This is a genomic window from Streptomyces sp. NPDC048415 (genome assembly GCF_040651675.1).
GTDB lineage: Bacteria > Actinomycetota > Actinomycetes > Streptomycetales > Streptomycetaceae > Streptomyces.
This window is the reverse complement of the sequence record NZ_JBEZKJ010000062.1, coordinates 1-50,098: the sequence shown is the minus strand read 5'-3', so window position 1 is coordinate 50,098 and position 50,098 is coordinate 1. Positions and strand designations below refer to the sequence as shown.

Annotated in this window: 43 protein-coding genes and 5 pseudogenes; 23 read left to right on the top strand and 25 right to left on the bottom strand. The window is 68.9% G+C overall.

Features of this window, described 5'->3' with window-relative positions; translation table 11 throughout:
- The first annotated feature begins 840 nt into the window (after positions 1 to 840).
- Both AB0D27_RS31295 and AB0D27_RS31290 read left to right on the top strand, forming a co-directional pair.
- Positions 841 to 1,414: pseudogene (locus AB0D27_RS31295) on the top strand (transcriptional regulator).
- Positions 1,415 to 1,512: 98 nt separating this feature from the next.
- Positions 1,513 to 2,577 (top strand): NAD(+)/NADH kinase, encoded by a 1,065-nt coding sequence (locus AB0D27_RS31290; RefSeq protein WP_362515511.1) that lies wholly within the window; start codon positions 1,513 to 1,515, stop codon positions 2,575 to 2,577.
- Between the two features lie 232 nt (positions 2,578 to 2,809).
- Here the strand turns inward: AB0D27_RS31290 and AB0D27_RS31285 are convergent, their stop codons facing one another.
- The gene (locus AB0D27_RS31285) at positions 2,810 to 5,500 is read right to left on the bottom strand and encodes a SpoIIE family protein phosphatase (protein WP_362515510.1); all 2,691 of its coding nucleotides are present in this window, start codon (positions 5,498 to 5,500) and stop codon (positions 2,810 to 2,812) included.
- A 347-nt stretch (positions 5,501 to 5,847) separates the two neighbouring features.
- Here AB0D27_RS31285 and AB0D27_RS31280 point away from each other — a divergent pair, with 347 nt between their 5' ends.
- Positions 5,848 to 6,960 carry a PP2C family protein-serine/threonine phosphatase gene (locus tag AB0D27_RS31280; protein WP_362515514.1) on the top strand — a complete coding sequence of 371 codons (1,113 nt, stop codon included), beginning with the start codon at positions 5,848 to 5,850 and terminating at the stop codon, positions 6,958 to 6,960.
- 161 nt (positions 6,961 to 7,121) lie between these two features.
- A pseudogene (locus AB0D27_RS31275) lies at positions 7,122 to 7,537 on the top strand (SpoIIE family protein phosphatase); the annotation flags it as partial.
- On the opposite strand, the gene AB0D27_RS31270 reads toward AB0D27_RS31275, so the two are convergent.
- The gene (locus tag AB0D27_RS31270; protein ID WP_362515508.1) at positions 7,536 to 8,477 is read right to left on the bottom strand and encodes a DUF5996 family protein; all 942 of its coding nucleotides are present in this window, start codon (positions 8,475 to 8,477) and stop codon (positions 7,536 to 7,538) included. The pseudogene AB0D27_RS31275 and the gene AB0D27_RS31270 sit on opposite strands and share 2 nt — an antisense overlap.
- A 152-nt stretch (positions 8,478 to 8,629) precedes the next feature.
- Positions 8,630 to 9,910, bottom strand: a complete 1,281-nt coding sequence (locus AB0D27_RS31265; protein ID WP_362515506.1) for a recombinase family protein — start codon at positions 9,908 to 9,910, stop codon at positions 8,630 to 8,632.
- Positions 9,911 to 9,940: 30 nt separating this feature from the next.
- Between AB0D27_RS31265 and AB0D27_RS31260 the strand changes: the two genes are divergently transcribed.
- From AB0D27_RS31260 to AB0D27_RS31250, 3 genes and pseudogenes are all read left to right on the top strand, one after another.
- Positions 9,941 to 10,129 carry a hypothetical protein gene (locus AB0D27_RS31260; RefSeq protein ID WP_362515504.1) on the top strand — a complete coding sequence of 63 codons (189 nt, stop codon included), beginning with the start codon at positions 9,941 to 9,943 and terminating at the stop codon, positions 10,127 to 10,129.
- Between the two features lie 11 nt (positions 10,130 to 10,140).
- A complete protein-coding gene (locus tag AB0D27_RS31255; RefSeq protein WP_362515502.1) occupies positions 10,141 to 11,376 on the top strand; it encodes an epoxide hydrolase in 1,236 nt (411 codons plus the stop codon).
- Positions 11,377 to 11,665: 289 nt separating this feature from the next.
- Positions 11,666 to 11,848, top strand: a pseudogene (locus tag AB0D27_RS31250) (hypothetical protein); the annotation flags it as partial.
- A gap of 3 nt (positions 11,849 to 11,851) precedes the next feature.
- On the opposite strand, the gene AB0D27_RS31245 reads toward AB0D27_RS31250, so the two are convergent.
- The 5 genes and pseudogenes from AB0D27_RS31245 to AB0D27_RS31225 form a co-directional block, all read right to left on the bottom strand.
- Complete coding sequence (locus AB0D27_RS31245; protein WP_362515500.1) at positions 11,852 to 12,376, bottom strand: NUDIX domain-containing protein; 525 nt, start codon at positions 12,374 to 12,376, stop codon at positions 11,852 to 11,854.
- 524 nt (positions 12,377 to 12,900) lie between these two features.
- Entirely contained in the window at positions 12,901 to 13,425 is a 525-nt protein-coding gene (locus tag AB0D27_RS31240) for a hypothetical protein (protein WP_362515499.1), read from the bottom strand.
- A gap of 227 nt (positions 13,426 to 13,652) precedes the next feature.
- Entirely contained in the window at positions 13,653 to 14,018 is a 366-nt protein-coding gene (locus AB0D27_RS31235; RefSeq protein WP_362515497.1) for a DUF1707 domain-containing protein, read from the bottom strand.
- The gene (locus tag AB0D27_RS31230) at positions 14,011 to 14,550 is read right to left on the bottom strand and encodes a winged helix-turn-helix domain-containing protein (RefSeq protein WP_362515495.1); all 540 of its coding nucleotides are present in this window, start codon (positions 14,548 to 14,550) and stop codon (positions 14,011 to 14,013) included. Before AB0D27_RS31230 ends, AB0D27_RS31235 begins: the two co-directional genes overlap by 8 nt.
- Positions 14,551 to 14,733: 183 nt before the next feature.
- Positions 14,734 to 14,989 (bottom strand): annotated as a pseudogene (locus AB0D27_RS31225) (Tn3 family transposase); the annotation flags it as partial.
- A 133-nt stretch (positions 14,990 to 15,122) separates the two neighbouring features.
- Between AB0D27_RS31225 and AB0D27_RS31220 the strand changes: the two are divergent.
- Positions 15,123 to 15,605 carry an ATP-binding protein gene (locus AB0D27_RS31220; RefSeq protein ID WP_362515493.1) on the top strand — a complete coding sequence of 161 codons (483 nt, stop codon included), beginning with the start codon at positions 15,123 to 15,125 and terminating at the stop codon, positions 15,603 to 15,605.
- A gap of 96 nt (positions 15,606 to 15,701) precedes the next feature.
- On the opposite strand, the gene AB0D27_RS31215 is transcribed toward AB0D27_RS31220, so the two are convergent.
- Together AB0D27_RS31215 and AB0D27_RS31210 are read right to left on the bottom strand one after the other, a co-directional pair.
- Positions 15,702 to 16,070, bottom strand: a complete 369-nt coding sequence (locus tag AB0D27_RS31215; protein ID WP_362515492.1) for a hypothetical protein — start codon at positions 16,068 to 16,070, stop codon at positions 15,702 to 15,704.
- Complete coding sequence (locus tag AB0D27_RS31210; protein WP_362515490.1) at positions 16,067 to 16,234, bottom strand: hypothetical protein; 168 nt, start codon at positions 16,232 to 16,234, stop codon at positions 16,067 to 16,069. The genes AB0D27_RS31215 and AB0D27_RS31210 overlap by 4 nt, the downstream gene beginning before the upstream one ends.
- Positions 16,235 to 16,613: 379 nt before the next feature.
- On the opposite strand from AB0D27_RS31210, the gene AB0D27_RS31205 reads away from it, so the two are divergent.
- The 4 genes from AB0D27_RS31205 to AB0D27_RS31190 all read left to right on the top strand — a co-directional run bounded on the left by AB0D27_RS31205 (position 16,614) and on the right by AB0D27_RS31190 (position 19,904).
- Positions 16,614 to 17,138 (top strand): hypothetical protein, encoded by a 525-nt coding sequence (locus tag AB0D27_RS31205; RefSeq protein ID WP_362515488.1) that lies wholly within the window; start codon positions 16,614 to 16,616, stop codon positions 17,136 to 17,138.
- Between the two features lie 79 nt (positions 17,139 to 17,217).
- Entirely contained in the window at positions 17,218 to 18,063 is an 846-nt protein-coding gene (locus tag AB0D27_RS31200) for a DUF4097 family beta strand repeat-containing protein (RefSeq protein ID WP_362515487.1), read from the top strand.
- 60 nt (positions 18,064 to 18,123) lie between these two features.
- Positions 18,124 to 19,116: an ATP-binding cassette domain-containing protein gene (locus AB0D27_RS31195; protein WP_362515485.1), complete on the top strand. Its 993-nt coding sequence runs from the start codon at positions 18,124 to 18,126 to the stop codon at positions 19,114 to 19,116.
- Positions 19,113 to 19,904: an ABC transporter permease gene (locus AB0D27_RS31190; RefSeq protein ID WP_362515483.1), complete on the top strand. Its 792-nt coding sequence runs from the start codon at positions 19,113 to 19,115 to the stop codon at positions 19,902 to 19,904. The genes AB0D27_RS31195 and AB0D27_RS31190 overlap by 4 nt, the downstream gene beginning before the upstream one ends.
- Positions 19,905 to 20,394: 490 nt before the next feature.
- Here AB0D27_RS31190 and AB0D27_RS31185 read toward each other — a convergent pair whose 3' ends face one another.
- From AB0D27_RS31185 to AB0D27_RS31150, 8 genes are all read right to left on the bottom strand, one after another.
- Positions 20,395 to 22,200, bottom strand: coding sequence for an RICIN domain-containing protein (locus AB0D27_RS31185; protein WP_362515481.1), 1,806 nt, complete (start codon positions 22,198 to 22,200; stop codon positions 20,395 to 20,397).
- A 38-nt stretch (positions 22,201 to 22,238) separates the two neighbouring features.
- Positions 22,239 to 24,419 (bottom strand): beta-galactosidase, encoded by a 2,181-nt coding sequence (locus AB0D27_RS31180; protein ID WP_362515479.1) that lies wholly within the window; start codon positions 24,417 to 24,419, stop codon positions 22,239 to 22,241.
- A gap of 47 nt (positions 24,420 to 24,466) precedes the next feature.
- Positions 24,467 to 25,375, bottom strand: a complete 909-nt coding sequence (locus AB0D27_RS31175) for a carbohydrate ABC transporter permease (RefSeq protein WP_362515513.1) — start codon at positions 25,373 to 25,375, stop codon at positions 24,467 to 24,469.
- A gap of 62 nt (positions 25,376 to 25,437) precedes the next feature.
- Positions 25,438 to 26,379 carry a sugar ABC transporter permease gene (locus AB0D27_RS31170; RefSeq protein ID WP_362515477.1) on the bottom strand — a complete coding sequence of 314 codons (942 nt, stop codon included), beginning with the start codon at positions 26,377 to 26,379 and terminating at the stop codon, positions 25,438 to 25,440.
- 1 nt (position 26,380) lies between these two features.
- The gene (locus AB0D27_RS31165) at positions 26,381 to 27,772 is read right to left on the bottom strand and encodes an extracellular solute-binding protein (protein ID WP_362515476.1); all 1,392 of its coding nucleotides are present in this window, start codon (positions 27,770 to 27,772) and stop codon (positions 26,381 to 26,383) included.
- A 370-nt stretch (positions 27,773 to 28,142) separates the two neighbouring features.
- The gene (locus tag AB0D27_RS31160) at positions 28,143 to 29,285 is read right to left on the bottom strand and encodes a LacI family DNA-binding transcriptional regulator (protein ID WP_362515475.1); all 1,143 of its coding nucleotides are present in this window, start codon (positions 29,283 to 29,285) and stop codon (positions 28,143 to 28,145) included.
- A 977-nt stretch (positions 29,286 to 30,262) separates the two neighbouring features.
- Positions 30,263 to 32,416, bottom strand: a complete 2,154-nt coding sequence (helR, locus tag AB0D27_RS31155; RefSeq protein ID WP_362515473.1) for an RNA polymerase recycling motor ATPase HelR — start codon at positions 32,414 to 32,416, stop codon at positions 30,263 to 30,265.
- 781 nt (positions 32,417 to 33,197) lie between these two features.
- On the bottom strand, positions 33,198 to 34,049 hold the full coding sequence (locus tag AB0D27_RS31150; protein ID WP_362515471.1) for a LysR substrate-binding domain-containing protein: 852 nt from the start codon (positions 34,047 to 34,049) through the stop codon (positions 33,198 to 33,200).
- 80 nt (positions 34,050 to 34,129) lie between these two features.
- Here AB0D27_RS31150 and AB0D27_RS31145 point away from each other — a divergent pair, with 80 nt between their 5' ends.
- The 3 genes and pseudogenes from AB0D27_RS31145 (at position 34,130) to AB0D27_RS31135 (ending at position 36,675) form a co-directional block, all read left to right on the top strand.
- Positions 34,130 to 34,624 (top strand): cupin domain-containing protein, encoded by a 495-nt coding sequence (locus AB0D27_RS31145; protein WP_362515469.1) that lies wholly within the window; start codon positions 34,130 to 34,132, stop codon positions 34,622 to 34,624.
- Between the two features lie 83 nt (positions 34,625 to 34,707).
- A pseudogene (locus AB0D27_RS31140) lies at positions 34,708 to 34,935 on the top strand (DoxX family protein); the annotation flags it as partial.
- Positions 34,936 to 35,259: 324 nt separating this feature from the next.
- Positions 35,260 to 36,675 (top strand): DEAD/DEAH box helicase, encoded by a 1,416-nt coding sequence (locus AB0D27_RS31135; protein WP_362515468.1) that lies wholly within the window; start codon positions 35,260 to 35,262, stop codon positions 36,673 to 36,675.
- Positions 36,676 to 37,255: 580 nt separating this feature from the next.
- Here the strand turns inward: AB0D27_RS31135 and AB0D27_RS31130 are convergent.
- Positions 37,256 to 37,690 carry a hypothetical protein gene (locus AB0D27_RS31130; RefSeq protein WP_362515466.1) on the bottom strand — a complete coding sequence of 145 codons (435 nt, stop codon included), beginning with the start codon at positions 37,688 to 37,690 and terminating at the stop codon, positions 37,256 to 37,258.
- A gap of 454 nt (positions 37,691 to 38,144) precedes the next feature.
- Positions 38,145 to 39,005 carry a helix-turn-helix transcriptional regulator gene (locus AB0D27_RS31125; RefSeq protein ID WP_362515465.1) on the bottom strand — a complete coding sequence of 287 codons (861 nt, stop codon included), beginning with the start codon at positions 39,003 to 39,005 and terminating at the stop codon, positions 38,145 to 38,147.
- 514 nt (positions 39,006 to 39,519) lie between these two features.
- Here AB0D27_RS31125 and AB0D27_RS31120 point away from each other — a divergent pair.
- Positions 39,520 to 40,101 carry a DoxX family protein gene (locus AB0D27_RS31120; RefSeq protein ID WP_362515463.1) on the top strand — a complete coding sequence of 194 codons (582 nt, stop codon included), beginning with the start codon at positions 39,520 to 39,522 and terminating at the stop codon, positions 40,099 to 40,101.
- A 381-nt stretch (positions 40,102 to 40,482) separates the two neighbouring features.
- On the opposite strand, the gene AB0D27_RS31115 is transcribed toward AB0D27_RS31120, so the two are convergent.
- Complete coding sequence (locus AB0D27_RS31115) at positions 40,483 to 41,025, bottom strand: polysaccharide lyase family 7 protein (RefSeq protein WP_362515512.1); 543 nt, start codon at positions 41,023 to 41,025, stop codon at positions 40,483 to 40,485.
- 141 nt (positions 41,026 to 41,166) lie between these two features.
- Here AB0D27_RS31115 and AB0D27_RS31110 point away from each other — a divergent pair, with 141 nt between their 5' ends.
- The 5 genes from AB0D27_RS31110 (at position 41,167) to AB0D27_RS31090 (ending at position 44,341) form a co-directional block, all read left to right on the top strand.
- The gene (locus AB0D27_RS31110) at positions 41,167 to 41,334 is read left to right on the top strand and encodes a hypothetical protein (RefSeq protein ID WP_362515461.1); all 168 of its coding nucleotides are present in this window, start codon (positions 41,167 to 41,169) and stop codon (positions 41,332 to 41,334) included.
- Between the two features lie 151 nt (positions 41,335 to 41,485).
- Complete coding sequence (locus tag AB0D27_RS31105) at positions 41,486 to 42,424, top strand: RNA polymerase subunit sigma-70 (protein ID WP_362515460.1); 939 nt, start codon at positions 41,486 to 41,488, stop codon at positions 42,422 to 42,424.
- A gap of 56 nt (positions 42,425 to 42,480) precedes the next feature.
- Positions 42,481 to 43,038, top strand: coding sequence for a dihydrofolate reductase family protein (locus AB0D27_RS31100; protein ID WP_362515459.1), 558 nt, complete (start codon positions 42,481 to 42,483; stop codon positions 43,036 to 43,038).
- Entirely contained in the window at positions 43,035 to 43,349 is a 315-nt protein-coding gene (locus tag AB0D27_RS31095; protein WP_362515457.1) for an EthD family reductase, read from the top strand. Before AB0D27_RS31100 ends, AB0D27_RS31095 begins: the two co-directional genes overlap by 4 nt.
- Positions 43,350 to 43,621: 272 nt before the next feature.
- Positions 43,622 to 44,341 carry a DinB family protein gene (locus tag AB0D27_RS31090; protein WP_362515456.1) on the top strand — a complete coding sequence of 240 codons (720 nt, stop codon included), beginning with the start codon at positions 43,622 to 43,624 and terminating at the stop codon, positions 44,339 to 44,341.
- Between the two features lie 286 nt (positions 44,342 to 44,627).
- Here AB0D27_RS31090 and AB0D27_RS31085 read toward each other — a convergent pair whose 3' ends face one another.
- Positions 44,628 to 44,891: a hypothetical protein gene (locus tag AB0D27_RS31085; protein ID WP_362515516.1), complete on the bottom strand. Its 264-nt coding sequence runs from the start codon at positions 44,889 to 44,891 to the stop codon at positions 44,628 to 44,630.
- A gap of 304 nt (positions 44,892 to 45,195) precedes the next feature.
- On the opposite strand from AB0D27_RS31085, the gene AB0D27_RS31080 reads away from it, so the two are divergent.
- Entirely contained in the window at positions 45,196 to 45,447 is a 252-nt protein-coding gene (locus AB0D27_RS31080; RefSeq protein ID WP_362515455.1) for a YlcI/YnfO family protein, read from the top strand.
- A gap of 2 nt (positions 45,448 to 45,449) precedes the next feature.
- Positions 45,450 to 45,821, top strand: coding sequence for a toxin Doc (locus AB0D27_RS31075; RefSeq protein WP_362515453.1), 372 nt, complete (start codon positions 45,450 to 45,452; stop codon positions 45,819 to 45,821).
- A 639-nt stretch (positions 45,822 to 46,460) separates the two neighbouring features.
- On the opposite strand, the gene AB0D27_RS31070 is transcribed toward AB0D27_RS31075, so the two are convergent.
- The 3 genes from AB0D27_RS31070 to AB0D27_RS31060 form a co-directional block, all read right to left on the bottom strand.
- A complete protein-coding gene (locus AB0D27_RS31070; RefSeq protein WP_362515452.1) occupies positions 46,461 to 46,709 on the bottom strand; it encodes a hypothetical protein in 249 nt (82 codons plus the stop codon).
- A 589-nt stretch (positions 46,710 to 47,298) separates the two neighbouring features.
- Positions 47,299 to 48,198, bottom strand: coding sequence for a LysR family transcriptional regulator (locus tag AB0D27_RS31065; protein WP_362515450.1), 900 nt, complete (start codon positions 48,196 to 48,198; stop codon positions 47,299 to 47,301).
- Between the two features lie 800 nt (positions 48,199 to 48,998).
- A complete protein-coding gene (locus tag AB0D27_RS31060) occupies positions 48,999 to 49,751 on the bottom strand; it encodes an SDR family NAD(P)-dependent oxidoreductase (RefSeq protein ID WP_362515448.1) in 753 nt (250 codons plus the stop codon).
- Between the last annotated feature and the right edge of the window lie 347 nt (positions 49,752 to 50,098).

Below are 50,098 nucleotides of genomic sequence, written 5' to 3'. Positions count from 1 at the left end.
TCCGCGCCAAGCTCAACATCAACACCACCGCCGAACTCACCCGCCTGGCCATCTCCCTCGGCCTGTGACACCGGGCGACACCGCCCGCCCCCCCCGGACACCGAACGCCCGGACGACGGCCCGGCACCCACACCCACCCCCGCCACCCCGTTGCCCCACGTCACGCGGCGCCGCCGCTGCTCACCGGCCCGCCCCGAGTCGTAGCCCGCCTCGGCCCGGCCCAGCAAACAGCGGCACACCGACGCCGAGACCCAGCTGCGGAACGCAGGGCGCGCCCACTGCCCGCATGGCCGCGGGCGGCCAGGAACACACCCCCCGGCAGTGACGTACGTCCTGAAGCCCGCTCCGGAGGGCCGCCTTACGTTGGACCTGCCACGCCCACCCCGGGCGCGCCAGTCCTCGCGACTGCATCACGTCCAGGCAGGGGCACGTGCACAGGGCGGTCCACCATTCCCAGTGATCTCTCGCCCGTTATCGCCGCCTCCACGCGCTGGCTGCTGTCGGCCTTCCCGCCGGCCGCCGGTCCGTTCGACGATGCCCCCTGGCCGAGGCCCAGACACGAACATGCGACCACCATCGCTGCCGCCCTGCGCTACCCCACCGCGCTGGACGCCGAAACGCTGAACCTGCTCGGCCCCGGAGGCTCCGGCAGGCTGGAGTGTGTCACCGGCGCCGACGCCCACCCGCTACCAGTCCAGGCGAGCGCACAAGGAATTCACTCCCTCTGCACCACACGCCAGGGACGCCGAACTCGCCGAGAGGGAACGGAAATTACGGTATTCACCGTGTTCTGGCAACCTCAGAAAAACCAATCGGGAGCAGCCGCAGGAGGAAACCCGAATGCCGGAGAGGAACCACGACTTCGGGAAATACGGCGCTCGCGGCATCAAAGTCCATGAGGCAGCCGCCCGCCAACTCGACACCCTCGCCGGCTACGTCGCCATCCCCTCACCACCCGGCGCGGCCTGCTGGCCCGGCTGCACTACCTCACCCGCACCGACCACGCCCGCCAGGCCGCCCGCAACGCGGGCCTGACGGTCGCCGACCGCACTCTGAACGCATGGCTGGAGGGCAAGCGCTCCCCCTCGAAGAAGAACCTCGAACGCATCGAGACCGCATACCGCACGGTGCGCCGCCACAACGTGGCCCGCTACCTCCTCGGCCGTCTGAACGCAGCTGGCCGAGGCACGCGTGTCGAGATCCACCCACTGAACCAGTCCCAGGTACCCCGGCCACGTAACGGATCGTGGAATACAGAAGCTTCAACGTGCGTAACTGTGGACCGGATGGTAGAGGCCTGGGCACACAATGACGCCCAGGCCTTGGATGACGCATTTGGGTGGAGCAGATCGTGGATCTGGGCAGCCAGTGGGGCCAGTACGAGTACGTGACCAACGTGGGATTCGCTGCCTGAAAACCTGTAGGTTCGAATTGCGCGTATCCCTTTCTGGTTGACGGTGGCCTTTTGTCTGGCCCAAGGGACGACACGACCGTGTAGGCCGGGAGGCGGACATGACCGTAAAGCGTGTGGGCCTGGTCGTGCACGGAGGCCGGGCAGAGGCCGTCGACGCCGCTCGCGGTGTTCGCGCGTGGTGTGCGAGGCGTGGCTTGCAGTGCGCGGACATCGACGTGTGGGAAAGGGGCCCGCGTCACTACGCTCGTGAGGAAGTCGAGTCAGCCGGCGATCCCGACTTGATCGTCACCCTGGGTGGCGACGGTACCTTCTTGCGCGGCGCCCATGTGGCAGTCGAGAACGACGCCCTGGTTCTCGGCATCGATCTCGGCCGAGTGGGCTTCTTGACGGAGGTGCCCGTCACCGCGATTCACACGGCGCTGGATGCTGTGCACGCCGGCCGGATCACCATCGAAAGCCGGATGCTGCTGACGCTCCGCGCATCATGCCTGCTGAAGATTCCCGCCGATATGGAGTCGCTGCTGGAGTACGGCCGCGGTCCCCTCGCGCCACCTCCGAAGGCGCATACCGACTGTGAAACCGGCGGCGACTGGGGGGTGGCCCTGGACGTCGTCGCCCTCAACGACGTCGTTCTGGAGAAACTGTCCCGGGACCGGCAGGTCTCTGTCGGTGTCTATATCAGTGGCCGACTGCTCGCCTCCTACTCCGCTGACGCGCTCTTGGTCGCCACTCCGACCGGTTCGACGGCCTACAGCTTCGCGGCGGGTGGCCCGGTTGTCTCGCCCCGCGCGGAAGCGCTTGTCTTCACGCCCGTCGCTCCGCACATGACGTTCGATCGCTCGGTCGTCGCCGCACCCGATGAGCCCATCGTGCTGCGCGTCCTGGAGCGCTCGGGACGGGCCGCCGTCAGCATTGACGGCCAACTGCGCGGCGTCCTGGAGCCAGGAGACTGGATCGGTGTCTATGCGGCCCCCATTCGGCTGCGGGCGGCACGGCTGGGACCGACGGACTTCTACAGCCGTCTGCGCACACGCATGAACCTCACCGACGCTCCGGCCGCGGTCGCGGACGGGCTGGCCGTCCCACTTTGGCCAGTGACGTCCCCGCCCCCCAAGGACTTGGCGCACTTGGCCCTGCCTACAGGACCAGACCAGGCATATTGACCGCGTCGAAGCTTGGCTCCAGTCTCAGGACGGCCCCGGAAGCGATCCGTCCGGCAGCCCTGGCTACTGGAATCAATGTGTGCTTCGACAAGCCCGGGATTCCGTCGGCATCGGGCGATCGCAGTACGTTGTATCGCAGTACGTGCCAGGTTCCTCACCACAACCGGCTGAACGACGACGTCTCTTGGCAGTCAGTGCCAACCGTCCACGAGGTCGTCAGGCCGAATCGTCTTCACGCCGGTGCTTGCGTCTCCGGCAGTCCCTGTTCGGCCCAGATCACCTTGCCCTGGAGGGTGTACCGGGTGCCCCAGCGCTCGGTTATCTGCGACACCAGGAACAGGCCGCGGCCTCCCTCGTCCGTTGTCGCGGCGTACCGCAGGTGCGGCGAGGTGCTGCTGCCGTCGGCCACCTCGCAGATCAGCGTACGGTCGTGGATCAGCCGTACGTGGATCGGCTCGGAGGCGTAGCGGATGGCGTTGGTGACGAGCTCGCTCAGGACGAGCTCCGTGCTGAAGTCGAGCTCGGACAGGCCCCACTCGCCGAGCTTTCGGGACACGGCGTCGCGCATCCTCGCGACGGCGGCCGGGTCCGGCGGCACATCCCAGTCGGCGATCCGGTCGGGCGGCAGCGCCCGGGTGCGGGCAACGAGCAGGGCGACGTCGTCCTTGGGACGGCAGGGCAGCAGCTCGTCCAGCACGTCCTGGCAGGTCTCCTCGGGCGCCCGGTGGGGGTGGCCCGCCAGCGCAGTGCGCAGCAGCTCCATTCCCACGTCCAGGTCGCGCCTGCGGTCCTCGATGAGGCCGTCGGTGTAGAGAACGAGCTGAGAGCCCTCCGCGAGCTCCAGCTCGGCGGTCCGGAACGGCATGCCGCCGAGGCCGAGGGGAGGCCCGGTCGGCAGGTCCAGGAAAGTGGCGGTTCCGTCGGGGTGGACAAGCGCGGGCGCCAAATGGCCGGCACGCGCCATGACGCAGCGGCGCGTCACTGGGTCGTAGATCGCATACAGGCAGGTGGCGCCCACGACGTCCATCGCGCTCTCCGTACCGGCCTCGTCCTGGTCGATGCGACCCACCAGGTCGTCCAAGTGGCTCAGCAACTCGTCGGGCGGCAGATCCAGGGTGGAGAAGTTGTGCACCGCGGTCCGCAGCCGTCCCATCGTGGCGGCGGCGTGGAGGCCGTGGCCGACGACATCGCCGACGGCCAGCGCCACCCGGCTCCCCGGGAGGGGAATCACATCGAACCAGTCTCCGCTCACGCCCGACTGGGCGGGGAGGTAGCGGTAACCGATGTCGAGGGCACTCTGCTCGGGCAGGGCCCGCGGCAGCAGGCTGCGCTGGAGGGTGACCGCCAGGGCGTGCTCGCGGGTGTAGCGGCGGGCATTGTCGATGCTGACCGCGGCACGGGCCACCAGTTCCTCCGCCAGCGACAGCTCCTCCTCGTCGAAGGGCTCGTGCTGCTTGGAACGCCAGAAGTTGGCCATGCCCAGGACGACGCCGCGGGCCTGGATCGGTGCGGCGATGAGGGAATGGATGCCGTAGTCAATGATCGCCTTGGTGCGCTCCGGGTCCTGCGCATGCCAGCCCGTGGCGGTCGACAGGTCGGTCACCAACTCGGAGTGGCCGCTGCCGAAGCCGCGCGCCTGGGGCGTGGACGGCAGAAAGTCGATCAGTCGGCCCTTCTCGTAGAGCGGATGGTCGTCCCGGATGCCGCACACGGCCGTGCGCCGCATGTCCGTTGCCGTGCGGGCCGGCTCCTCGCCGTGCAGCACGGCGTCGGCCAGGTCCACGGTGACGAAATCGGCGAAGCGGGGGACGGCGACCTGTGCCAGCTCGTCGGCGGTGCGCAGCACGTCCAGGGTGGTGCCGACGCCGAGCCCGGCGTCGTACAGCAGCTTGAGCCGCTCCCGTGCGATCTCCGCCCTGCCGGTCACCGCCTGCAGTTCGGTGGAGTCGCGCAGCGTCACCACCGTTCCCTTGGGACCTCCGCCGCGATCCGTGGGCCGCTGGTTGACCGCCAGCAGCCGCTCTCCGGCGAAGTGCACCTCGTCGGTGGCCTCGCGCCCGGAGACGAGCAGCTCCATCGTCTCCGGGTCGAGGCTCGACAGCTCCGACACGAACCGTCCTTCGACGTCCGGAGGCAGCTCCAGCAGCCGTCTGGCCTCGTCGTTCGCCAGCACCAGCCGCCCGTCGCCGGCGACGATGAGGACACCTTCGCGCACGGAGTGCAGCACCGTGTCGTGATGTTCGTACATGCGGGTCATCTCGCCCGGGGCCAGGCTGTGGGTCTGCCGTCGCAGCCGCCTGCCCACCAGTGCCGTCCCGCCGGTGGCCAACGCGAGCGCCCCGGCCCCGGCGCCCAGAATGATCGGCAGTTGGCGGGCCACCTCATTGGTCACGTTCTTGACCTTCAGCCCCGCGGAGACGAGGGCCACCACCTTGCCGCCGGGGTTCTCGATGGGGACGGTGGCCTGCACCTCCTGGCCGAGCGGGCCATGGACGCTCTCCGTATAGACCTTCCCCGCCAACGACGGCCCGATGGTGCCCACGAACCGTTTTCCGATCAGGTTCGGCAGGGGGTGGGTGTAGCGGATGCCCTTGGTGTCCATGACCACGATGAAGTCGACGCCGGCGGCCCTGCGCCCCACCTCGGTGAGCGGCTGGAGAATCTTGCTCGGGTCGGGGGCCTGCAGCGCCGCCAGGACACCGGGTGAGTGCGCGAAGGTCTCTGCCACGGCCAGGGAGCGGCGCTTGGCCTCGGCGTTGGTGTCCCGCTGTGACTGCAGGGCGAGGGCGAGCACGCCGCAGGCCACGAGCAGCACTACCACGGCCACCTGGAGCAGGAAGACCTGCCCCGCGACGCTTCGCGGGCTCTTGCTGACCAGTGGCCTGATGGATAGGCGTCGGAAATCGGCGAAACGATTCGCCATGTGACCTTTCTAGCACTGGTGATCCCGAGTGGCCATGGGCCGCGCGAGGAGTGCTCTCGACCGGGCTCGGGCTCGGACGACCGCACGGGCATGCGGCGCACGGCGTCTGGCACAGGTGGCCGGCGCTTCGGGGTGGTTGGTCGCGGCGGTGTCCACCGCCCTTTGAAGCAGATCGCGGCGTCCTGATCCGCGGCGTCGCGCACTCGTTCGTACCTGTTCGCGTGAGCCGGGCGCAGCCTGCCCAGGGGGCGCATGCATGCAGCTTTCCAAGCTGATCACCGCGCACGCAGTTCATGCTCCGGCAGAGCTCGATGCCCGCTTCGACCGATATGATGCATTTTGTGATCATGTCAGGACGGCTGCGACGTCGTGGTCCCCTCTATGGCGGCCGGTGGGGCGTTGCCCTGCTGTCGCCGGTGATCCTGACCGTCCTCATCTCTGGCCTGGCATTCGCCACGCCGAGGGAGATCGCCTTCAGCCGCCTTCTGCCCGCCGCACCCGCCCTTGCCGCCGCGATGTGGCCCGTGCTCCCCACGATCCTGTTGGGGACGTTCTGCCTGCTGGTCATGATCGGCCTCGGCTTCGCCTACACCGACTTGGGGACGCCCTACACGGCGGCCGCGATCATCGCGGTCACCTTGGCGGCCGCCTACGCGAGCCATGTCCGGCTCCAGCGGGAGGAAATGCTCCTCCAGGTCCGGCTCGTGGCCGACGCGGCACAGAAGGTGCTGCTGCGCCCCCTGCCACGCCGCATCGGGAACATCGAGCTCGAGTCGCTGTATCTGGCGGCCCAGGAGCATTCCCGGATCGGGGGAGACTTCTATGAGGCGGCCGGCACACCGCACGGGGTCCGTCTGCTCATCGGCGACGTTCGGGGCAAAGGCCTGTCCGCGGTAGGGGCGGCCTCGGCGGTGATCAGCTGCTTCAGGGAGGCCGCGTACGACGAACCCGACCTGCGGGGCATCGTCCATCGCCTGGAAACCAGCATCGCCCGCCACAGCGCCGCGTTTCCGGGCCAGGATCTGCCCGAGCGCTTTGCCACCGCTCTCATCGTCGAGATCCCGCACGGCGGCGGCCAGGTCAGACTTCTCAACTGCGGGCACCCGCCGCCGCTGCTTGCGCATCACGGGAAGATCCGCGTCCTGGATCCCACCATCGCCTCGCCGCCTCTCAACCTCGCAGCGCTCATCGGTGACTACTACTGCGTGGACACCATCGCCTTCGCCCCAGGTGACCAGCTGCTGCTGTACACCGACGGCGTGTCGGAGACCCGGGACCGCACGGGTGAGTTCTTCCCGCTGCCGGACTGGATGGGTCGGCAGGGACTGGAAATGCCCCGCGAGCTGCTCGACCGGCTTCACCAGGACCTGCTCCGCTACAGCGGCGGAAGGCTCGACGACGACATTGCGGCCCTCGCCGTAAGGTGCCCGAACACCCAGGGGCAGGAGCGCCCGGCGTAGATGGCTAAAGGCCCTGGGTGGGACTCGCCGGTCCTCGGCATCGGCGGTGCCCAAGGGGGCTCAGCTGTGCGTCCGCGGGATCAGCGCCGATCTGCCGGACGAGCGCGGTGTCGCCATTCGGTCTTTGGCCTTGAGAGCGCAGTTTTGCACCGGGGTGGTCGATGTCCCGCAAGCGCCCAACGGGCGACGGCGACGAGCCGCCGGACAGACTCGGGGTCGCTGCCTTCTCAGGTGCATGAGCGTACGGAGTTCCAGCGCTCACAGGGCGAGTTGGTCATCTCTCTCGCTGCAGCGCGGCATGCTTCCCTGGGACGTGCCGACCGGGCCCGGATTCCGTGTGGCCGTACAACGCGTCGGCCTGCCACGGCCTCAATGCGGGCGGAGACTGGTACGACGCTTTCAAGATGCCCGACGAAGGCATGGGGACGACCAACCCCTTGGGATGTCCATCGGCGACGTTCAGGGTCACAACATCGAGGCAGCGGCGTTCATGGGGCACGTCCGGGTTGGCCTGCGTGCGCTCGCCTCCGTCACGCGAGGCGGGGGACCTCTCGCCAGGACGAACGGCCTCCGGATCAGGCGGGAGGAGGCGCCAGGCGCGGGTCTGTGATCCCTTCGGGGCAGGCCAGCCCGGCCACGTCCCAGTCGGCATGCCTGGCTCCGGCCCGGTAGGCGCTGTCGTAGAAGGCGAGCACGGCGGCGCGTGGGTCGGCTTCGGTGCGGGCGTCGTCGTAGCGGAGCACAGCCAGATGACTGCCATGGAGCTCCGTCCACCGGGCGGATCCGGGGGCGAGCGGTTCCTGCGCCAGCCCCGGGGGCTCGGGAGCGGTATAGGAGTAGAAGGCGGGCTCGGGGAACGTGTCGTCCCCGAACCAGAAGCCGAAGCTGATCACTTCGCGGGAGTACGCCTCCCGGGTCACCGGGTCGGCCTCCGGCGGCTGGTCGACGTGCCGCCCGGAAAACCTGGTGTGGGCGATGTCGAATGTGTGCCAGAAGTGGTGCACGGGGCTGGCCTTCCCCGAGAAGCCGGCTGCGAACTCCTCGAGCACCAGCGCCACCCGGCTGAGGACCCGCCAATAGCGGTTGACCTGCACGGGATCGTAAGCCGCGTGTTCGGTGTCCTCGGCGAACGGCCGGGCTGCGTCCGGTAGGTCGAACGGCTGAGGGACGGGGATGTCCACCCGCACGCCTAGTGCGGCCAGAGCGTCCTGGGTCGCGCGGTGGAAGGACGCCACAGACTGGCCGGGGAGCGGAAAGGACACCTGTCTGCCGTCCAGGGAAACGACCACGAGATGGTGGCTGACGAAGTCGAAGTCGATGGTGAACGGGGTACCGTCGGCTCGCCCCATCGGACGCGTGGTGATGCCACGTCCGGTGAGGTGGAAGGGGACGTTCCACCAGTGGTTGCGCCGGGGGCTTGCGGCGAGCCGGATCTTGCCGACGACCTGAGTGAACCGGTGCAGTGTCTCCTTGCAGTCCCGCCATTCGGCGAGCGGAATCGGCGGGAAGGGCTCCATGGGTCTTCCTTCCTGCTCGGACGCTTGGGGTGAGCGCGGATACCGACGGACCTCCGCGGATACCGGCGGACCACTCCATGATGGCCAACCCGCCGGGTGCTGGCACGCCGCCAGGTAGGGACTACCTCCTACGGCACGTCGCCGCGGCCCTTTTAGGGAGTGGGAGTGGCAAGTCCTCTTGCGTCAGCGGAGGCCCGGCCGGGGACCTGTCCGTGGGATGTCCACTCGCGGCGGGCAGGCTTCAGCGCCAGGGCGAGCGAGTCGTCGTCGATGACCTTGGGGCGGCCGCCGGAGTTGCCCTGTTTCGCGGCGGCGACCTGGCCCTCTAGAGTCTTGTCTTCTCCCGGATGTAGTTGCGATTCGATCTGCCCGGCGACGGCGAGCATGGCGAAGAACATGGCGCCCATGCCGTTGGGGTCGTAGATCCCGGTGAGCGGGCCGGTGAGGAGTTCGAGCTGGACGCCGGCGACCTGGAGGTCGACGGAGAGCGTCATCAGCTCGGCGGCGTTTGCGGGCCGGGCGCTTGAGCTCGTGGACGATGAGCCTTGAGCTCGTGGAGGTGAAGATGGCCGGGGTGCCGGGCGCGGCCTCCTTGAACTGGCGGGCGCAGCATTCGCGTGCTGACCCTTCTTCGCGCCTGTGGTGATGACGAGGCCCTTGGCGATGTCGCGCAGGCTCGTCTCCTGGTCGCGCAGATGGAGGGCCATGGACAGCATGTCGCCGTCGGTAACGCCCGCGCCCCCAATGGTCTTGCGGCGCTTGCGGCCGGACTCATGGCCTTCGAGGGTGCGGTCGCGGATGTACCCGCGCTCCATGCCGGACATCGCGGCGAGCACGGTGAACACGATGCCGGACGGGTCGTGCGAGCCCTTCAGCTCGCCGGTCAGGAACTCCGGGCCGATGGCGCTCGCCTTCAGTTCCTCGGCGAGCATGGCGAGTTCGATGCCGCGGCCGAGCCGCTTGTGCTCGTGGACGACGAGGGTCACGGCGACACCGGAGGAGCGGATTTCACCGGCGAGCTTCACGGCGGCCTCCAACTCGGGGCGCTTGGTGGCCCGGGTGGAGATCTTCTCCGAAAAGACGCAGGTGACCCCTGCCTCGGCGAGGGAGTCCAGCTGCGCGTCCAGGGACTGCCGGGTGGTCGAGGCGCGGGCGTAGCCGAGACGCACGCGGCCGACTGGTTTGGCGCCGGCACGCGCGGGCCAGGACAGTTCGGTCCACACCGAGCCTGGCTTACGTACGGCGGGGGTCGGCACGTTGAGGACCTTGGCGAGTTGGGGCACAAGGCGGAAGCGGGCGGTGTGGTACTGGATCGCCACCTTGCCCTGGCCCGTCCGGCACGGGGAGCCCGCGGGGGCGGCGCAGGTGGACATCGGGCAGTCGCGCGATTCCACGCCCTTGAAGTCGTCGCTCGCAACCCCGGACTGTTTCATGAGGGTGTTTCAGACGTCCAGCCAGAGCCGTTGAGTGTCCGCGCCGGTGCCAAGGTGGTCGAGTCGCGGCTAAAGGAGGGCATCGGTTGCCTGGCCGCCCTGCTCGACCCGCACCACCGGCAGGCACTCGCCGCGTCGCTGCCCGCACTCCTTGAAATGGCCCGGCTCGCCGCCCAACCATCCAACAGGCCGACGGCACCGCTTCCCCCTACCTGGTAAGGAACCACGCCATGACCACCCCGCACGCCTTCCCCCTGGAGCCCACCCCTATCCATGTGTCCGACGAGGTCCTCGATGACCTGCGCACACGTCTCACATTGACCCGTCCGCCGTTGGACGAGGGGAATGGGGACTGGTCCTACGGCGTCCCGGACAGCTATCTGCGTGAGCTGGTCGCCTACTGGCGGGACGGCTACGACTGGCGCAAGGCAGAGGCCACCATCAACGCCTACGAGCACTACCAGGTGAGCGTCGCCGATGTCCCGGTGCACTTCATGCGCAAGCCCGGCCACGGCCCCCGCCCGATCCCGTTGATCCTCACCCACGGCTGGCCGTGGACGTTCTGGCACTGGTCGAAGGTGATCGACCCGCTCGCCGACCCGGCCGCCTTCGGCGGTGACCCCGCCGACGCGTTCGACGTCATCGTGCCGTCCCTGCCCGGCTTCGGTTTCCCCGGCCCGCTCACCGGCTTTTCGGACGTTAACTTCTGGAAGGTCTCCGACCTCTGGCACACCCTGATGACCGAGACCCTGGGATACGAGAAATACGCCGCCGGGGGCTGCGACATCGGCGGGATCGTGTCCAGCCAGCTCGGCCACAAGTACGCCGACGAGCTGTACGGCATCCACATCGGCTCCGGGCTGCCGCTCGACTTCTTCAACGGCCCCCGCGCCTGGGACTTCGCCCGGAATCGGCCCCTCATCGACGACCAGCCCGCCGACGTCCGCGCCCGCATCATCGAGCTGGACCACCGCTCGGCGTCCCACCTCGCCGTGCACATGCTCGACGGCGCCACCCTGGCCCACGGGCTGAGCGACTCCCCCGCCGGACTGCTCGCCTGGCTGCTGGAGCGCTGGAACGCCTGGAGCGACAACGGCGGCGACATCGAGTCCGTCTTCAGCAAGGACGACCTGCTCACCCACGCCACGATCTACTGGGTGAACAACTCCATCGCCACGTCGATGCGTTACTACGCCAACGCCAACCGCTACCCCTGGGCCCCCGCCCACGACCGCACCCCGGTCGTGCAGGCCCCGGTCGGCCTCACCTTCGTCACGTACGAGAACCCGCCCGGCATCCACACCGCCAACGAGCGCGTCCGGGCATTCAAGACCGGCCCGCAGGCCGATTGGTTCAACCACGTCAACGTCAACGCCCACGACCACGGCGGCCACTTCATCCCCTGGGAGAACCCCGACGCTTGGGTGAGCGACCTGCGCCGCACCTTCCACGGCCGCAGGCCCTGAACGACCCTGCCTGGCTCGTCTGGCGACGGGCCAGGCGAACGTTGCCTGCCGGGGGCGTGCGCGTCGGCCGACCGGCCCGCACCGCCCGCCACGGGGCCTCGTCCATCCGCGGGTCGGTGAAGTCTTGGTCGGCCTGGATGTGCCTGGATTCTCGCCGCTGATGCCCGCGATGTACCCCACCGGCAGCCAGCTCGCCGACAAGCTCACGATGATCAGCGGGCCACCGCCGGAATCTGCCCGGCGTATCAGTTCCGGACCGTGGCACCGCTAATCACTCACTGCACCGGGGAGGTCGCTGGCCTGGTTGTTGCACGCACGCCGAAACGTCCGGGACTACGAGACCCGGCCCGAGCACTCCGAGGCGATGCTCACTCTCGCCGCAATCACGCTCATGAGCCGCCGGCTCACCCGACAACCCAGTTACCCCACCGTCGGGATGCCGCGACCGGGACGGGCGCTCACAGCCGCGTGACCGTCAGGAGTGCGCCTTGCCATCTCCAAGCCGCAACGCGCACTGCTTCATGCGGAGACGATCGTCAGAGAACCATCCCTGCCATGGCTCATTCAGCCGATGCCAGGCAGCCGACTGACCGATTTCAGACGCCAACTGCGTCCGTTGATCGATAACTGCCACATAGGAAATGCCTGCGGTGGCCGTCCGGTTGGGGTGATACGAGCGCACCGTGGCGGCCGCCGGTGTCGCAATGAGCTGTGCCTGCACTCCGGTCTCCTCGAACAGTTCCCGACGAGCTGCCTCGCGCGGCGTCTCGCCGGGATCTACCTTGCCGCCCGGCGGCACCCACCCTCGCCAGCGGTGATTCACTAGCAAGACTTTGGTCAAAGTGCTGTCAAACACCCACACCTCAGTCGCTAGTGGTCCGTCTATGGACACATTGGGGCGGAGCAACCACTCCAACGTGCCGTCATAGTCAGCTAGAGCTTGACGCGCATCGCACATGGCAGCTTCAAGTGCGCGTGCCTCTATCAGGTGTCCTCTCACCTGCCGGAGAGTACGACGAGCCACTGACAATCAAGCCGTCACGAGATCGCGCAGGGTTCAAGGCGGGTTCTGAGAAAGAGGGCGGGCCTTCTGCGGCCAACTCAACCGCTCACGGGCCAATTCAAGCGCTCCTTACCTTGTTGGCGGGTTGATTCCCGTCCTTCGCACGATCGGCTGACTCAGGGGCCTGGGCGTGGCTGAAAGCGCTCATGCCGTGGTTGTGGCTTTGCCTGATTGGCCGCCCATCGCCCCGCGACGACACGGCCACTCATTGGGATGAGCGAACGGAGATCGCTTCGACACGTCGGCGTGGTCGTCTGCAGGGTCCAGGAGACCGAACGACGAAGGGGGCTCGAGTGCCCCAGCTATGGGCGGGAACGGATGCCGACAAGGCCGCTCACCACTGCTGTGGGCTCTCATCCGTCATCAACGGACCTTCGCCGCCCAGCCACCTCAGCACCGTCTCGCTGCCGGCTAATCCTTATGTCGTGAACGGATCCTGCGGTCCGCCACCATGAGGCAGTTCAGTCCTTGAAGAGAGGATCGTAGGGCTCGCTCTCCGGCGTGAAGACCAGGACGAAGTCCTTTCCGATTCCGAGCGCCACCTCCCGCAAGCGGGCCAAGACGTCCCCTTCAGCAGCAGGGGCAAGGCCAAGGGCTGCGGCGGCACGGTCCCGTCGGGGCACAAGATCTGGCATGTCCTCCAGGTACTCAGCCGCGAGCTGGTGGCTTTCCTCCGCGGTGAACATTCGGCAGACGCGCCACCATGGGGCGACCAGCAGGAGCCGCAGGAATTCGGGCAGGCCAATCGCAACGAGCGCCGCACCTCCTTCGGAGTCCGCATACAGGACAGGACGTTCCTCGCCACCTTCGCCGCAGAAGAAGTAGGTGCCCCCGGCGCCGTCGCCGGCGAACCCCTCCAGCGCGGCGCCCGAGGCGAGGTGGACATCCTCGACATGGTCTCTTCGGTCCAGGTCGAAATCGCCCGGCCAAGCGAGGAAACGTGCAGCTTCGTCATGCTCGCGGACGGCAGTGATCAACGATTTCATGCGCGGAACCTTACGCCCCACCCGTTGACACATCATTGGGAATCAGTCAGACCAATACGAGGGAGGTGGCCTCCGCGGACGCGATGAACTCACGGCCTCAAGTCCGAACCCAGCGGCCACGATGAACTGAGACACCGGCCCCGATCTGTCTCACCGCACAATGCGTCATGCCCGCTCAGAGCACTGACCGAGAGCTAGATCCAATGAGACGGGACACCATACGTGGGTCACGTCTCGTTGCCGTTTGCCAGGGCCCGAAGCTGTGAGCCTCTTCGCCGTGCCGCGCGTTGGGAGACGAGCCAGTAGACGAGCGCCGCAGGTGGTGAGCAGCACAGCAGGATGATCAGCAGGTGGGAGTCGATTACATTGGCGGGTCGCCCAGGCTCTTCCGCCTCGCCCGGCAGGTCCCTCAAGAGGGCATCGAGTTGCTCGCGGGTGCGCGCTTCGTAGGCCACGACGACGCGTTCTTCAAATTCGGGCAGTGTCAGTCGACCAACCGCGTAGTGATGTTGCAGCTGCGCCTCGACGCGGTCGCGCTCGGCGTTCGAGGCTCGTATCGGCGCGCTGGGCGTGTGCTCCTCGCTGTCATTCATGACGACCTCTCAGGCATGCTGTGGCGTCCGGGGATGGACGGTCTTGCAGGTCGACGAGCGCGATAACTACCCGTGTCCAGACGCCGGGGGTGTCGCGGTCCCCGAATTGGGTGGCGAGGCGTGCGATGTGTTCACGCAGTTCGGCGAGCGCCTCGTCGGTCAGCCGCAGCGCACCGCGGTGAACGTCGACCTCTCGGCGGCCGCCGGCCTGCTTGGACCGGTAGGCGGCGTTGATGTCGGCTCGGGCGGCGTCCAGCATCGAGCCGAGGAACTCGGCCATTTCTTCCGGGCTCGCGGCATCACTGGGGGGTTCTGTGACCGCGGGGGCATAGACCCGCTCGACTTTGCCGCGGGCTAGCGGCCGGTATTCGGCAATCTCGATCAGCCCGGCCCGTTCGAGCTGTCCCAGGTGGTAGTAGAGCCGGTCAGCCGGAAGCTCGGCGCGGTCGGCAAGCTCACGTGCGGACTGCGGCATCTCCCAGAGCGCCTCCAGGAGCCGGATGCGCAGGGGATCAGCAAGCGCCTTGTGCACACCGTGCCACCGCCGAGGCGACGCACCGTCTCTCTGTGTGCTCATCGACTGGCCCCGTTCATTGCATCAATCTCTACTGGTTGGAAAATCTTACAACCAGTAGGAGAATGTGGCCAGTTGGGCATTCATGGACGCCCCGGCGGGCGCGGCTTCGGGCTGACAGTCGCCCGCCAGTGGGTGTGATCAGTCCTCCTCGTCCTCGTCGAGTTCGGGGGCGTCCGGGTCGCGCAGTGGGCGCAGGCCCCCGCCGGCCGGGGGTGGAGGCGGTGAAGCTGTAGCGGCCCAGGACGTTGAGGTTGCGGTGCTTGAGCGGGGAGAGCCGGGCGACGTCCTCGTCCCGGATCTCGTGGCCTTCGGCGCGGAGCTGGGCGACGGCGTCGTCGATGTACCGGGTGGTCCAGAGCACCACAGCGTTGAGGACCAGGCCGAGCGCGCCGAGCGCCGAGCCCGGCCCTGACGATCACTGCTAAGCGGTTGATTTCGCCAGTCCGAACGAGGACCTGACGGATACTTGTCAGATGTTTGGATCAAGGGCCTCTTGGGTCAACACCACGCACGATTGGGCTGGCACCGTGGACGCGGGCCATCTCACTCAGATCCGTCAGGAACCAGCACAGTTCGCTCCGGGCGGGCCGGGACACCTTGTTCTTGAGATCGTTGCTTATGCCGCTGACGAGGCAGCGAGCCGGGGCGGCGGACGATGCGTGGTCACGCTGCATACCGACGACTCTGCGTCGGTGAAGGATGACGGACGAGGCACCGACACTCGGGTCGACGAGCATGGCCGGGTGGTGAAGAAGCCGGTCATGGCGACGAAGGACCTTCGGTTCTTCGACCTCCCAGAGGCGGAACGGCTCCCAGATGGACATCCGCGTCGCGGCATGTCCGTCGTCGCAGCGCTTAGCGAGTGGCTGATTCATACCAACCGCCGTATCAATGGATCCTGGAGCCAGCGTTATGAGCGCGGCGTCCCAGTGACCGATCTGGAGCCCGTCGAGGCCGACGGGACCACGGGGACATGCGTCCGCTTCCTGCCAGACGGAGCCCTGTGCTAACGGTGGTCGTTGACCGCGGGTGATCTGGCGCGGTGGTCCGAGCACTGGCCCGACCTGACTGTCCACCTCGAAGATCAGCGCGACGTCGTGGACCGGTCAGATCCGTGACCGCGGGGCTTCATGACCGAATTGCACCTTCTCGTTCGCCTTCGCCTCAGCCACCAAGTCCTTGAGCGTCTTCCGCCCGGCCGGCCCCGGGTCGAGAAGGTGCTCGTCGCGGCGCGCGGCAAGTGGGAGCGGACGCTCGACCTTCCGCGCCCGGCACTCCACCAGCAGGGCCTCGCGCTGCCGGTCCTCCACCAACTCGACCGGACAGACCTCCGCGGCCAGCCACTCGGCCGGCGCCTTCTCGTACGCGACCGTCGACGGCCGGAACTTCAACGCCTCGCGGATCTGCTTGCGGTCGTACTCGGCAGTCCGGCCAACCAGCGTGTACTTCGCGAAGTCGGTGGCCGGGACCTTCACCAGGCCGACGACGCCACCGCGGCCGACGGGACCTCTTCCAGCAGGTCAGGGAACCGGCCCTCCAGCTCGAAGAACTTCAGCAACAGGCTGAAGCCGAGCCGGGTCGCCCCGCTCTTGTTCGCCACCAGGTCCCAGTCGCCGTCAACCAGCGTCCAACTCGCCAACAGCTCCTCTGGCGACCGCTCTTAACGCACACCCGCCCCTTTGGTCTCGATCATTCGACCAGGCCAACGACGGTCATCAGGGCAGGGAGACGGGCACGCCACGCTACCCGCGACCTACTCTGCGGCTGGTGTCTGAGCTAGGACTCCCGGGCCTTAACGCTAAACACTTGATCCTGAGCGGTTGAGAGGACGCCCGGCCGGCCCCGCGCGACACCGCTTGACGCCACCCCGCGACAACTTGGCGCCGTAACCCCATCAAACCTCGCTAGGCCACTGACCTGCAATAACGGACCGACCTGCCATCCCGGAGCCCCACCCCGCGCCACATATCGCACCTTCGGGCTTGTCGATGGTGCCATGGTGGTGCCACTATGGCGTCATGGACCTCACGCCGTACGTCGAAACACTCCGCAGGGAACTGGCGGTGGCCGCCGAAGCCGGGGGTGACGAAGCCCGCGAGCTCGCCGAGCGGCTGACCGCGCCGCTGGAGTCGGCCACCCGCCTGACCCTGCTCAATGTGCTGTCCGCCGCCACGGACGAGATCACCCGTGAAATCGCCCCCGGCTCGGTCGACGTACGACTGCGTGGCCTCGACCCCGACTTCGTGGTGGTGCTGCCGCAGCACGAGGACCGGACCGAACCGCTCGACGCACCGGCGCCCGCACCGGCGCCGGTCCCCGCCGACACGGACGAGGGCGGCACCGCCCGCGTCAATCTGCGCCTGCCCGCCCACCTCAAGACCCGCGCCGAGGAGGCGGCGGGCAGCGAGGGCCTGTCGGTCAACGCATGGCTCGTACGCGCCGTATCGGCCGCGGTCGACACGAGCGGCGCCGCCACCCCCCGTACGCCCGAGAAGACCAGGACCATCGGCCACGGCCAGAGCTTCACGGGCTGGGTGCACTGACCAGCCCCTCGGACCGACTTCACCCACACCACGTCCCACCAGCGGGGACGCCACGAACACCCAAGAGGACGGGACAGCCATGCCTTCGTTCGACACTCCTCAGCCGATCTCGGTCAACGCCCACGTGGACGCGGGATCCATCCAGTTCGCCGCGGCCGACCGCACCGACACCGTCGTGGACGTAGCTCCCCGCGACCCGAAGAAGGACCAGGACGTGCGGGCCGCGGAGCAGACCGAAGTCACATACTCGGGCGGCAGGCTGCATATCAGGACGCCCAAGCAGCGCTACCTCTTCGGGCGCACCGGCACCGTCGACGTCACCGTCGAACTGCCCGCGGGCTCCCAGGTGGAGGCGACCGGCGGGTGGGCCGAGGTGCGCGGCGACGGGCGCCTCGGCGAGGTCCGCGTGAAGACCTCGTCGGGCGACGTCCGCCTCGACACGACCGGCCCGCTGCACCTGACCGCGTCCCACGGGTCCATCACCGTGGACCGCGTCGAAGGCCCCGCCGAGATCACCACCAGCTCCGGCAGCATGCGCGTCGGCACGGTCACGGGCGTCGCCGTCCTGAAGAACTCGCACGGAACCACCAGCGTCAGCGACGTCACCGGTGACCTGCGGGTCAGCGGCGCCAACGGCGACATCATCATCGAGCGCGCCCAGGCCTCCGTCGTGGCCACCACCGCGAACGGCACGGTGCGTGTCGCCGAAGTCACCCGCGGGACCGTCCAGTTGGAGACCGCCTACGGAGCCATCGAGGTGGGCGTGCGCGAGGGCACCGCCGCCTGGCTCGACATCAGCTCGGGCTCCGGGCGCGTGCACAACTCGCTGACCGCGTCCGAGAGCCCGGAGAAGTCCGAGGACACCGTCGAGGTCCGCGCCCGTACGCGCTACGGAAACATCGACGTTCGCCGCGCCCGCGCCTGAGAGTCCACCGTTCACTCCATTCCAGCCTTCGATCGGGAGGGCCCCGTGCCTTCATCTGTCATGCCCACGCCCAGGCGCGGCAACGACCAGGAGCCGCCCGCCGCCGTCTCCACCGTCGGCCTGCGCAAGTCCTACGGCGACAAGGTCGTCCTCGACGGGATCGACCTGCGCATCCCGGCAGGCACCGTCTTCGCGCTGCTCGGGCCGAACGGCGCCGGCAAGACCACCGTCGTCAAGATCCTCTCCACTCTCATCACCGCCGACGCCGGCTCCGGCGACATCCGCGTCGGCGGCCACGACCTGGCCGCCGACCCGCAGGCCGTGCGCGCCGCGATCGGCGTCACCGGGCAGTTCTCCGCGGTCGACAACCTGATCACCGGCGAGGAGAACATGCTCCTCATGGCGGACCTGCATCACCTCTCCCGCAGCGAGGGCCGCCGCACCGCCGCCGAACTGCTCGAGCGCTTCGACCTGGTGGAGGCCGCGAAGAAGCCCGCCTCCACCTACTCCGGCGGCATGAAGCGCCGCCTCGACATCGCCATGACGCTGGTCGGCAACCCGCGGATCATCTTCCTCGACGAGCCGACCACCGGCCTCGACCCGCGCAGCCGCCACAACATGTGGGGGATCATCCGCGAGCTCGTCGCCGGCGGCGTCACGGTCTTCCTCACCACCCAGTATCTGGACGAGGCCGACGAGCTCGCCGACCGCATCGCGGTGCTGAGCGACGGCAGGATCGCCGCCGAGGGCACCGCCGACGAGCTGAAGCGACTCATCCCGGGCGGGCACGTGCGGCTGCGGTTCTCCGACCCGTCCGCGTACCAGTCCGCCGCCGTAGCCCTGCGCGAGGTGACCAGGGACGACGAGGCGCTGTCGCTGCAGATCCCCAGCGGCGGCAGCCAGCGCGAGCTGGCCTCCATCCTCGACCGGCTGGACTCGGCCGGCATCGAGGCGGACGAGCTGACCGTGCACACCCCCGACCTCGACGACGTGTTCTTCGCCCTGACCGGCGGCGCCGCCGTCCCCAACCAGCCCAAGGAGACCGTCCGATGAGCGCCCTCTCCCTCGCCGTACGCGACTCGTCCACGATGCTCCGCCGCAACCTCCTGCACGCGCGGCGCTATCCGTCCCTCACCCTGAACCTGCTGCTCACCCCGGTCATGCTGCTGTTGCTCTTCGTCTACGTCTTCGGCGACGTGATGAGCGCGGGCATCGGCGGCGGCGGTGCGGACCGCTCCGAGTACATCGCGTACATCGTCCCGGGCATCCTGCTGATGACCATCGGCGGCACCGTGGTCGGGACCGCGGTGTCCGTCTCCAATGACATGACCGAGGGCATCATCGCCCGCTTCCGCACGATGGCGATCCACCGCGGTTCGGTGCTCGTCGGGCACGTCGTCGGCAGCGTGCTGCAGTCGATCATGAGCGTGGTCCTTGTGGGCGCCGTCGCCGTGGCCATCGGCTTCCGGTCCACGGATGCCGGCGTCCTGGAATGGCTGGCGGCGTTCGGGCTGCTCGTGCTCTTCGCCATGGCGCTCACCTGGGTCGCGGTCGGCATGGGCCTGATCAGCCCGAACGCCGAGGCCGCCAGCAACAACGCGCTGCCGATGATCCTGCTGCCGCTCCTCTCCAGCGCCTTCGTCCCGGTCGACGCGATGCCGGGCTGGTTCCAGCCGATCGCCGAGTACCAGCCGTTCACCCCGGCCATCGAGACGCTGCGGGGGCTGCTGCTCGGCAGCGAGATCGGCAACAACGGGTGGATCACGATCGTCTGGTGCCTGGGTCTCGCGGTGCTCGGATACTTCTGGTCGACCTCGAAGTTCAACCGCGACCCGAAGTAACCGCCATGACGGCGCGGGCTGCCTGCCTCCCGCAGCTCGTCCCGCCCCAGGGCGGCGTACTCCGACACCGCGTCGGCGTACGCCGCCCTGTCGGCGTCCTCGGCCGCCCGCCGAGCCCGGGCCGCGGACATCGTCGGCTGGAACTCGCACCGCACCCGCAGCCGTCCGGCCGGCGCGAGCAACTCAGGAGAGCACCGCCAGGTCGGCGTAGCCGTGCAGCATGAGGCCTCGCCCGGAGCGAACGCCCACTACCGGCGCCGACGCGAACGGGGCCTTCGCGACGGCTGGAACCCCTCCGCTTCCGCCCTCTGTGCGATCTCCACATCGATCCCCACCGATGCGCCGCAGCCAACGCGTCCAGCAACTGTTCGTCGCCGGCGGAGTCGTGGACCGAGGCTGCGGTGACGCGAACGGCCGGCCAGGACCAGTCCGTTCCTGGCGATCAGATGGGCCGATCGCTCGTCCGCGTCAGGTCGCCGAAGGCCGGAGCCTATTGGATGAGCTTCCACTCCTGCGAGCCGTCCCCGACCGTGTTCTGCAGGGTGAGCGGCGCCCCGTCGGACGCACCGGTCAAGTACAGGCTCGTGTTCTTGACCGACTGCAGTTCGTAGAATCCGTTGGCGGTCTCGATGAGGTTCCAGCTGCCCGTCGGGCTGTTGTCGACCCACTGGCCGACCCGCTGGCCGACCGTCGCGTTCCCCGTCCAGATGGCTGCCGCGCGGCCGCCCGACTTGTTCAGCAGCGTCGTGCCGCCCTTCGGCTCGGTCACCACGTGCCAGTACTGGGTGTCCGTGTTCGCCGCCGATCCGGGGTCCTCCAGGCGGACGTCGGGAACGTCTCCGTTACCGATGTTCGCGTCGTTGGTCTTGTCCCCGGTGCCGATCACCTGGTGGGTCTTGCGGTTCACCAGCTGGTAGTAGGGGCCGTCCGAGTGGCCGAGATCGACCTCGGCGTAGGCGATCGTCGATGTGCCCTGGTTGCGGAGTATCGCGATGCGGCCGGTGCCCTGGACGTACTGCAGGTTGCGGCTGTAGCCGGGCCCCAGGGGCGTCTGGTACTCCTTCCACACGCCGTCGCTGCGTCCGCTCTCGTTGACCCAGACGTTGCCACTGCCGCTGGCGTTGTAGACCAGGCGCCCGTCGGGAAGCCATATGACGACCGGACTGCCGCCGGTCGCGAGAGGGCGGGAACCGGGGTCCACCGGCAGCGAGGTGATGGCCTCACCGGTCGGGGAGCCGCGGTAGAACTTCAACGGGTCATCGGCGATCGTGTACCTGGTGTTGGTTCCGCCGCCCCAGTACTCGAAGGTGAGGAGCCACGTGCCGTCCGTCGTCCGCACGACGTTCGTCATGCCCGGCCGTCCGCCTCCGATCTCCGTCTTGCCGCCTCCCATGCTCTGGGTCAGTCCCGCGACGTCGACCACGGGCTTGCTCCACTGCGCACTGCGGCCGTTCCAGGTCTTGTGGGCGAGGATCTGGCCGTGCGAATCCGCGGCGGTGTCGTTCGCCGGGTCCAGTTTCGGGACGCCTGTGACCGGATCGAAGCCGATGTAGTCGTTTTCGTCCGAGTAGAAGCAGACGAGCTTGCCCTTGTAGACCATCAGGTACGGCTCCCAGAGGGGATCCACCTGCTTGTGCGTGTTCGCGCCTGCGATGTTCTGGCCGACCGCGCCCGCGCTGCCGCCCTGCCAGCCGCCGGTCGCGATGATGTTGACGACGTTCCACGTCACCCCCTCGTCGGTGCTGGAGAACAGGGCGATCGCCAGGTCACTGCGGTCTCCGTCGTTGGACGGCGTCCAGTTCGGGTCGGCTGCCTTGTGCTCTCGGTAGTAGTAGTCGTCGCCCGACACGACACTCGCCAGGAGCAGCGTGCCCGCCTTGAGCTTCCCGACGTCCTGCGGAAGCACATAGAGATACGGGTTCGTCCAGTTGCTCGTGTACTTCGCGTACCGGGGCTCGTTCGAGAGGTACGCCGGGGCCTTGACCTCTGACAGCTGCTGCCAAGTCGTTCCGTGGTCGTCGCTCTTGTAGACCGGGAGGGTCTGTCTGTCGGCGCTTCCCGTCTCCGGCACGACAGTGGCCTTCTCGAACGATGCGACCAGACGTCCGCTCGGCAACTGTGCCGACTTCGGGTAGATCGCGCAGTTGCCCCGCCCCTTCAGGCACGGTTCGTTTCCGAGCTGGTACAGGATCCCGCCCGTCGGGTCGTATGCCTGCGCACTGGCCATGGGTACCGCCAGCATCGCTGATGCCGCGATGAAGGTTCCCAGTGCCTTTCCCAGGCTTCTTCTCTGCATAGCCCCTCCTTCGGGGATGACCATGGTGGTGTTCGGGTTCACGAGCGGTTGCCTGCTTCGGGGGTCAGGGCGCCGTCGGTGTCGGCGTTGACGAGCACGCGTACGTCCCACGGGCCGAGGTCCAGAGCTGCCCCCACGGGCAGAGAGGTGCCGTTGATGGCGTCGCGGAGATCCACCGGGGCGGGCACGCTCACGGGCTCCCAGCTCCAGTTGTGGATGATGTGGACGCGGCGATCGTCTTGGGACCTGCCGGTCGTCGCGGTGACGGATGCGGGGAGGTCCCGCCAAGCGCCGTGGGCGGCCGGTGCGATCCAGACGGCCAGTGCCCGGGCGAGCTCGCGGCCGGGCACGGTGCCGACGTACGTGACGCGGCCGGCACCATGGCGGCGGGTGGTGACCGCGGGCCAGCGGCCGAAGTGCGGGTGGTCGTAGGCGGCGAGCACGTCCGCGTCGGTGACGGTGAGACCGTCGGCCCAGCGCGTCGCCGTCGCGTTCTGCGGCAGCTTCAGCGGGCTGCCGGGCGCGGTGCGCAACGGGATGTCACGTAGGAGATTGCTGAACTCGTCGTACTGGACGCCTGCCGCTTCCACCAGCCGCCCGGGGGCCGGTTCATGTCGGGCCCGGGCTTCGTGGTCGGCGTAGCCGGTGCGGGGGCCGAGGACCAGGTGGCCGCCGGCGTGGGCGTAGGCCGCCAGCCAGTCGAGGGTCGCATCGGCGGCGACGTACAACGCCGGTACGACCAGGGTGGGATGGCGGCGGACGGCCTCCTCGGGCGTCAGACCCTCCCGCTCCCCGCGCGGGTCGTGCAGCTGGCGGGCGTGGACGATGCGCACCTGGCGGCCGGCGTCGAAGGCGCCACGGTAGAAGGGGTCGAAGATGCGGTGGTACGCCGCCGGATCGGGCTCGCCGTTCGGCTTGGCCAGCGGCGGGTACTTCTGCATGAGCCACTTGCTGGGCGTCGAGTAGACCATCGCGATGTCGGCGTCCGGTTCGAGCCCGGCGACGAGCGAGCCGGCGGCCCCGAACTCCCCTCCCACGCGGGCGAGTTCGGAGTAGGTGCGGCCGGGCTGTCCGGTGTGTGGCAGGACGCCGCCCCAGTAGGTCTCCGCGCCGAAGTGCAGCGTGTGCCAGTGCCAGTACTCGATCATGCGGGCGCCACGCGCGACGAGTGCCCAAGCGGCCTGCCGCCACTGGCCGTCGTAGGCGGGGCGGTTGTGCCACGGCTCGCCGATGGAGCCGGCGTTGGTCTCTGTGACCAGGAACGGTTCCTGGCGCGAGGAGAACATCCAGTCCGCGGTCTGGTACAGCGCCCAGACGCCGGTGGTCCTCCACTTCTGCTCGTGGTCGTCTGCCGTGGGGTCGGGGAGCAGGAGCCCGTCCTGCATGTCGTAGTACGGGTTGCCGGAGGCGATGTCGAGGCGGTCGGTCAGCTCGTCGTCCTCAACCGCCGGGCGGCTGTAGGAGATGCAGGTGGTGACGAACTGCTCGGGCCCGGCGTACTCGCGGACGATGTCGGCCTGCCAGCCGATGAACTCGGTGACCTGTCGGGCCTGGAACTCCCGCCAGGCGACGTCGTATTGAGGCTGCGCGTTGCCGTCCGGCGACCACAGGTCCGCCCACGTCGACAGCCGGTGCGACCAATACACCAGGCCCCACTCGCGATTGAGGCTCTCGACATCGCCGTACTTGTCGCGCAGGTGGTCCACGAAGCGCTGGAAGACGCCGTGATTGTGGAAGAGTTCCAGGCCCGGTTCGTTGTCGACCTGGAAGCCGACGACCGCCGGGTGATCGGCGTACCGGGCGACGATCCTGCGGATGATCCGCTCGGCGTGGAACCGGAAGGCGGGGTGGGTGAAGTCGACCTCCTGGCGGGCGCCCCAGCCGATGCGCTCGCCGGTGCGCCGCTCGCCCGTGATCTCCGGGTACTGGCGGGCCAGCCATGGCGGTACCGCGTACGTGGGCGTCCCGAGGACGACGGAGATGCCCCGTTCGTGGGCGCCGTCCAGCACCGGCTGGAGCCAGTCGAGGTCGAAGCGCCCGCTCGTAGGCTCCCAGGTCGACCACACCGACTCGCCGACCCGGATGACGGTGACATGCGCGTCGGCCATCAGGTCGAGGTCGGTCTTGAGGCGTTCGTCGGGCCGTTCGGTGCCGTAGGGGGGCCGGTACTCGTGGTAGTACGCGGCGCCGAACAGGACGCGGTCAGGCAGGGCCGCCATGAAGGAAACCTCCGAGGAAAGGGGGAGTGGTGCGAGGGCTGCGTGCCTTACTGCTTGACGCCGCCGGTGGCCAGACCGCTCTGCCAGTACCGCTGCAGCAGCAGGAAGGCCACGACGAGGGGAAGAACCGAGATCAGGGAGCCGGTCACGACGAGCGCGAGCATGTCGCTGCCGGCGCCCGCCCCGCCGTTCTGCGCCTGTGCGGCCCAGGAGGAGAGGCCGACCGTGATCGGGTACAGATTCGGGTCGTTGAGCATGATCAGCGGCAGGAAGTAGTTGTTCCAGGTCGCCACGAGCGTGAACAGCAGGACCGTCACCAGGCCGGGGCCGAGCAGCCGCAGGGCGATCCGGAAGAAGATCCGAACCTCGCCGGCGCCGTCGATGCGGGCGGCCTCGAGGATGCTGTCGGGGACGGCGTCCTGCGCGTAGATGCGCATGAGGTACAGGCCGAACGGGTTGACGAGCGAGGGCAGGATGACCGCCCAAGGGGTGTTGACCAGGCCCGCCTTCGCGAAGAGCAGGTACGTCGGGATCGCCAGCGCGGTGGTCGGGACCATGACGGCGCCGAGTACGAGGTTGAAGGCGGCCCGGTGGCCGCGGAAGCGGAACTTGGCGAACCCGTACCCGCCGGCGGCCGCGAGCAGCGCGGCGCCGAGCGCGCTGACGACGGCGTACATCACCGTGTTGAGCAGCCAGTGCACGAAGACCCCGTCGTCCTGGGTGAAGGTCTCCTTGACGTTGGTCAGCAACTGCGGGGCGTGCGAGAACCACAGGCCGAAGCTGTTGAACAGGTCCTGGGTGCTCTTGGTCGAGGCGATCAGCAGCCAGAACAGCGGCAGGAGGAAGTACGCCAGGGCGGCCAGCATGGCGATCGTCAGCGGGGTGCTGCGGCGGGCCGGGAGTCGGCGCCCTTTCTTCGCAGGAGTGGTGTGAACCGGCTCCGGCGTCGGAGCGATCGAGGCCGTGGGGGATGGGGGTCCCCCCTGTACGAGCGAAGCCGAGAACTCGGGGGAGGTCGTCACGGGGTTCTCCTGCGGTTCGCGGTGAGCAGGACGGCGTAGGAGGCGATCACAATGACGAGACCGAGGAGGAAGGACACCGTGGCCGCGTAGTTGACCTGCTGGCCGGTGAAGGCGAGGGAGTAGGCGTAGAGGTTGGCGGTGTAGGAGCTGTTGATGACGTCCGGGGCGATGCGCATCAGCAGGTTCGGCTCGTTGAACAGCTGGAAGCTGCCGATGACGGAGAACAGCAGGGTGAGCACAAGCGTCGGCCGAAGTGCCGGCAGCTTGATGGACCAGGCGATCCGCCAGGCGCCTGCCCCGTCCGTCGAGGCCGCCTCGTACAACTCCTGGGGGATGGTCCGCAGGGCGGCATACAGGATGATCATGTTGTAGCCGACGAACTCCCAGGTCACGATGTTCGCCAGGCTGCCGAGCATCCAGCCGTCGCTGAGGAAGTGGGGGGCCGGCAGGTCCAGCTTCCGGCTCAGCTGCGCGAACGGGCCGAAGTCCGGCCCGTAGAGGTAGCCCCACATCAGCGCGGCTACCACGCTCGGGACGGCGTACGGGACGAAGATGCCCAACCGGATCACCCGGGCCAGTCGCAGCAGCCCGCTGTCGAGCGCGAGGGCGAACAACAGCGCCAACAGCAGCATCACGGGGACCTGGATCACGAAGAACAGTGCGACGCGTCCGACGCCGTGGATAAGAAGCGGGTCGCCCAGGGCCTGGACGTAGTTGTCGAGCCCGACGAAGGCCGTCCCCCCGACGAGGCGTTCCTGGAACAGACTGAGGTAGGCGGCGTATCCGAGGGGAGCGAGGAAGAGCAGGAGGAACAGCGTCAGGAACGGGGCGACGAACAGCGGCCCTGCCGATCGCTGGCGGCGCACGCCACCGGCCCGCAGGCGTGTCGGCCCGTCCCGGCGCCGGCCTTTGGGGGAGGCCGCGGTGGTGGCAGCCATCTCAACTCCCCTTGACGGTGAAGCCCTGGTTCTTGGCGTACGTGGTGAGCCGCGACTGCCAGGTGCCGAGGGCGCGGACGGTGTCCGTCCTGTCCGCGAGGGACTTGCCGACCGTCTCGGTCCAGTCCGTCGCCGCCTGGTCGAGGAACGGCGGCCACTGGAAGGAGGAGTTGACCGTGGAACTGATGTCGGCGAAGACCTGATTGACCTTCTGGCCGCCGTAGAAGGCGGGGGCGTCTGCGACGAACTCCGAGTCCGTGAGCACGGCCTTGGTCGCCGGGAAGAAGAACTGCTCGGTGGCGAACATCCTGGCGCTGGCCGGGTCACTGTTGAGGAACTGTGCGAACTGGGCTGCCGCGATGGGGTTCTTGGTGGAGCGGATGACCGCGGTGGTCGAGCCGCCCCAGTTGCCCGAGCTCGGCTTGGCGGCGTCCCACTGCGGCAGCGGGGCCGCCCGCCACTTGCCCGCGGTGGCCTTGGCGGAACCGGACAGGAAGACCGGGCCCCAGGCGGCGGTGATCCAGGTGGCGTACTTGCCCTTGTTGAGCGCGGCGTACCAGGCGTCGGTGAAGTCCGGCTCGACGCCGATGACGCCCTCCTTCGCCAGCCCGCCCCAGTACTCGCCGAGCTTCTTGGAGGCCGCGTTGTCGACGCTGATGGTGATGTCGCTCTTGCCGGAGGTGACGTACGGCTTGGCGCCCGCCTGCCACAGCAGGCCGTGCCAGGCGGCGACCTGGTTGGCCGCGAGGTTGGTCAGGTAGACGTCGGGGTCGGCCTTGTGGAGCTTGCGCGCCGCAGCGGCGAACTCGTCCCAGGTCCCCGGCACTTCGATGCCGTGCCGGTCGAAGATGTCCTGCCGGTACAGCATGCCCATCGGGCCGGTGTCCTGCGGGATCGCCCAGACCTCGCCGTCGCTGCCGCTGACCTGGCCCCAGGTCCAGTCGACGAACCGCTCCTTGAGCGCGGAGGCGCCGTGCGGCCGTAGGTCCAGCAGGCTGCCCGTGATCGTGAAGGTCGGGATGGCCTGGTACTCGATCTGCACCATGTCCGGAGCGCCGCTGCCGGCCTTCAGTGCCGTACGCAGCTTGGTGTACTGCGGGGTGCCCTGGCCGGCGTTGACGATCTTGACTTTGATGGCCGGGTACTTCTTCTCGAAGAGCGCGACTTCCTTGTCGATGTTCGGGACCCAGGTCCAGAACGTCAGCTCGGTCGGCGTCTTCATCGCCTTGTCGATGTCGGCCCGGCTGACCGGCTTGGCGGAGGCGGACGAGCCGCTGGAGTCATCGCCGCCGCACGCGGTGAGGGCGGCGCTGAGCGACAGGGCGCCGGTCGCGGTGAGGAACAGCCGACGGCTCATCGGGGAAGGGCTGGGTATGGATGTGGTTCTGGGCATGGTGAACTCCCGCCGGTGGCGAAGGTGACGGCACGCCTGGCGAGGGCGTGCGCAGGCATGTCGGAGGAGAGGCGGGGACGCGACGACCGGGGCTTGAACGCCGACGTGGTCGGGTGCACGTCCTCGTGGACGGGGACCGGCGAGCGTCCACGTGTTGCGGAGGTGGAGGTCGCGGCCGCAGAGGAGGGGTGGCGAGGGGAGCAGAGGCAGGTGCGGAAACCTGGCTCAGGGTCCGCTGCGTTCAGGGGCGGCCCTGGGTCGCTCGTGCGACGGGGGCGTCCGGAGGGGCGTGAGCGCGAGCGGTACAGCGGCTCGGCGCGCCATCACGGGCCCGGTGATGAGGTACGTCGCCTGGGCTGAACCGTGTGGTTCAGTCGTGTGTGGACGGGCCTCCGTTCGGGAGTGTCGGTCTGTGCGTGCCCCCTCGGGGACGGGAGGCGGTACGCCGCCCGCGAGCCGGGGTCGTCCGGCTCGGCGGTGGCGCCGTCGAGGTGCGGATGATGAGGTCGACCGGTGGGTCGCTCGCCGTCAAGGGGTCCGAGTCCGGGTTCTCGATCGAATGCACCAGACGCTTGAGCCCCTCCTGCGCCACGGCGTCGAATGGTTGCCGCACCGTGGTGAGGGGAGGAGTCACGTAGGCGGCGACCGGAATGTCGTCGAAGCCGACGACACTGACGTCTTCCGGCACGCGCCGACCGGCCTCCGTCAGTGCACGGATCAGGCCGATCGCCATGTCGTCGTTGGCGGCGAAGACGGCGGTGACTCGACCGTCTTCGGCCAGCTCGCGTCCCGCCCTGTACCCGGACGCGGCCGACCAGTCGCCCTCGACGACCGGAGGCACGTCCCTTCCCTGTGCGGTCAGCGTCGTTCGCCATCCCTTCAGGCGGTCCCGGGCGGCGTACCACCGCTGCGGACCGGCCAGGTGATGGACCGTCACATGACCAAGAGCCAGGAGGTGTTCGGTGGCCGCGCGGGCCATCAGGTCGGCTCCGTCCCCTGCGGTCAGCATCATGGGCGCGGTGACAGGCGAGGGTGCGCCGAGGACGAGGACCGGCACGTCGACGAGGAGGGAAACGTCTCCTTCGCCTCCTTCCTCGTCGATCGGTTCGGAGATGACGATGCCATCCACGCCCTGGTCGAGGAGCGAGTTCACGGCACCGGCGATGCCCGCCGGGTCGCCCTCCATCGTGTTGACCACGCGGAGCGCGTAGCCCGTGTCCCGGACGACTCGCTCGACACCCATGAGGAGCGAGGCGGGTCCGTACAGGGCTGTCCCCAGCGTCACCACGCCGATCGAGCGGGTCCGCCCGGAAGCCAGCGCCCGGGCGGCGTTGTTGCGCCGGTAGCCGAGCTGCTCCGCGGCTTCGAGGACGCGTCGGCGCACTTCGGCGGAGACGTACGGCTCGTCGTTGAAGACCCTGGACACCGTCTTTTGCGAAACCTCAGCCAGGCGGGCCACGTCCACGCTGCGCGGCGCCGCGGAGTTCCCGCCCCGTCCTGTCCCTCGCGTCATGGTGTCTCCCGGTGACCGCACGATCGAGCCCGATGATGCCAGACAGACGCCGACTGACTGACAGCGCAGTCATGTCTGCGCTGTCATGTCTACGCAGTCATCAGGCCGTCGTCAAGAGATCGGAACGCATCCGTAACGCCGTGGACTGGTCCCGGGGCGCGGCACTGGCGGACCACAACTGGCTCTTGATGCCACTGGTGTGAACACTCACGTAATGCAAAGGGCTGGCGGGAAGGGGAGGGGAGCCGGGCGGGAGAGCGGCCCGCCGCCCGCCGGGCCGGTGTTGGGTCGCGCGCCGTACTTCCGCCGCCGCGCATGACGGGAGCATGAGGAGACCGCACCCCCGGACGTGGCCGAGGGGGAGCAGCTGCTGCCGCGACGTGGCCCCGACCGGTGAGGTCGCTCCGCGCCGGCGGGGGTCTCACCGGCGCCGAGCAGCATGACGACAGCGACGTACCGCGGCACATAAATCAGGTCTGACCTGGGAACCTTTGTCCAGGTGCGGTGCTGGCTGCTGACGGGCGGTCAGGCCACCTGCGGCACCGACGAAGCAGTACACCCTGGCACACGGCTTGTGCCAGTCCCGCCCAATGAACGGCCAGTCGGTTGACCGTCAATACCTACGAAGCGAGCCCCTTCTGCGAACAACCCCCGCGCGCAGGCGGGGACGACACTTCCTGACCTTGGGTGATGTTGACCTGTGGCGCGGATTTCATTCAGTCGCAGTTGAGGTAGATCGGCAGTACGGAACCCAAGCTACCTGGCCGACACTTGGCCGGGGCCACCGCAGTTGATCCAGCCGCGGACAGACTCCGCCCCGGAAAGCACCCTCAAGCCGCGGGAACTCAACGGACCGGGCCCGGCAGACGCCGATCGCCCCTGGAGCGCGGGGACGAGGACGAACGCCGCCATCCGACCAGCCGGCCGATCACCCGCACCGGGGGCCGGCCGGTCAGACAACGGAAGAGGGCACGACGTCAGGAGCTGGTGAGGATGACGAGTTGCTGGGTCGCCCGGGTCATCGCGACATAGTGGTCGACAGTTCCTTCGATGCTCTTGCCGAACGTCTCCGGGTCGATGAGGACGACCAGATCGAACTCGAGTCCCTTCGACAACTCCGGCCTCAGCGACCGGACGCGGGACGTCGCCCGGAACGTGGGATCGCCGATGACGCAGGCGATTCCCTCGGCATGTGTGGTGAGCCAGGTGTCGAGGACCGCGTTCAGATCCGCAACAGATCCGTGTACGACGGGGATGCCGCTGCTGCGGATGGAGGTCGGCACATTGGCGTCCGGGAGCACAGCGCGGATGACCAGCTCGGCTTCCGCCATGACCTCTTGCGGCGTGCGGTAGTTGATGCTCAGGGAGGCCACGGTGATCCGGTCGAGCCCGACCCGCTCGAGCCGTTCCCGCCACGACTCCGTGAACCCGTGCCTGGCCTGGGCGCGGTCACCGACAATGGTGAAGCTCCGGGACGGGCAGCGCAGCAGCAGCATCTGCCACTCGGCGTCGGTCAGTTCCTGAGCCTCGTCCACGATGATGTGCGCGAACGGGCCGGCGAGGAGGTCCGGTTCGGTGCCGGGCCGTGCGCTCTCGTCGATAAGGGTGTCCTGCAGGTCCTGTCCGCGCAGCATTCCCACCGCGCCTTCGCTCTCGTCGATCAGGATGTTCTGCAGCAGGCCGTCGATGGCGTCGGCCCTGCGCGCGCGTTCGGCGGCGACAGAGGCGTCGTGCCGACGCTTGCGCACGGACGCCTCCGGGTCGCCGAGCCGCTGCCGTGCCGCGTCCAGGAGCGGCAGGTCGGACACCGTCCAGGCCTGGGCGTCCTCACGCTGGAGTTTGCGAACGTCATCGGGGCCGAGCCAGGGAGCGCACTTGCGCAGGTAGGCGGGCACCGACCACAGATCCCCGACGACGTCACTCGCTTCGAGCATCGGCCACGCGCGGTTGAGGGTCCTGATCAGCTCTCGGTCCTGCAGCAGCGACCTCCTCAGCAGGTCGGGCGCGGCGTCACTGTCGTCCTTGTCCATCAGGATCGTGAGCAGTTCCTCCCGGATCTGGTCGCGCGCCTCGTTGTGCGGAGTACCTGGTTCCACGGCTTCGAACGCCGCCGCCCAGTCGTCGGCGCTCAGCCAGATGTCGGACCAGTGGCTCGAGACCGTCATTCCTTCGGTGGGCGGCTCCTCGTAGATGCCGACGGCCGGCTCGATCGCCTTCACCAGGTCCGCGGACGACTTCAGAAGGGCCACGGCCGGGTCGGTCTCGATCGCTGCTCCGGCTCCCTCGGTGACGAGGTCGCGCAGGGTGCAGGTCTGCACACCCTCCTCGCCGAGGCTGGGCAGGACATCGGCGACGTAGGCCAGATAGGGCTGGTGCGGCCCGACGAACAGCACGCCGCCCCGACGGTGACCGAGGCGAGGATCGGAGTAGAGGAGGTGGGCGGCGCGGTGCAGAGCGACGACGGTCTTGCCCGTACCCGGACCGCCGTCGACGACGAGAGCGCCGCGGGATCCCGCCCGGATGACGGCGTCCTGGTCGGCCTGGATGGTGGCGAGCACGTCGCGCATCCGAGCCGACCGGTTGCTGCCCAGGCTGGCGATGAACGCGGACTGGTCGTCGAGCGCGGCGTGCCCCTCGAGCCCGTCGGCGGTGAACACTTCGTCCCAGTAGTCGCTGATCCGGCCGCGGGTCCAGCGGTACCTGCGGCGGCTCGCCAGACCCATCGGGTTCGCGTGGGTCGCCGCGAAGAACGGCTCGGCCGCGGGGGAGCGCCAGTCGAGCAGCAGCCGACGCCCCGCGCTGTCGGTGAGGCCAAGGCGTCCGATGTACACGGGCTCGGGGTTGTCCGTATGGACGATGTGTCCCAGGCACAGGTCGAGACCGAAGCGACGCAAGGCGCGCAGGCGACCGGTCAGCCGGTGGATCTCCGTGTCCCGGTCCATCGCCTCCCGGCCGATGCCGCCGGGTGCCTTGCGCTCGGCCTCGAGGCGGTCGGACAGTTCGGCGATCGCCTGCTCGAGGCTCTCCGAGACGGCCGCGAAGTGCTGCTCGTCGCCGTCGATCAGCGCCGGGTCGGCCTTGGGGGAGAGGCGGTCGGGAAGCCCGAACGCGCTGGTGGTCAAGGGGTTCATGCCATCAGCTCCGGTCCGAGGTCGCCGCCGCGACGGCCGGCGGCGCGCACACCCGCATTTCGGTGCGGAGTTCCCGCACCCACAGTGCGCGTCCCACCACCGGCTCGACGTCACCGCACAACCCATAAAGCGACACCAACACACGCACTTCGCGAATCCCCCATTCCTGCAGCTTCTGACCTCGGCCCGCGATTCTGCCCCACCACCGGGGCCTTGCCGCAAGCCCCCCAACGCGCTATAAGTTGAAAGTGGCAAGGAGTGGGAACTCCTCTTTGCCCTCATCGTCCGCTCTCGACGGACAAGCCCTCCGCGCATCGGCGACGCGCCACGTACAGCGGTTCCGTCGGCCCATGAGGATCTCCTACCGGCCCCCATGCAGCCGCGGTACGAGAAGCTCTCTTCAGCCACGAAAAGCGCCTGCTCGAAGTACGGATCGCCTGGCGGACATCGCCCGGGGCTGCGACCTCGCCCGAGCCTTGAGCGGCCATCTGCTGCTCGAACGAGCAACTCCCGCATGGGGCGGAGACGACGACTTGGTCAGCCAGCCTGTGCCCGACTCCGAGCAACCCCCGCATGGGCGGGGACGACACTTGCTGAACTGCGGCGATGTGTTCATGTCGCCGTGAGCCCATAGCCATGGATCACGGATGACGAAGTGCGGGGGATGGTCGGGCCGGTTCTGCCGTCGTGGTGCGGGCAGTCTCGCGGCCCTGGGCCCGGGATTGGGATGTGGGGTTCGCAGATGTCGTACTGGTCGTACTCGGTGCCGCCGGTGAGGCGCTCAGTCGTGGTACGCGGCGGTCGCGATCTGGACGAACGAGCGGATCAGTGGATTCTTGTCGCCCTCTTTCCATGCCGCCACCACGCGGCTCGGCGGCATGTCGATCAGCGGCACGACGGTGAGCCCCTGTGCCGGCTCGTGGTCCAGGAGAGTCATGCCGACCGTGCCGTTCCAGAGAACGGCTTGCCGGCATTCCTGGACGGCGCGCACCACCGGACCCTCGCGAGGCTCGCCGCCGTTCCAGTACGACTGCCAGATGGGGTCGGTGCCCTCCGGAAACAGGAACCAGCGGCGGTCGGCCAGGTCGGCCAGCTTCAGGCTGTCCCGGCGGGCCAGCGGATCGTCGGCACGCAGCAGCGCCCCCACCGGGTCGGCGCGCAGCTCGTGCACGGTCAGGCCGGTCTCGTCGAACGGCCCGCGGGTCAGGGCGACGTCGACCAGGCCGGCGTGCAGCCCGCAGGTGGGATCGGTCAGGTCGGCCTCGCGAATGCGGACCTCAACGGGCGGGTGTCGCCGGTGGTAGGCGCTGGCCAGCCTGGCTGCGCCCGGGTCGGTGCTGTCCCCCAGGACACCGACGGTGATGGTCGCGCCGCCGACCGCCGTGGCCATGCGTACGCGTACCCGGTCGGCCTGGTCGAGCAGCGCGCGCGCCTCATTGAGCAGCACGGCCCCCACCGGAGTGAGCGTGACACCGGCGGACGAGCGGTCGAACAGCGCGGCACCGATCTCGGTCTCCAGCTGCTTGATCGCCCGGCTCAGTGGCGGCTGACTCATGTGCAGCCGGGCGGCGGCTCGGCCAAAGTGGAGTTCCTCGGCGACCGCCACAAAATAGCGCAGCGTGCGTAGCTCCATGGTGCAACGATACCCGTACGGTATCGACGTCACAGAATGGGTCTTGGACAGTCGCAGTGCCCTGGCAGTGGAATCGAAGAATGACTGACGAACCGAAAACCCATGAGCCGATTGCAGACCCCGCCGTATCGGTGGTCGGTCCGGGCGACGGTGAGACGATCTTCCTGGGCACCACGCGACTGCGCGTCCTCGAAGACGGCAGCAGCACCGGGCACCGGCTCGGGCTCGCCGAGTCCGTCCTCGCGCCGCACACGCCCGGACCGCCGCAGCACCGTCACGCCCAGCACGACGAGGGTTTCTACATCATCTCCGGCAGGGTGCGGTTCACGGTCGGAGAGAAGGACTACGACGCGACGGCGGGAACGCTCGTGATGGTCCCGCCCGGAGCCCCGCACACCTTCGCCAATGTCACCGACCAACCGGCCGTCATGCTCAGCACTTTCACGCCAGACCTGTATGTGCAGTACTTCCGAGACCTACAGGACATGATCGCCAGCGGCCAGGCAATGTCCCCACAGGTGAACATCCAGACGATGAGCCGTTACGCCACCGAGCCGGCCACCGACTTCGCCTAGCGGCCGGACGGACAACGCCGCCCGGCTGCCCGTACCGGATCCGTACAGCCAAGGCGGCTCCTTACCTCTGAAGGCCCGGGCCGCTTACGGCCATCGGGGCGATCGAAGTGCTCGGCGCGATCGGGCTGACCCTCCCGCCGCTGACCGGCATCGCGTCCTGGCTGGCCCTGGCTGCGGCCACCGGGTTCGTGGTCCTGCAGATCGGCGCGACCAGGGTTCACCTGAGCCGCGGAGACCGCCGAATCGCCCTTAACATCACGCTCATTCTCGCTGCGGCCGTGACCATCTGGCTCGCGACGACATGGCTGTGACTTCCGGCAAGGCTAGCGACCTATGAGCTCGTACCACGATCATGAGGTGGCGTTCTCGAGCGGCGCCGGCGGATCCGTCCGCAGTCCGACGAGACGAAGCCGTTGCGGTGTTCGAGTCGTCGTTCCCAAGCGCACGGCGAGCCGTTTGAACTGGTGGAGCGGGGCGAAGGTCTGCTCCACTGCGTGGCGGAGCTTGGTTGTGTTAGCGTCAAACGTTTGCACGGTCGTGACGGCTGGTGAATCTGCCCGTCCGGTTCCCGTGTTCGTCGGCTGCTCATTCCTGCCGGGCCTTCCTCGGTACGTTCCCTACGCGGAAGGCTCTTCATGAACCACCCGGACCGCCCCGACACCTCGCACGGCGATCTCGCCCAGCCGCAGACCCTCACCCCGGCGGTGCCCGCAGTGGCCTCCTTCGCCGACCTGGAGCTGCCGGCCGAGGTGCTGCGAACGCTCACCGAGCTCGGCGTGCGCGACCCCTTCCCGATCCAGGCAGCCACGCTGCCCAACGCCCTCGCCGGACGCGACGTCCTGGGGCGCGGGCGCACCGGATCGGGCAAGACGCTCGCGTTCGGCCTGCCGCTGCTCGCACGGACGGCTGGGCGGCGCGCGGAGCCGAAGCAGCCCCTGGCTCTGATTCTGGTGCCCACCCGCGAGCTGGCTCAGCAGGTCACCGAGGCGCTCGCACCGTACGCCGACGCGCTCCGGCTGCGGATGGCCACGGTCGTCGGCGGCATGTCGATCGGCCGGCAGGCCGCCGCGCTGCGCGAGGGGGCCGAGGTCGTCGTCGCCACCCCCGGCCGCCTGCACGACCTCATCGGGCGCAAGGCCTGCCGCCTGGGACGCGTACGGATCACCGTCCTCGACGAAGCCGATCAGATGTGCGACATGGGCTTCCTGCCGCAAGTCACCGAGGCGCTCGACCAGGTGCACCCCGACGGCCAGCGGATGCTGTTCTCGGCCACCCTGGACCGCGACGTCGACGACTTGGTCCGCCGCTACCTCCACGACCCTGTCGTCCACTCGGTGGATCCGTCCGCGGGCGCGGTCACGACGATGGACCACCATGTGCTGGTCGTCCACGGCCCCGACCGGTACGCCGTCACCACGGAGATCGCCGCCCGCGACGGCCGTGTGCTGCTGTTCCTGGACACCAAGCACGCGGTCGACCAGCTCACCCGGCATCTGCGGGCCGGCGGAGTGCACGCCGCGGCCTTGCACAGCGGCAAGTCCCAGCCGCAGCGCACCCGGACCCTCGCACAGTTCAAGAACGGCCAGATCGCCGTCCTCGTGGCGACCAATGTCGCGGCCCGTGGCCTGCACGTCGACGACCTCGATCTCGTGGTCAACGTCGACCCGCCCACCGACCCCAAGGACTATCTGCATCGCGCGGGCCGCACCGCCCGGGCCGGTGAGTCCGGCAGCGTCGTCACGCTGGTGCTGTCGGGCCAGCGCCGCGAGATGAGCCGGCTGATGGCCGAGGCGGGCATCGAGCCGACGATCACCAAGGTGCGCTCGGGCGAGGCGGAGCTGAGCCGGATCACCGGGGCCAAGGCCCCCTCCGGCACCCCGCTCGACGGCGGGGCCGCCGCGTCCCGGCCCAAGAACTCCAACGCCCCCTTCCGCGGCCTGGGCACCAGCAAGGACGCCTCCCGCGGCACCGGCGGCAAGTCCCGCAAGTCCGGCGAGGCCCGCAAGCTCGCCGAGGCCCGCAAGGCGGCCTTGGTCCGGCGCGGTCGCTGAGAGCCGCTGCCTTCGTGGCCGGATATTCGCGCCGGTGCTGCTTGGCGACGGGATCCGGCTGTTCGACAACCCTGGCGGCCCCCCCGTCCAACTCGAGCTGCTCAACGGCGATGACTGCCGCCGCCTGAGGCGCTCCCGGTCCTGACAAAGCTCCGGGAAGGCGTTCCTTCCTGTGCCGTCGGCGACTCTGAAGACTTACGACTGGCGGCCCCGGCCCGTCGGCGGCCGAGGCGACAGCTACCTGTTTTCCAACCTGGCTGGTGACGCGCTGAGTTGATGTGGGCGCTGGGCGCGGAAACAGGCAGAAGTCCTGGTAGATGGGTTGCCGACCAAGAGCAACGTGCTCGAGGGATCGTCTTGGTCTACCGGTACTTGGCCGAGGCCATCGAGCTACTGGCGGTCCTGGCACCGGACCTGCCCCGGATGGTCAGGGACGAGGGAACCACATCCACCTGATACGGCCACGGCCACTGCCCGGGGACCGCAGCGTGGCCCATACCTGTTCGAAAGCGGGGGCGCCACTGACCCGACCTCGCAGAGGAAAGGGACCGACCGGCGGCCGGCCCCCTTTGTGGTGGAATTACCGTTCGCCGTGTCCGCCATTGCCCCCGCGCCCGTTGTCCCCGCGCCCGTGGTCGCCGTTGTCCCCGCGCCCGTGATCGCCGTGGTCGCCGCGCCCGTGGTCGCCGTGGTCGCCGTGGTCGCCGTGGTCGCCGTGGTCTCCGCGCCCGTGGTCGCCGTGGTCGCCGTGGTCTCCGCGCCCGTGGTCGCCGTGGTCGCCGCGCCCGTGGTCGTCGAAGTTACGGTGGTCGTTCTCGTCGTCGTTGAAGCCGCGGTGGTCGCTCCGTCCGTGGTCGCTCCGCTCGTGGTCGTCGAAGCCGCGGTGGTTGTTGTTGTCGCTGTGGACCGCGTGCACCGGTGAGTTGGCCGGTGCGGCGATGGCGGAGGTGGCGGCGCCGCCCAGGGCGAGGGCGACGGCGGCCGTGGCGGCCAGAGGCCAGGTGGCAAAACGCATGACAAGTCTCCTGAATAGAAAGGATTCTGAACGTGGATCAGACATGACCGCTGGTCAGGGTGCGTCAGGCTGGTGGCCTATCGCGTGCTGTGGGCGGGTGGCGCCTGAGCGAGTCAAGCATCGACGTCACGGATGTCCGTTTAATCACTTTTGTCCACGCGGTCAACGCTGCGCTGGCGTGAGCGTGGGGTCAAGCGTGGAGGGGGGTAGTGGCTGTACCAGCGTGGGTGCAATCCCGTGCTTCGATTTTTGAGTACGTGAATGGCGCATTTTGAAGGGCTGGCCGGTGCCGACAGGGTGCGGTGCCCCCTGACCGGGGCCTTCGACCGGTTCGACCGCTTCGGCCGTGAGGGCCGCGATCAGCGGATGTCCGGCGCGCGACCATCGCGTCGTGCATCCGGCACCAGGTCGTTTCCCGGGCTCTGGCGCACGGTGACAGTTCGGTGGTGGCAGGTCAGTCCGGCGAGGTCGGGGGTGGAGGCTGCTCGTCGGCCATCTGACGCAGCCCTGCGGCTGCGTCCGTGTCCACGGGTGTGTAGATCACCACACGCACATCGGGATGGTCCGAGGGTGCCAGGCGGTGTTGCTCGAGCTGCAAGGAGCCGACGACCGGGTGATGGAAGACGCGCTCACGTGAGGTGAACACTTCGATGTCGCCGCTGCTCCAGTCGGTGCGGAAGGCTTCGCTGGCCTTGAGGAGCCGCCCGATCAGATCGGCGATGGGTGGCTCGCCCAGCCTTGGGCCGACCTCGGCCCTGAATTCGGCGAGGAGGTGGCGGCGGCTGGCCTCCCAGTCGGCGATCAGCTCATGGAGATAGGGATCGGTGTACACCAGCCACAGCACGTTGCGGTCCTGGGCTGGGACGGTCGCCACGTTGGGGTACAGGGCCTTATACGCCCTGTTCCACCCCGATATGCACCAGTCGGGTGCTATGGCGTACGAGGGGAAGTCCGCGAGCGCGTCGAGCAGCCGCTGGACGTGGGCCGGGGCCGACGTCGGCAGCGGCTCAGCCGCAGGTCGAGGGGCGGAGTAGCCGGCCAGCGCGAGAACGTAGGTGTGTTCGGCGACAGACAGGCGCAGGGTGCGTGCGACCGCGTCGAGTACCTGCCGGGACGGCTTGATCTCCCGGCCCTGTTCGAGCCACGTGTACCAGGTGACGCTGACGCTGGAGAGAAAAGCGACCTCCTCACGGCGGAGCCCGGACGTTCTTCTTCCGCCGACCGGGGGCAGTCCGAGGTCGGCGCGCACGACATGACCCCGCCGGGCTTTGAGGAAGTCGGCCAGGTCCTGGCGCCGTCGCGCCTCGCCGTTCACGTCTTCCAGGCTAGCGAGTAGTGCCACTTCTAGTGGCGACGCCGTCTTTGCCTCGAAGCGGACCGGGGGCACCATTGCGGCACGGCACGGCTGAGGTCACGCAGCGTTAACCCGCGGGAATCGGGATATGCGGCCGCGGCCCTCTCAAAAGGCAGACCTCTACCAGAGGCCTGCGGAAAACCGTTGGCCGAGAAGGCTGGCAGCTTCACCCATGAACTGCATCACCGAGTGCAACGCCGGCCCCGTTCCCCGCCAGGCACCCGTGCTCATGCTGGGCGGCGAATAAATCACTGGTGCAAGGACGCACCTCGGTCGGCCGACCTGCGGGTGTCGTGTTGGCCCCGGCGGCGGCTTCAGGCGCTGTCCCCGCAGGGGCAACGGTGCCACCTGCACCTCATGAATGCTCAACCGACTTGCTCAACCGACATGACTCCCCACCCCATCGCACCGCCCCGGCAGCAGCCCGCCTCAGCGTTGATGTCCGCCGGCACGCGGTGCCGAAAGAGAGCCAGCGATGAAAATCACCTACGCGCCACTCCAGGCCATCTCCTCACCCCCTGCTCCGGCAGACACCCACACCCGCCGGGCGGATGCTCGCCCCACACAGCCGTCCGTCTCGGCAGCCGATATCGGGCTGCTCCTGCTGCGTGCCACGACCGGCCTGTTGCTGGCCGCCCACGGTGCGCAAAAGCTCTTCGGCCTCTTCGGTGGCCCCGGGCTGCACGCTACCGGCAAAGGATTCGCTGCCCTCGGCTATCACCCCAGCGAGTTCTTCGCCGGCCTCGCCGGTGCCTCGGAGCTCGTAGGAGGGCTCGGTCTGGCCCTCGGTCTGCTGACGCCGCTGGCCGCCGCCGCCGTGGTCGGCGTGATGATCAATGCCATGGTGGTCACGTCGTCGCACGGCCTCTGGGCCACCAACGGTGGCATCGAGTACCCGCTGTCCATCGCCGTGGTCGCCGTCGCCGTCGCCGCCGTCGGCCCCGGCCGTCTGGCCCTGGACCGTCCCTTCCGCTGGCGCGACGGCGGCATGCTCCCGGCCGCCACAGCCTTGTGCCTGGGCGGCATCGGCGCGGCCATCATCCTTGCTCTGAGGTGAACGAAGTACGTCAGGCAGGGCGCTCTCGGCACACGGCGGAGGTGCCAGAGGGAGACGGCTGTCCAGGTCGTCCAGGTCACCCCCGCCCGTGGTGCTCCGCTCACCGCGGTCCGGTAGTCGGTAGTGCACTCCCGGTCGACCGACCGCCGCTCCGCACCACGATCGGCTTCTCCAATGATGGCGCAGAAGAGGTCAACGGCACGCACCGGCAGAGGCCCAGCCCGCTCGGCCTACCGCGCACCGACGATGGCGTCTCGAAGCCAGCGACCGCCGTGACCGATTCATGGCCGGCAGCCTCACTGGCGAGGCCACCCTTTCCCGGCGCGATCAGCGAGCCGCATCAAGCGGGCCCCGAGATGAAGCACGGGAGGAGCGACCCCTTCAGCTGTGCGTCACGGTGACTCCGTACAGGGTGACGTGACCTCGCCGTAAGGCGCCCGCCTTGAAGTAGCCGCTGCCGAACGCGGCGTTGACGCTCGCCTGGAGGTTGCCGTCGTAGTAGACGTCGACCTTCCCGCTGTGGGCCACGAACTTCCCCTGGAAGCGGTCGCCGAGCTGGTAGTTGGACGTCACCAGCTTGTAGTGCGTGGTGTTGTACGAGGTGACGTACAGCTTGCTCCCTTCGAGGCGGAACGAGGTGACGTCGCTCGACTCGTCATGTATCTGCCCCGCCATCACGTGAGGTTTGGTCTTCGGGAGGTGAGTGATTGCCTCGTCGACGACCATCGTGTGGGTCCCCGCAGTGGACGACCAGCTTGTCGTTGCCGACCCGTCCGCGGTCATCTCACGCAACTCGGACCGCGGGTGTCCGGTGTCGCTGGTGGTGGCACCGTTGACCGCGGCCCGCAACAGGATCGCGTTGCAGCTCGAAGCGGTCGTGAGCCAGGGAGCTTTCTTGTACGTCGACAGAGCGGGCTGCTTGATCTCCAGGGGAGAGCCGGAGCTGTTGGGGACGGGCAGCTGAAGCTTCCAGCCCGGTGCTCAGGCCAATGACCGCGGCCGGAGCGGCGCAGGCGGCGGCACCGTCCGCTGCAGGTTGACGTCTGGGGACACCTCTACGCGCCGATGCGGACGCCGGCCCAGGTCGCCGGGCAGCCCGGGGAGTTGATGCTGGGACACGGACGGGATCTGCCCACGGTTACGGCGGCACTGCTGCACGGTGACATCGACGCGGCGTTCGGGCGGGTCCCCCCCCGCTGCCCGCCGGGCTGGCGCACCGCCTCGTCCGCCTAGAACCGGTGGACGCCGTACTGAACGCGGAGTATCCCCTCGCAGCCGAACCGGCGTTCCGGCCCGACCAGTTGCGGCGCAGCGTGCTGTGGGCACCCGGTGCGCTGAACCGGCTCGACTTCCTCCGCCAGTTCGTACACGCCATGATGGGCCGGTGGACTTCGAACCATACCGAGGTGAGCTGGTGGCGTACTGCTACCGGATGCTGGGCTCGTTCCACGAGGCCGAGGACCTGGTGCAGGAGACGATGCTGCGCGCGTGGACGGCTCGCGAGCGGTACGACCGCACGCGCGCGTCCGTACGGACGTGGCTCTACCGGATCGCGACCAACGCGTGCCTGACCGCGATGGAGGCGCGTGCCAGGCGGCCGTTGCCGTCCGGGTTGGGCGCGCCGAGCGACGATCCCGGGGCGCCGCTCACGCCAGCTTTCGACATCCCCTGGCTGCAGCCGTTTCCCGACGCGCGGTTCGACATGGGGGCGCGGGCTGACACGCGGCTCGCGCTGGTGGCGGCGATGCAGGTCCTGCCGCCGCGGCAGCGGGCCGTGCTGGTGCTCCGCGAGGTGCTGGAGTTCAGCGCCGCCGAGGTCGCCGCGCAGCTTGGGACCACGGTCACGGCTGTCAACAGCGCTTTGCAGCGGGCCCGCGCCGCCCTGGCGGACGTGGGCGACGTGGGGGAGATCACCGAGCCGGACGACCCCGAGGTGCGCGCGGTGATTCAACGGTACGTGCGGGCGTTCGAGGCGGCCGATGTCCCCGCGCTCGTGCGGCTCCTCACGGACGAGGCGGTCCTGGAGATGCCGCCGGTGCCGCTGTGGTATCGGGGCCGCCGCGACTACGGCCTGTTCATGAACCGCGTGTTCGAGACGCGTGGGACGGGCTGGACCACGAGGCGCCTCACCGCCAACGGACAGCCCGCGCTCGTCGCGTACGCGCCGGAACCGGGCGGCGGGCATCGGCTGCACACGCTCCAGGTCTTCACCGTCACCGGCGGCCGGGTGGCCCACAATGTCGTGTTCGCCGATCCACGCGTCTTCGAGGCATTCGACCTGCCCGAGCGGATTTCTTCCGACGAGTTCCGCCGCGCGCGATGAGTCGGACCGATGCCGCCGGTATGTACGGGTGAGCATCGATCGAAGGGACACCCATCGTGAGCGTCATCGTCATTCAGTTCGTCACCCTGGACGGGATCGTGTCCGACCCGGACGGGTCCGCAGGAACGCCGACCGGTGGCTGGGCGTTCCGGCACGGCCCCGAGACGGTTGCCGGGGACAAGTTCCTGCTCGGGAGCACGCTGGACGACGGGGTCATGCTGCTGGGGCGTACGACCTGGCAGCTGTTCTCGCGGCTCTGGCCGGGTCGCAACGACCCCTTCTCCGCGCGGATGAACGCCATGCCGAAACTGGTCGCCTCCCGCACACTGACCGACGCGTCGGCGTGGGCGAACTCGCAGGTCATTGACGGCGAGCTCGTCGACGCCGTCAAGCACGCGCGGCGCGATGTGATCATCGCCGGCAGCCTGAGCATCGTGCATGCGCTCATGGCTGAGGACCTGATCGATGAGTACCGGCTCCTGACCTTCCCCACGATCCTCGGCACCGGCGATCGGCTCTTTCCCGCCGGCGGGCCGCCCGCATACCTGGAGTGCCTGTCGACTGCGCGTGCCGGTGCCGCCGTCCTCGCGCGGTACGGGAGGGCAGCACGGTGACGGTTCGCTTCCTCGCCCTGTACGAGACGCCGGTTGACCCCGAGGCGTTCGATCGGCACTACCGCGAGGCCCACATTCCGCTCGGTCGCCAGCTGCCAGGGCTGCGCCGGTACACGGTCGGCCGTGACGTCGCGACCGTACGGGGCGGCGCGCCGTACTACCTGGTCGCCGAGCTGGAATGGGACACGATGGACGAGCTGCGCGCCGCGTTCGCCTCGCCCGAGGGCCGCGCAACCGCCACCGACGCTGCACGCCTCCAGGAGCTCACTCAGGTACGCAGCATGATCTTCACCGTGGACAGTGTGATGTAGTCACAGGCTCAGACGTCGTTTCCTCCTGGTGCTTCCTCCCGGAATGTGCGGCTACTTCGTGATGCCGGGTCGCGCCAGGAGACAGTGAGCCTTTTCCAGCCTCAGCTCGAGCAGGTGACGTGGAGGGTGAGGACGGCCTGAAGGAGTGCGGTGATGCGGGTGGTGCTGCACCGCTTTGTGGGCGGGGAAATCGGTGGCGCCCCGTGCGGTGAACCGTTAACTTCCGCCTGAGCGCAGTGAGGTACGAGACGGGATCGCGAAGGGAGCCAGGCATGGGGACTGAGGGCGCGCGGACCGACCGTTTGGGCTTACTGCTCGACCAGTTCGACCACGCCAGGGAGATGGCCCAGGTGCGGCTGACGGGGCTCGGCAACGAGGAGTACCTATGGGAGCCGGTGCCCGGTTGCTGGTCGATCCGGCGCCGGAGCGAGGCGGCGACGCCCAGGGCGTTCGGGCCGGGCGCGTGGGTGCTCGACTTGGGCGACCCGGGCATCCCGGCAAACGAGTACGCCGAGGTTGCCCGGCAGGCCGCCGGCGGCATGACCGTCGCCAAGATCGCCGATGACTGGAGCGTGAGTGTCGAGCGGGTCGAGCAGATCCTCGCCCACACCGGTGCGCCGGAGCCCGACGAAACGCCGGTCACGACCATCGCGTGGCGGCTGGGGCACCTGCACTTCTGCTTCGCGGGCGGATGGGAGTGGACCTTCGGTGAACGGCAGCAGGAGCCGAAGCTGCTGGTCGACTTCACCCCCTCCGCCGCCTTGGCACTCGAGCGGTTCTGGGCGCTGATCGACCGCTGGCGCGACAGCGTCGCCGCCGTCACCGACGAGCAACTCGACACGGTCGGCTTCTCGCAGTACCCGTACGGCTCCGACCCCGACGACCCATTCATCACCGTGCTGTCGGGGGCCAACCTCGAATTCATCCACCACATGGCCGAGATCGCGTTGCTCCGCGACCTGTGGCGGGCCCGTTTCACCACTCCCGGGTAGGCCCGAGCGCGCCGCGAGGGTGTTCAATGGCGTTTCCGATCCACACGCCAGTGAGCGGTTTGCAACCTGCAGCGTGAGATTGCCAGTTGAGCTGACTGGGCAGCGAAGCCCCTGGTAGTTGGGTTTTCGACCAAGAAATCCGTCTCCACCGGGGACTTCGTGTCTTGTCTACCCGTCCGGCATCGACGAGTCCAGCGCCACCCTGGGCTTGCTGTCCGCCCGCCTGCGCGTCCGCCGCCGCCACCGCGGTACCCGATGGCGCCGGCTGACCATCGGCCGCCGGCAGCTAGTTCGTGTCGGTGAAGATGAGAGCGATGCTTGCGCCGACGATGGTGAGGAGCTGCACGATGGCCGTGCGCGGGCCGGTGACGAGCGTTGCGGAGCCTCTGTCGAGGTGGTTCCTGTCGACGTGGTGGCGGTCGATGTGGTGGCGGTCGATCCACCAGGGCAGTTTCCGCATCAGCAGGACCGCCACGGCCAGCTGAGCGAGCACAGCGATGACGGCAACGATCTGGACCAGGGCGCGGCGGCGCATGAGTTGCGACAGCATGGGCTCATTGCAGCGTGCATCATCTTCCCGGGCTTCCTTTAGCTGTCCCGTAAGAGAGTTGAGACCGAGGCCTCCTCTTGCGGCGGATCAGCTGCCCGCCGCCGTGCGGGCGGCTGCGCCGCGCGCGGTCAGTTCCCGCACCGCCCCGGGCCCCGCCAGGTGGTCGAGGCGTTCTGTGCCGCTGATCAGTTGTCTCATCTCAGTTGTGTCATCGGCACGCAGGCCCGAGCTGAGAGGCGCTCCGTGCCGCTTCAGTTCCGTCGTATCTATCCTTGTGCTGTACGCCGTGCTGTACGGTCGGAACATGTCGAAGTCAGTGACAATCCGGGTCCCCGAAGAGCTCCACGCGCAGCTGCAGGAGCGTGCCGAAACCGAGGGCACGACTGTCACCGCGCTCATCACCGAGGCCGCGCACAACGCGGTCCGCGACCCCCGCCTGGACGGCGCCGCGGAGGTCTTCCGTGCGTTCATCGCCGACAACGCGGCCGCGTTCGACGCGGCGTTCCCCGACGACGCTCCCGCCCGGCTGGACGCCTCCGGACAGGCTGCTGCCTGACCATGGAGCTCCACATCGACATCCGCTGGCTGCTGGAGCGCCAGGCGGAAGTGCTGCCCAAGCACCCCTCGGTCCACGACTTCTCCAATCTCGTGGCCGCCGTCGCCCGTCACCGCGTCAACACCCCCCAGGTCGGCGTCGCCGTCGACAACGCCTGGCGCGCGGCGGCCCTGATGCACGCCATCATCCGGCTGCGCCCCCTCCCGGCCCGCAACGCCCTGCACGGCGCCGCAATCGTCACGGCGTACATGAACGCCGCGGGCGAGGCTCTCGGCCCGCCGTACGGCGCGCTGATCGACCTCGCCCGCGACATCGACGCCGGCCGCACCGACGGGTACGACGCAGCCGACCGCATCCGCTCCTGGCGGATCTGACTCAACCGCGGTGCACCGCCCCGGACTTCCCCTTCGTCCGGGGCGCTGCTGCGTTACCGCACCGTGCAGCGCCTGGTGCAGCACAGCATCACGCGGCGCTCGGGCATGCCACCGGCCTCACCCGTGGCGGACAGCCCCGCATCCCGGCCGGGCCGGTGTTCTGGCGCCTCGGCCGCAAGGGCATGCAGCCTCTCTGGAGCGATCGGCAATCGCGTAAGGAAGACGTACAAGACCGAACTGCGACACGCGGCCAAGCAGCAGGCGGCCGAGCGCGAGGCGTGCCATGCCGTGTGCCGACTGTGGAGCGAAGTTCACCGACGAACGGTGGGAGAAGGCAGCCACGTACTCCGGCCCCCGACCACGGCCGCCGCGCCGCCTGCAAGCGCGACCGTCCCGTCCCGTGCCTCTGCTGGATCGGGAGACGGGCGAATGCACCAGCGAGCACTGACCCGGCAGAGTTCCCCTCGAGAACTGCTGCGCGGGCCGCGCTCACGGACCCTGCCCTGAGCAAGGCAGCCACTGTCACCGAACACCCTCGCGCTGGCCACTCTCAGTGTCACAGTTGGTCGCGCGTCACGGTGTATCGGTCAGCGAGAGGATGCTCCAGGTGGCCACATCCTCAGCCGTGCTCCACTGGCGTCAGCCCAGCACAATCACCACAACGGCACCGTTGCCGCCGTCGAAGCGGTTCAGATCTCCGCGGTCGAACCGGTTGCCGTGGCCGAAGTCGCAGTCGTTCCACCAGCGGCTGTCAAAACAGCGGTTGCCGGGGGCCTGGGCCGGGGTGGCTGCCGATGCCGTACCTGCTGCGCCGATCGCGGCGCCGCCGGCCATCAAAACCCCGACGGCGGACAGCGTGGCGAGACGCCTCGCGCGTTGTGCATTCATGGATCTGCCTTCCTTCCATCCCTCGGGTGGTCTCCGAATCGCGGAGGGTGGCCGCGACCTCGGAGCGAAAGTCCGGCGCGGTCGTAGGTGGTGCCGCATGAGTACGGGAAGCAGGGCCGTCGGCCCCTGGTGAACGGGGTTCACACCGACGCGAAGCCCACGTTGCGGCTCTCCTTCTCGATGCTAATCGCCCACGGACGGCTCGGCATCCTAGGCGCATCGAGATACGGACGCGCGGGCGCCCGTGCGACCTTCCCGCTTCGCAGGGCTCGAGGCTTGATCGACGGGCGCTCACCCGGCGGCCGACGCAGCTCCTTCCCTCGAAGACCGCGGCATCGGCTGGCGCCATGTCCTCACGGAGAGCTGGTACCAGGCACGTATTCGAGGTGCGCGGTATTCCGTTGCGTCGGCCCGGACAAGCGCGCCGGGATGCCGCACGGCCGAGCATCCGCGCACTCCCCACACCACAGCGGCACGGCCGAGCATCCGCGCACTCCCCACACCACAGCGGTCGACGGGTACTGCCCGTGGACGGCGGTCCCACCGCCGTCTGACCTCACGCCTCGCCGCCCTCGGCGCCGCCGAGGGATCAGCCGGCGGACGGCTGCTCGAACGCGGCGATCACGCGCCCCAGATCCTGCCGTCGCGAATCCGCCGGCCACACCGCCCACGTCCGTCGAACGAGAGGGTGGCCGACCAGCGGCGACCAGGCCACACCCTCGGGAATGGGCTGCGACCAGTCCGGCGGAGCCAGTGCAAAGGCCCGCCCGGCGCTGACGGCGGCCAGTTTGACCTCCGCGATCAGCCGCTGCCCCTGCGGTGCCTGCGCTCCCAGATCAAGGCCATGGCTGCGCAGGATGGCCGTCAGCTCGTCGTACCAGGCGGGGCTGTCCGAGCGCGGGAAGGCCAACCACTCCAGCCCGGTCAACGCGTCCAGCGCGATCCCCTCCGGCCCGGACAGCTCCGCCGCCTGCTCCGCGGCCAGCAGCACACCCAACCGTTCCCTGTTGACCAGCATCGCGTCGAATTCCTGCCCGGTCGGACGCTCCCGCAGCAGTCCCAGATCGAGTTCGCCGGCGTGCAGCGCGGTCAGCTGCTCGGACGTGGACAGATGCCGGGCCTGTACCCGGGTGTCGGGGCAGGCCTCGGCCAGCTCTGTGAGCGGGGGACTGAGCAGCCGCGACGGGAACTCCAGCGGAATGCCGATCCGCAGCACGCCGCCGCCCCCATCGGTGTACCGGGCCATCGTCCGCAACGCCTGATCACGCCTGCCAAGCACCGCACGTGCCTCCCCGAGCAGGGCGACGCCCGCATCCGTGGGCTGCACACCGGTGCTGCTGCGCTCCAGCAGTTTCACCCTGAGCTGCCGCTCCAGACCACTGACCGTCTGGGACAACGCAGGCTGGCTGACGTGCAACCGCCGGGCCGCGGCCGAGAAGCCGCCCTCCTCGACCACTGCCACAAAGGCATGCAACTCCCGCAGCTCCATGCCCCTATCGCACCACGCCGAGAACGCCCGATCCACGACCGGCCACAGCCTTGGCTTATGGCCCCCATAACTGCGCGCGCCGCCGCAGCTAGGGCCGCTGCCACGCCGACGACGGCGAACGGCAGGCCGCGGCGTCGTGCGCGGTTCCTGTCCTGCGTACGGCAGATGCACGGGTGCTGGGGTGATGGGCGCGAGCAGTGTCTTACGAAGGTCAGGCTTCCGGAGCGGGGGCGGGAGCGGCGCAGCGCCGCGGAGGTTGCCAGAAGGCCGCAACGGGCTGCAGGTCGTAGCGCTGCGCCACGGCCTCGCGACCTCAGTCACTTACTGGTGGCCGCGGAGCAGGCCGCCGAACTCGCCGGAGCCGACGGGATCGCGCTCGACGCGCACATCGGCTTGCAGTGGGCCGGATTTCTTGCTCCGGGAGCCCCGCTTGGCATGACGAGCTGACCGCGATCCTGCGCGGCGCCACGGCCTGGACCACGGTCCAAAGGCTCCGCAGGGGCAGGCGCTGATCGCCGATGTGAAGTCGGCGGCGGTCCGGGCGGCCCTTCACGCTGGCTCCGCCCGGCTGGCAGCAGCCGCCGCCCGACCACAGACCTGGTCACCGCTGGTCGGCCACCCGCTGACGCGGCGCACCTGGGTGGTGTGGCCGGCCGAGTCGCGCCGTCGTGACTTGGGCGTTCATTGCCGCGCTCGACCGGTCGGCTAGCGCCTGAGCTCCAGGCTCACCCGCCCGTTGCGCCAAGGGCAGGGGCGCCGGGCGGGAGATGCGCCGGCGCCCCTGCGAGGGTTGGTAAGCGTCAGACCGCCGTACGGCCGCCGTCGACGGGCAGGATGGCGCCCTGCACGAAACTTGCCGTGTCACCGGCCAGATAGGCGATCGCCTCGGCGATCTCCTGCGCCTCGGCGGGCCGTCCAGCGGGCGCCTGCGCGGCCAGCGCCTTGAGGTCCTCGCCCATGCCGGCCGTACCCTCCGTACGGGTCGGACCGGGCTCCACGGCGTTGACCCGCACCCCGCGCGGACCGAACTCGGCTGCCCACGCCTTGGTCAGCAGGTTCAATGCCGCCTTGCTGGAGCCGTACAGCGCCATACCCGCGACGCCGTATTCGGCGACCATGGTGCTGACGTTGACGATCGTGCCGTGCCCGCGGTCGGCCATCGCCGGGGCGAGCTGCGCCACCAGGTGGAACGGTGCCTTCACGTTCAGGTCGTAGACGGCGTCCACGTCGCTGGGCGACGTCTCTTCCGTCGGACCGAACGGGAAGATGCCCGCGCTGTTGACGAGGATGTCCACGCGGCCTCCGCCCAGATCGGTGGCCTTCTGCGCCAGCCGCCGGGCCGACTCGGCGTCCCGCAGATCGGCTGCGAGGAAGTCCGCCTTGCCGCCGCGCGCCCGGATGGAGGCGACGACCGTTTCGCCGCGGGACGCATCGCGTCCCGCAACCAGCACGTGCGCGCCGCGCTCGGCGAGCAGCGCCGCGGTCGCGGCGCCGATACCGCTGGTCGCCCCGGTCACCAGGGCCACACGCCCGGACAGATCAACAGAACCCATGAGGGCCGTCCTTCGTATCGGAAAGTAAGGGCCGAACGGGGGCGCGGACGGGGCCGCGTTCCGTCGCCCTGTCACCTCGTCCGTGACGTGACGGGAGTCCCAAGCGTCCGCGCCTTCCGGAGATTCCGTCTTGGCCATAGGCGGATCCGATGCCCCCTATAAGGGCGGAGCCTGCTGCGGTTCAGCATGATCTAGCGCGGAACCCCGGGCGTTCGCGCTCGGGAGGAAGCGCTTCTCTGGACTGCTCTGACTCGCGCGCGTGCATGGGTCTGCACTGTTGGCCTCAGCCGTCTACTGCGGGCGCTGCTGGTTTTCGATGTACTCCTTGATGATGCTGAGCGGGGCGC

What these genes read in the sequence shown, in the direction of transcription:
- AB0D27_RS31205 (WP_362515488.1), top strand. Translation starts at nt 16,614, where the DNA reads ATGGACCTCACGCCGTACGTCGAAACACTCCGCAGGGAACTGGCGGTG.
- AB0D27_RS31160 (WP_362515475.1), bottom strand. Translation starts at nt 29,285, where the DNA reads ATGACGCGAGGGACAGGACGGGGCGGGAACTCCGCGGCGCCGCGCAGC.
- AB0D27_RS31085 (WP_362515516.1), bottom strand. Translation starts at nt 44,891, where the DNA reads ATGCTGTCGCAACTCATGCGCCGCCGCGCCCTGGTCCAGATCGTTGCC.
- AB0D27_RS31280 (WP_362515514.1), top strand. Translation starts at nt 5,848, where the DNA reads ATGTCAGGACGGCTGCGACGTCGTGGTCCCCTCTATGGCGGCCGGTGG.
- AB0D27_RS31065 (WP_362515450.1), bottom strand. Translation starts at nt 48,198, where the DNA reads ATGGAGCTGCGGGAGTTGCATGCCTTTGTGGCAGTGGTCGAGGAGGGC.
- AB0D27_RS31270 (WP_362515508.1), bottom strand. Translation starts at nt 8,477, where the DNA reads ATGGAGCCCTTCCCGCCGATTCCGCTCGCCGAATGGCGGGACTGCAAG.
- AB0D27_RS31170 (WP_362515477.1), bottom strand. Translation starts at nt 26,379, where the DNA reads ATGGCTGCCACCACCGCGGCCTCCCCCAAAGGCCGGCGCCGGGACGGG.
- AB0D27_RS31265 (WP_362515506.1), bottom strand. Translation starts at nt 9,910, where the DNA reads ATGAAACAGTCCGGGGTTGCGAGCGACGACTTCAAGGGCGTGGAATCG.
- AB0D27_RS31290 (WP_362515511.1), top strand. Translation starts at nt 1,513, where the DNA reads ATGACCGTAAAGCGTGTGGGCCTGGTCGTGCACGGAGGCCGGGCAGAG.
- AB0D27_RS31200 (WP_362515487.1), top strand. Translation starts at nt 17,218, where the DNA reads ATGCCTTCGTTCGACACTCCTCAGCCGATCTCGGTCAACGCCCACGTG.
- AB0D27_RS31195 (WP_362515485.1), top strand. Translation starts at nt 18,124, where the DNA reads ATGCCCACGCCCAGGCGCGGCAACGACCAGGAGCCGCCCGCCGCCGTC.
- AB0D27_RS31165 (WP_362515476.1), bottom strand. Translation starts at nt 27,772, where the DNA reads ATGCCCAGAACCACATCCATACCCAGCCCTTCCCCGATGAGCCGTCGG.
- AB0D27_RS31255 (WP_362515502.1), top strand. Translation starts at nt 10,141, where the DNA reads ATGACCACCCCGCACGCCTTCCCCCTGGAGCCCACCCCTATCCATGTG.
- helR (WP_362515473.1), bottom strand. Translation starts at nt 32,416, where the DNA reads ATGAACCCCTTGACCACCAGCGCGTTCGGGCTTCCCGACCGCCTCTCC.
- AB0D27_RS31075 (WP_362515453.1), top strand. Translation starts at nt 45,450, where the DNA reads ATGGAGCTCCACATCGACATCCGCTGGCTGCTGGAGCGCCAGGCGGAA.
- AB0D27_RS31060 (WP_362515448.1), bottom strand. Translation starts at nt 49,751, where the DNA reads ATGGGTTCTGTTGATCTGTCCGGGCGTGTGGCCCTGGTGACCGGGGCG.
- AB0D27_RS31130 (WP_362515466.1), bottom strand. Translation starts at nt 37,690, where the DNA reads ATGCGTTTTGCCACCTGGCCTCTGGCCGCCACGGCCGCCGTCGCCCTC.
- AB0D27_RS31285 (WP_362515510.1), bottom strand. Translation starts at nt 5,500, where the DNA reads ATGGCGAATCGTTTCGCCGATTTCCGACGCCTATCCATCAGGCCACTG.
- AB0D27_RS31070 (WP_362515452.1), bottom strand. Translation starts at nt 46,709, where the DNA reads ATGAATGCACAACGCGCGAGGCGTCTCGCCACGCTGTCCGCCGTCGGG.
- AB0D27_RS31135 (WP_362515468.1), top strand. Translation starts at nt 35,260, where the DNA reads ATGAACCACCCGGACCGCCCCGACACCTCGCACGGCGATCTCGCCCAG.
- AB0D27_RS31180 (WP_362515479.1), bottom strand. Translation starts at nt 24,419, where the DNA reads ATGGCGGCCCTGCCTGACCGCGTCCTGTTCGGCGCCGCGTACTACCAC.
- AB0D27_RS31080 (WP_362515455.1), top strand. Translation starts at nt 45,196, where the DNA reads ATGTCGAAGTCAGTGACAATCCGGGTCCCCGAAGAGCTCCACGCGCAG.
- AB0D27_RS31120 (WP_362515463.1), top strand. Translation starts at nt 39,520, where the DNA reads ATGAAAATCACCTACGCGCCACTCCAGGCCATCTCCTCACCCCCTGCT.
- AB0D27_RS31145 (WP_362515469.1), top strand. Translation starts at nt 34,130, where the DNA reads ATGACTGACGAACCGAAAACCCATGAGCCGATTGCAGACCCCGCCGTA.
- AB0D27_RS31110 (WP_362515461.1), top strand. Translation starts at nt 41,167, where the DNA reads ATGCGGACGCCGGCCCAGGTCGCCGGGCAGCCCGGGGAGTTGATGCTG.
- AB0D27_RS31190 (WP_362515483.1), top strand. Translation starts at nt 19,113, where the DNA reads ATGAGCGCCCTCTCCCTCGCCGTACGCGACTCGTCCACGATGCTCCGC.
- AB0D27_RS31090 (WP_362515456.1), top strand. Translation starts at nt 43,622, where the DNA reads ATGGGGACTGAGGGCGCGCGGACCGACCGTTTGGGCTTACTGCTCGAC.
- AB0D27_RS31150 (WP_362515471.1), bottom strand. Translation starts at nt 34,049, where the DNA reads ATGGAGCTACGCACGCTGCGCTATTTTGTGGCGGTCGCCGAGGAACTC.
- AB0D27_RS31185 (WP_362515481.1), bottom strand. Translation starts at nt 22,200, where the DNA reads ATGCAGAGAAGAAGCCTGGGAAAGGCACTGGGAACCTTCATCGCGGCA.
- AB0D27_RS31235 (WP_362515497.1), bottom strand. Translation starts at nt 14,018, where the DNA reads ATGAATGACAGCGAGGAGCACACGCCCAGCGCGCCGATACGAGCCTCG.
- AB0D27_RS31240 (WP_362515499.1), bottom strand. Translation starts at nt 13,425, where the DNA reads ATGAAATCGTTGATCACTGCCGTCCGCGAGCATGACGAAGCTGCACGT.